We start from the raw sequence: 55,617 nt of genomic DNA, 5'->3' as shown, positions 1-55,617 counted from the left end.
TGGCTGTAAGGCTGGTAGGCCTGCGCCGACCGGCCAGCCGGAACACGCGCAGGCCATCGCGCAGCGTCCTCCGGGACGCGGCGCGCGAGCAGTACGCAGGATTGATGCGCCGCCCTCGACCCTGTCAGGGCGGCGTTTTGTTTAGGGCAGTGATGGTCCGCCAGGCTTAGCGCCCGTACGGAATGCCGGTCGAGTGAATCCAGCCCATCCAGGATGCAAACAGGATGAAGAGGAACAGCGAGATCGAAAGTCCGACTCGCGTGGCGAGCGACCAGACCATCCGCTTGGTTTTGCCCTTGTCATGCATCATGAAGTACAGCGCCGACACCATGCTGGCGATGATCAGGACGAAGGCGATGGGAACGAGAATGTGCATGGAACCTGCTGAAACGGGAAAGCGCAGAGGCAAGATGGTTATTATCTCACCGCGCGCCGGCGTTTGCCCTGCGTTCCCAGCGGCGCGGCGAGCAGACATGGAGTGTGGTCGATGACATTCCGGCTCGTCCCCGCGCTGTTGATCCTGCTGGTGGTCGCGGTGACGTTGCGGCTCGGTTTCTGGCAGCGTGATCGCGCGCATCAGAAGGAGGCACTCGAGGCGCGCGTCACGCAGTTCGAGAACGCGCCGGCGCAGCCGGTAACCGCCGCACCGGTGGCATTGAAGGACATCGAATTTCATCGTGTGAAGGCGCGCGGTACGTTTGTCGTGGACAAGGTGGTCTACCTCGATAATCGTCCGTATAACGATCAGCCGGGCTTCTACGTCGTGATGCCTTTTAAACTCACCGACGGCGGTTACGTGCTGATCAATCGCGGCTGGCTGCCGCGCAATATGAACAATCGCGAGACCATCGCGCCGTATGTCACGCCGCAGGGCGAGATCGAGATCGAAGGCATAGCGCGTGCTGACGCGTCGCGCGCGTTCGAACTTGGTCAGGGCGGTTCGGCCGCGCATCAGTTGATCCGCCAGAATCTGGATGTCGCCGCGTACGCCGCTGAAACCGGACTGCCGTTGCAATCATTCGTGATCCAGCAATTGAGCGACGACGGCGACAAACTCGTGCGCGACTGGCCGGCTCCCACCACTGGCGTGGAACGCAACTACGGCTACATGTTCCAGTGGTGGGGCATGGCGGCCGCGGCACTGGCCTTCGGGCTGTACGCCGCGCGCCGCGCCGCCAAAAAAGAGCACGCGCCGGGCATGTAATGCAGCGCGTGCTTCCGCGCGACTCCGCGCGAGCCGCACAATCATTGAAAAGAGGTCCTGTAGTGTCGACGCCATCTCCCCGTTCGCCGCAAACCGGCAAACCCGCTGCCGCCAAACCGATGCCCGGCCAGCCTAACGGCAAGGGCTCTTGGGAGCGCGGCCGCTGGGTCCTGCTGCTGCTGGCGGTCATCTGCGCCGCACCAATCGCCGTCTCGTATTTCACGTACTACGTGATTAAGCCAAGCGGCGGCAGCACGAGCTATGGCACGCTCGTCGAACCGCAACGGCCGATTCCTGAATCGCTCGTCGTGACCGGCGAAGACGGCAAGCCGCTCAAGCTCGCCACGCTGCGTGGCCGCTGGCTGCTGATCTCCGTCGACAACAGCGCATGCGACAAAGCGTGCGTGACGAAGCTCTACTTCATGCGGCAAATCCGCGCGGCACAAGGCCCGGAACGCGAGCGTGTCGTCGAAGTGTGGCTTCGCACAGGTGCGGGCAACGTCGCGGACGTGATACAAAAGGCCTATCCCGACACCAACATTCTGCTTGCCGATCCGGCGCAGGTATCGGCGTGGCTGCCGACCGACAACGGCACCCAGGTTACCGACCACATCTATATGGTCGATCCGAATGGCAATCTGATGATGCGTTTCCCGAAAGATCCGAACCCGAGCAAGATCAAGGGCGACGTGACCAGGCTGCTGAAATGGTCGAGCATCGGCTGATGCCGAAACCAGGGTAAGAGACGATGTTTGTACTGCAATTGGGCCTGATCGGCTTGTGTATCGCTTTGTTGCCGCTGTCCTACGTGTGGGTTAAGGCCGACGACAACAAATTCCGCAAGCTCGTGTGGCTCACCACTTTCCTCACGCTGGACCTCGTGATGTTCGGCGGCTTCACGCGTCTCACGGATTCCGGGCTTGGCTGTCCCGACTGGCCGGGTTGCTACGGAACGTCGTCGCCGTTTATCGCGCACGCGGCGATTAGCGCCGCGCATCAGGCGATGCCCACCGGCCCCGTCAGCATGACGAAGGCATGGATAGAAATGATCCACCGCTACTTCGCGATGGCGATCGGCGTGCTGATCATCGCGCAGACGGTCATTGCGTGGACCGCGCGTATCAAGCGACGTCCGCTGCATGTATCGCCGTGGTGGCCCACTTCGCTGTTGCTGCTGATTCTCGTGCAAGGCGCGTTTGGCGCATGGACCGTGACGATGAAGCTGCAGCCGGTTATCGTGACCACGCATCTGCTGCTCGGTCTCGCGCTGCTCGGCACACTCGGCTGGCTGGCCGCGCGGCAGACGCCGCTGCCCGCATATGAGCCCAAAGCCGCGCGCTGGCGCGCCGCGGCGATTGCGGGTCTCGTGCTGTTGATCGCGCAGATCGCGTTGGGCGGCTGGGTGAGCACGAACTACGCGGTGCTCGCCTGCACGGATTTTCCGACCTGCAACGGCCAATGGGTTCCGCCGATGGACTTCGCCCACGGCTTCCATTTGTGGCGGGCGCTCGGCATGACTGTCGACGGCGATATGATCACGCAGGACGCGCTGGTGGCGATTCACTGGACGCATCGCACGTTCGCGCTTGTGGTCGTCGCTTATCTCGTTTGGTTCGCGCTGAAACTGCGCCGCTTCAAGTCGCTGCGGCGTCCGGCGAACGGCGTGTTGCTGGTGGTGCTGATCCAGTTCGTCACCGGGCTGTCGAACATCGTGCTGCAATGGCCTCTGCCTATTGCGGTAGCTCATAACGGCGGTGCGGCGATCCTGCTGCTTCTGCTCGTTATGTTAAACTTTCGAATCGCTTATAGCCGTCCCGGCCGCGCCGTGTTGCCCGCGCGCGATGCCGCGCCAGCGTGACTCCACATGGACAGCACAACACTCTCCCAAACGCCCGGCAGCCGGATCTCCCAGTACATTGCCCTGACCAAGCCGCGCGTCACGCAACTCGCCGTGTTCTGCGCCGTCATCGGCATGTTTCTGTCGACGCCCGGCATGGTGCCCTGGACCATTCTGATCGGCGGCACGGTCGGCATCTGGCTGCTGGCCGGCGCCGCGTTCGCCATCAATTGTCTTGTCGAACAGAAGATCGACGCAAAGATGCGGCGCACTTCGTGGCGTCCGTCGGCGCGCGGTGAAATCACTACCACGCAGATTCTGCTGTTCTCGGCCGTGCTCGGCGGCCTCGGCATGTGGGCTCTCTACACGTTCGCCAATCCGCTGACCATGTGGCTCACGCTTGCCACGTTCGTCGGCTATGCGGTCATTTATACGCTGCTGCTCAAGCCGGCCACGCCGCAGAACATCGTGATCGGCGGCGCTTCGGGTGCCATGCCGCCGGCGCTCGGCTGGGCCGCCGTCACCGGTCATGTGCCGGGCGACGCGTGGATTCTCGTGCTGATCATCTTCGTGTGGACGCCGCCGCACTTCTGGGCGCTCGCGCTCTATCGCCGCAAAGACTATGAAAACGCCGGCCTGCCGATGCTGCCGAACACGCACGGCGAAAAGTACACGCGGCTCCATATCCTGCTGTACACGGTGATCCTTTTCGCCGTCACCATGATGCCGTTTATTTCCGGCATGAGCGGCGTGGTGTACCTCGCTGCGGCTGCACTGCTCGGCGCCGTTTTTCTCGCGTACGCGTGGAAGATCTATCGCGAGTACTCGGACGATCTGGCGCGCCGAACCTTCCGTTATTCGATCGTCTATCTGTCGCTGCTATTCGCCGCGCTGTTGATCGACCACTATGCGCGCGTCGTGATCGGCGCATAACACCATGCACACTATCCGCTTCGCGCGCGCGGCGCGTGCCGCTGTGATTGCTTGCGCGCTTGGCGGCGCGTTGCTCGTGGCAGGCTGCGGCAAGCAACCGCCGGCATTCCAGAATCTCGACATCACCGGCAACACGCAATTCGCGAGCAACTTCTCGTTGCCCGACACGTCCGGCAAGATACGCACAATGGCGGACTACAAAGGCAAGGTGGTGGTGCTGTTCTTCGGCTACACGCATTGCCCGGACGTTTGCCCGACAACCATGGCCGAGCTGTCGCAAGCGCTGCAGCAACTGGGCCCCGAGGATGCAAAGCGCGTGCAGGTGCTCTTCGTCACCGTCGATCCGGAACGCGATACGGCTGCGCTGCTCGCGCAATACGTGCCCGCGTTCAATCCGACGTTCGTGGGCCTGCGCCCCGATAACGAGGCGCAGCTCAAGAAGGTGACGAAAGACTTCCGCGTCTACTACGCCAAGGTGCCGGGCAAGACACCCGAAAGCTACACGATGGACCACACCGCGGCGAGCTACGTGCTCGACACCGACGGCAAGCTGCGCCTCTTCGCGCGCGACGGCCAGGGCGCCGCACCGTGGGTCCACGACATCAAGCTGCTGCTCGACTGACGCGGCAGGCTCAGAACCTCGAGCCAACGCTCAAACCGGTATCGGCAAATTCAATCCCGGAGCGAGCCGCGTAGTCTTGAACTCGGTCACCTCATAACGCGCGAGCTTCTGCACGGCGAACGGGTCGCTCGCGAGAATTTCATCGAGCTTCTCGCGGTCGATACGCACCGCCAGAATGATGCCGCCGTCGCGCGGCACTTTCGGTCCTGCCGCGACGAATACGCCCGCTTCGAAATGCGTCGTCAGGAAGGCTCGATGTGCGTCGAGCGCATCGTCGATGCGTTCGAGCGGTGCGGTATAGATGAGGTTGACTACATACATAGGCGTTCTCGCTGGCAATTGAACGAACCGCGGACACGCGCGGCAACGTTTCGAATTATCGGCTACAGCGCGGCTTTTTGCCGCCGGCCGGCTCGTGCATACCCATATGCGATCGCGATATTTCCCATCCTGCGAGCCATATGAGAGGATTTACGGTCCGGCCAGCGGCGCGCTGATATCCATGTGTCATCAGCATGTGTCGCCGGCTATCACCCGAGTCCGACCTCAAGTCGATTCGATTAGAAACAGCGAGAATTCATGCAGCGCAGAAACATCCTCAAAGCCCTCTCCGCAGTGATCGCCGGCGCGGCGATTGTCACCAGTTTCGACGCCCACGCCGATGAAAAAGTCATCAAGGTCGGCACCATCGGTGGCCCGGATGCGCAAATCTGGGAAGTCGTCACGAAGGTGGCCAAGCGGGAAGGCCTGAACGTGAAGGTGGTCGAATTCAACGACTACGTGCAGCCGAACGCCGCGCTCGACGCGGGCGATCTCGACGCCAACAGCTTCCAGCATCAACCGTATCTCGACAGCCAGATCAAGCAACGCGGCTACAAGATCGTCAACGCGGGCCTTACTTATATTTCGCCGCTCGGCATCTATTCGAAGAAGCTCAAGTCGCTGAAGGATCTTCCGCAAGGCGCGAAGGTCGCGGTGCCGAATGATCCGTCGAACGAAAACCGCGCGCTGCTGCTCCTGCAGACGCAAGGCGTGATCAAGCTGAAGGTCGGCGCGGGCACGAACGGCAATAACGCGACCGCGCTCGACGTCGCCGAGAATCCGAAGAAGATCAAGCTCGTCGAACTCGATGCCGCGCAATTGCCGCGCTCGCTCGCAGATGTCGATGCAGCCGCGATCAACACGAACTTCGCGCTGGCCGCCGGCCTGCAGCCGACCAAAGACGCGATCGCACTCGAAGACATTCGCAGCCCGTATGCGAACCTGATCGCGGTGCGCACACAGGACAAGGATAAGCCGTGGGTGAAGAAGCTGGTGGCCGCGTATCAGTCGGAAGACGTGCGCCAGTTCATCAAGACCCAGTTCAAGGGTTCTGTCGTGCCGTCGTTCTAACGTGGCCGCTTATAAGCCTAACTCCCATCGCTCGATTGTCAGGTCTTTGCCGAAGCGCTGCTCCGGCGCCTGACTGACGAGTTCGAAACCGGCGCGCTTGCATAGGCGCCGCGGCTCTTCCAGCGCGCTGGCCGTGGTCAGCGTCAGCCTCGTATAACCCGCGCGGCGCGCAAACCGCGTTGCTTCGCTTATCAACCGCGTGCCGAAACCGAGACGCTGCACGTCCGGTTCGACCCACAATAGCCGCACGCCGGCCACCGTCGTCGACACTGCGACGATGCACACGGCGCCGACGGCCACGCCGTTCTGATCGGCGACCACGCACATTTCCCGCACCGTATCGTTGCGTTGGGTGTAGTCCGCGACGACGCGCGCAAGTAATCCCTCGAACGATTGATCCCAGCCATATTGCGCCGCGAACCACTGCGCCTGCCGATGCACTAGCCAGCCGCATTCGCCGGGTCGCGGCGCACGCAGTTCAACCGTCTGTTGCTGCGGCTTGTCGCCCAGCAGCCGCTCGATGATTTTCATCGCGGCGATCAACTGCTCCTGAGAGCCCGCGCCGAGCCCGCCGAGGAGGTTCAACACTTCCTGACTGGCGGCGGCATCGAGCGGCGCATAAGCTGCGTGACCCTTATCGGTGAGCGCGATCAGCGACTGTCGGGCGTCCGTTTCGGACGGCCGCCGCGTGATCAGATTGCGTCGTTCGAAATTGGTCAGTAGGCGGCTCAGATAGCCGCTGTCGAGACCAAGCGCGCGGCCAAGCACCGACGCTGTTTGAGCGCGTCCACGCGAGAGCTCGTGCAGCACGCGCACCTCTGTCAACGAGAAGGTGCTGTGAGCCAGGTGCTCGTGCAGAGCGCCGATAAGCCGGGTGTAAAAGCGATTGAAATGGCGGACTGCCTGAGCCCGCCGCAGCGCCTCGGAATCGGTCAAATTGCTGCTCTCCCGGATTTTTATGGATTTGCATACCACTATATTGGAACGCGCCCTGATTAACAAAGCCACGCATCCTGGCGTGAAATCGGTTGGTGTCAAAAAGCTGCAGACGCGCGCGACTCGCGACGCCGCACCTAGTCCGCAATTTGGGCATCGGTACGGTCTACTTGCCTTAAATACGGGTAAATCCTGGGCTCGAAACACGCGCTCCGCAAGTGCCTTCTTTGGTCTGTGAGGCTTATTCCACAAGGCTTGACGTCGATCGATACCAAGATAGAACCAATTCGTTGACTGGTATTATGTTGGTTATATAATGGGCTCTCATTTTTCAGGTCGCACTTTCGCGACGGCCGCTGGAGCGCCATGGAAACTCGCTGGTCCGCACTGATGCCTGACGCTCGCAACGTCACGCCGCTGTATTTGCAGCTCGCGCGCAATCTTGCGACCGCGATCCATTGCGGCGTGTGGTCCGCGGGTGAGGCGCTACCTTCCGAGCGCACGCTCTCGGATGCAATCGGCGTGTCGCGCATCACCGCGCGCAAGGCGATCGAACTGCTCGTCGAGCAGGGGCTGATCCGACGCGCACGGGGCGCGGGCAGCTTCATCACGCCACGCGTCGAAGATCCTCTTTCGCGGCTCACCGGCTTCACCAAGAAGATGCAGCAGCGCGGCTTTCGTCCTGACTCCGTATGGCTCGAGCGCGATATCCGCGCCGCCAATCGCGACGAACTCGTGCACCTCGGGCTGTCGCCCGGCGCGGCGGTGGCGAGCCTGCGTCGTTTGCGCCGCGCGGACGGCATCGTGATGGCGGTCGAGCATTCAGCGCTTCCGGTCGCGATTGTTCCGGACCCGCAGGCAATCGGCGTCTCGCTCTACAGCTATCTGGAGCAACGCGGCGCGGCTGTCGTGCGCGCGTTGCAGCACTTTCGCGCGGTCAACGCTTCGAGCGAGATTGCCTCACTCATGGATATCGAACCGCGCTCGGCGCTGCTGGTCATTACCCGTATCGGTTATAGCGCCGACCAGCGCGCAATCGAGTTGACCGACACTTATTGCCGCGACGACTACTACGACTTCGTCGCTGAATTGCGGACCTGAGCGCTGCACCTGAGCGGGGCCGTGCCGGCTGCGTTCCCATGCAGCGCCGTCAAGCGCAATTCAGCCACACCTTGTATCACGCCTTGCAAGAGAGACTCATGCTGACCGGAAACATACTCACCACCGACGGGTGGATTCACGGCACGCTCGAATACGAAAACGGCCGCATCACGGCGCTCACCGGCGAGCGCGTTGATCCCGCGACGAACGACGCACCGTACATCCTGCCAGGCTTCATCGATCTGCACGTGCATGGCGGCGGCGGCGCGGACGTGATGGAAGCCGGTGACGCCATCGAAACCATCACTCGCACGCATGCGCGCTATGGCACGACGAGCCTGCTCGCCACCACCATGACCGCGCCGCGCGACGAGCTGATGAGCGTGGTCGCCGGTCTCGGCGACGTCGCGCGCGTGCGCACTCAGGGCTGCTCGCGCGTGCTCGGCGTGCATCTGGAAGGACCCTACATCAACCCCGGCAAGCTGGGCGCGCAACCCGACGCAGCGGTCTCCGCGGTGATGGACGAAGTGCTGAAGTATCTGTCCATCGCGCCGATTCGGGTGGTCACGCTCGCGCCTGAAATCGCCGGCCACATGGACATCATCTCCGAGATGGCGGCGCGCGGCGTGCGCGTGCAGCTCGGCCATTCGCTCGGCACTTACGACGACGCGGTCGCCGCGCTCAAGCACGGCGCGTGCGGTTTCACGCATCTGTTCAACGCGATGTCGCCGCTGCATCACCGCAATCCTGGCCTCGTCGGCGCGGCGCTCGCGCACGCCGAATTCGCCGAAATCATTCCCGACTTGCTGCACGTCCATCCGGGCGCGATCCGCGCGGCATTACGCGCGATTCCGCGTCTGTACGTGGTGACGGATAGCACGTCGGCGACCGGCATGCCCGACGGCGAATATCGCCTCGGCAGCCAACACGTGACGAAGTGTCTCGGCGGCGTGCGTCTCGCCGACGGCACGCTCGCCGGCAGCACCCTGACCATGGATCAGGCGCTGCGCAATCTGGTGTCGATCGGTCTGCCGATCGCCGATGTATCAAACCGTTTGTCGCGCTATGCCGCCGACTACCTCGGCATCGAAGACCGCGGCCGCATCGCGCGGGGTGCGTGGGCCGATGTCGTCGTGTTCGATCGTGAATTGGCGTTGAACGCGACATACGTCGAAGGAGAAGCAATTGTCGAATATGCTTAAAGAGGCGCTGGCGTCCGCAGAAACGGTTGCCGCGCAACTCACGGACACCTCGTGCGTCGAGGCACTGGCGGCCCGGCTCGCACAGCAACCGCGTCATGTCGCCCTAACGGTCGCGCGCGGCAGTTCCGATCATGCAGCGAGTTACTTCGCAAGCCTGACGATGAGCCGCCTCGGCGTGCCGGTTGCCTCGCTGCCCATGTCGGTCGCGACGCTGCAACAGGCGCCGCTGCAAGTGCGTGATCAGCTTGCGCTAGCGTTCTCTCAGTCGGGCAGGAGTCCTGATCTGGTCGGCACCATGCAAGCGCTGCGCGAGGCCGGCGCGCTGACCGTTGCCGCTGTGAACGCGCCGAGTTCGCCGCTCGCCGACGCGTGTGAGTGGCATCTGCCTCTCGTCGCCGGCGCGGAACTGAGCGTGGCAGCCACCAAGAGTTATATCGCGATGTTGTCGATTTCCGCGCAACTGGTCGCGCATTGGCAGCGCGATGCGGAACTGCTTGCTGCGTTGAACACGCTGCCCGACGCATTGCGGACCGCCGGCAGGCTCGACTGGTCGAAGGCTGTCGACGAACTGCGCAACGTCGAACGCATGATCGTGATCGGACGCGGTCTCGGTCTTGCCATCGCGCAGGAAGCCGCGCTGAAGTTGAAGGAAACCTCGGGCATTCAGGCCGAAGCGTTTTCGAGCGCGGAAGTGCGCCACGGTCCGATGGAACTGATCGACCGCGACTATCCGCTGCTGGTGTTCGCACCGCGCGGACCGGAGCAGGCGGGCCTCCTGCAACTCGCGCGTGACATGCAGGCGCGCGGCGCCCGCGTGTTACTCGCTGCTCCGTCCAATGTACCCGAAGCGACGCTGCCGCTCGCTGCCACCGCTCATGCGGCGCTCGATCCGATCGCCGCCATCCTGTCCTTTTACGTGATGGCCGCGGGCCTTGCGGCCGCGCGCGGGCGCAATCCCGACGCGCCGCGCCATCTAAACAAAGTCACCGAAACTCACTGACGAGAAATCAGATGCGACGTGTCGAGGAGTCCCGTTTAATGAGCCATTCTGAAGGCCATATTGTTTTGCTCGCGCCGATGACCGGTCCGGTCGTGCCGCTGGCGAACGTGCCCGACCCGGTGTTTTCGGGCGGCATGTTCGGCGACGGCATTGGCGTCGATCCGCTCGAGGGCCGACTCGTCGCGCCGTGCGACGGAACCGTCACCCATCTCGCACGAACCGGCCACGCCGTGACGCTCGCGACCGCGGAAGGCGCCGAAATTCTGCTGCATATCGGTATCGACACGGTCGAACTGAACGGCAAGGGCTTTGCGCCGATGGTCGAGCAGGGCGCCCACGTGCATGCCGGAGACGTGCTGATCGAATTCGATCAGGATCAGGTTGCGTTGCATGCGCCGAGCCTTGTTTCTGTCATCGCGATTGCCAACTCGGACGCGTTCGAAATCGTCGAGCGCGCGCAGGGCGGCATGCTGAAGGCGGGCGAAACGCCGCTGTTGTTGCTGCGTCCTCGTGACGGCGCCGCGGCCGCGGCGTCGCGTCAGATGAGCGCGACGAGCGTGACGGAAGAAGCGCGCGCGCAAATCAGGCTGGTCCACGCGGGCGGCTTGCACGCGCGGCCGGCAGCGCGTGCGCGCGAGGCGGCGCGCGCTTTTGATGCGCGTGTCGAAGTGCGCTACGACGGGCGCAAGGCGGCAATCGAAAGCGTGGTCGGTCTGCTTGGGCTCGGCGCTGGTCAAGGCGCGACGGTCGAATTGCTCGGCGTCGGCCCGCAAGCCAAAGCCGCTGTCGACGCGATCGCCCACGAATTGACGCGTGAAGCGCACGGCGAAGTCGAAGAAACGCCGGCCCGGCAAAGCTCGCCGGCGCCGCAAACGGTGGCACCTGCCGCAGGCGAAGCGCTTGAGCCGAATACGCTCGCGGGCGTCTGCGCGGCGCCGGGCGTGGCTATCGGCAAGCTCGTGCGCTGGGACGACGCGGACATCGATCCGCCGGAACAGGCGAGCGGGACGTCGGCGGCGGAAAGCCGTCTGCTCGACAAGGCGATTGCGACCGTCGATGCCGATCTCGGCACCACGGTGCGCGACGCGTCGCAGCGCGGCGCGGTCGGCGAAGCGGGCATTTTCGCGGTGCATCGCGTGTTGCTCGAAGATCCGACGCTGCTCGACGCCGCGCGCGATCTGATCAGCCTCGGCAAAAGCGCGGGCTTTGCGTGGCGCGAGGCGATACGCGCACAGATAGCTATCCTAAGTAATATCCAAGACGCATTGCTCGCCGAACGTGCCGCCGATCTGCGCGACATCGAGAAGCGCGTGCTGCGCACGCTCGGCTATACGAATGACGCGGCGCGCACGCTGCCGGACGAAGCCGTGCTCGCGGCGGAAGAATTCACGCCGTCCGATCTGTCCGCATTGGATCGCTCGCGTGTCACGGCTCTCGTGATGGCGCGCGGCGGCGCGACGTCGCACGCGGCGATTCTCGCGCGCCAGGCGGGAATTCCCGCCCTGGTGGCCGTCGGCGACGCGCTGCATGCGATTCCCGAAGGCACGCAGGTGGTGGTGAACGCGACCACGGGCCGCCTCGAATTTGCACCGACGGAGCTCGACGTCGAACGCGCGCGTCTGGAGCGCAGCCGTCTCGCAGGCGTGCGGGAAGCGAATCGCCGCACGTCGCAGCAAGCGGCGGTGACGGCGGATGGCCGCGCGATCGAAGTTGCCGCGAACATCGCCACGCTCGACGACGCCAAAACGGCCGTCGAAAACGGCGCCGACTCGGTTGGCCTGCTGCGTACCGAATTGCTGTTCATTCACCGCGCGGCCGCGCCGACCACGGACGAGCATCGGCAGAGCTACCAAGGCATTGTCGACGCGTTGAGTGGCCGCACCGCGATCATCCGCACGCTCGACGTCGGCGCGGACAAGGAAGTCGATTACCTGACGTTGCCGCCGGAGCCGAATCCGGCGCTCGGCTTGCGCGGCATTCGCCTCGCGCAGGTGCGTCCCGATCTGCTCGACGATCAGTTGCGCGGTCTGCTCGCGGTGAAGCCATTCGGCGCCGTGCGCGTTCTGCTGCCGATGGTGACCGATGTCGGCGAGCTCATCCGCATCCGCAAACGTATCGACGAGTTCGCTCGCGAGCTGGGCCGCACCGAACCGATTGAAGTTGGAGTGATGATCGAAGTGCCGTCCGCGGCTCTGCTTGCCGACCAGCTGTCGCGACACGCCGATTTCCTGTCGATCGGCACCAACGACCTGACGCAATACACGCTCGCCATGGACCGCTGCCAGGCCGACCTCGCCGCACAGGCCGACGGTCTGCATCCGGCTGTGCTGCGTCTGATCGCGGCGACCGTGCAAGGCGCGAACCGGCATGGCAAATGGGTCGGCGTTTGCGGTGCGCTGGCGGGCGATCCGCTCGCGATGCCGCTGCTCGTCGGCCTCGGCGTGATCGAGCTTTCGGTGGATCCGGTGTCGGTTCCGGGCATCAAGGCGCGAGTGCGCAATCTGGATTATCAACTGTGCCGTCAACGCGCCCAGGATGCACTGGCGCTCGAATCGGCGCAGGCGGTAAGAGCAGTAAGCCGTGAAACGTGGCCGTTGGACTGAACCCCACACCGTCCGCAAGCTGGCTACATCACTCAACGACGTCCGTCGACAACGAGACAAGGATTGGAGGTATCAATGGATGGGAATCCGTTTCTGAAGATTCAGCGCCTGGGACGCGCGCTGATGCTGCCTATCGCGGTGCTGCCGGTTGCCGGCCTGCTGCTGCGCCTCGGCCAGCCCGATGTGTTCAACATCAAGATGATCGCCGACGCCGGCGGCGCGATCTTCGATAACCTGCCGCTGCTGTTCGCAATCGGCGTGGCGGTCGGTTTCGCGAAGGACAACAACGGCGTCGCGGGTCTCGCGGGCGCGATCGGTTATCTGATCGAAGTCGCGGTGATGAAGGACATCAACGACAAGCTCAATATGGGCGTGCTGTCGGGGATCGTGGCGGGTGTCGTCGCGGGCTTGCTGTACAACCGGTACAAGGACATCAAGCTGCCGGACTACCTCGCGTTCTTCGGAGGGAAGCGCTTCGTGCCGATTGTCACGGGCGTGGTCTGTCTCGCACTCGGCATTCTGTTCGGCTACGTCTGGCAACCGGTGCAGAGCGTGATCGATACAGCCGGCCATTGGCTGACCACGGCGGGTGCGCTCGGTGCGTTCGTGTTCGGCGTGCTGAACCGGCTACTGCTTGTGACGGGTTTGCATCACATTCTCAATTCGCTGACGTGGTTCGTGTTCGGCACGTTCACGCCGACGGGCGGCGCAGCGGTGACGGGCGATCTGCATCGCTTCTTCGCTGGCGACCCGACTGCCGGAACCTTCATGACGGGCTTCTTCCCGGTGATGATGTTCGGCCTGCCGGCCGCGTGTCTCGCGATGTTCCATGAAGCGCCGAAAGAGCGCCGCGCAGTGGTCGGCGGTCTGCTGTTCTCAATGGCGCTCACGTCGTTCCTCACGGGCGTCACGGAGCCGATCGAGTTCAGCTTCATGTTCCTCGCACCGGTGCTGTACGTGATCCATGCGCTGTTGACGGGGCTGTCGCTTGCGATCTGTTCGGCGCTCGGCATTCACCTCGGCTTCACGTTCTCCGCGGGCGCGATCGACTACGTGCTCAACTACGGACTCTCGACGAAGGGCTGGCTGGCGATTCCCCTCGGCATTGCGTATTCGGTGGTGTATTACGGCCTGTTCCGCTTCTTCATCCGCAAGTTCAACATGGCGACGCCGGGCCGCGAACCGGCCGCTGCCGACGAACAGGTCGATTCGTTCGCGGCCGGTGGTTTCGTTTCGCCCGCCGCCGGCGCTGCCGTGCCACGCGCGCAGCGTTATATCGCGGCGCTGGGCGGCGCATCGAATCTGTCGGTGGTGGATGCGTGCACCACACGTCTGCGTCTGTCCGTGATGGACTCGAGCAAGGTCTCCGAGAACGAGTTGAAGACCATTGGCGCGCGCGGCGTGCTCAAGCGCGGCGCGACCAACGTGCAGGTGATCATTGGGCCCGAAGCGGACATTATTGCTGACGAGATTCGGACTGCGATTGGGCGGTCGGGTAGCGATGCGGATGCGGCGAAGCCTGTGGTTGCTGGTGCTGCTGCTGTTGGCGTTGCTTCGACTGCGGCCTTGGCCTCTGCCTCGGCGGCGGTAGCGTCGGGCGCTGCAAGCGGTCCGCTCGATCCCGATCCGTTGCGTTGGCTTGCGGTGTTTGGCGGCGCGGGTAACGTGCTGTCGCTCGATGCGGTGGCGGCAACGCGTCTGCGTATCGTCGTGCGCGATCCGTCCGCGGTCGATCGTCAGCGTCTTGCATCGCTCGACACGGCATGGGTGTCGGCGGACACGTTCCATATCGTCGTCGGCGATGCCGCGCGGCGTTACGCAGATATGCTGGCGACGCGTATGCCGGCGAGCGGCGGCGCGACGCCCCTGCCTGCCTGATGGAGTGGAGCGGACGAGGCAACGAGGGCGATTCACATTGTTTGTTTGCCGCGCCCTCATGCGGTAACGCTGCCAACTGAACGGCCGAGCCGCAGCAATTAAAAAGCGGCACCTTGACCCAAGGTGCCGCTTTCACGTTTACCGGCGCAATGCCGGCCAATGTATTCGTTAGCAAGTCTTAAGATGAACCGCTTCACAGGACCGGCGCGGTTCGAGCCACATTACATTGATGACGCCGAGTGCCAGCACCACGCCGATAGCGGGAATCCAAGCGAAATACCACATCGCAAACAAAGAAACGCGCATGGTCGGCATTGCTGCTCACAGGGAGGCGCATCATAAACGCGGCCTGGAACGCGCGGTGAGCGCGCGAGCCGTCACGCGAAGAAAGCGCACAAAAAAGCCCTGCCTATCTTGCGACGGGCAGGGCCTTGCGACTTGCATCGCGCGCGCCGGGCTAGCCGGCTTGCAGCGCGCCGACGAAGCTGTCCGACAGAGACTTACGCGTACTCTGTCAGCGCGCCGCGCATCTTCTTCATGGCGCTGGCTTCGATCTGGCGAATACGCTCAGCCGACACACCGAACTCGTCGGCCAGTTCGTGCAGCGTCGAGCCGCCCGAACCGTCGTCTTCAACCTTCAACCAGCGAGCTTCGATGATGCGGCGGCTGCGGGCGTCGAGTGCCTCCAGTGCCGTCGCGATACCGTCGCTCTGCAGCTTGTCGCGTTGGCGCGAGGCCAGCACGGCAGTCGGCTCACTGTGCGAGTCGGCGAGATACGCGATTGGCGCATACGACTCTTCGCCGTCTTCAACCTGGCCTTCCAGCGCGATGTCGCCGCCGGAGAGCCGCGTTTCCATTTCGGCCACTTCTTCGCGCTTGACGTTCAACTCCTTGGCGAGACCTTCGATCTCGTCCGGCGTGAAAGCGCCCAAGCCTTGCTTATGGCTGCGCAGGTTGAAGAACAGCTTGCGCTGTGCCTTGGTCGTGGCGACTTTGACCATGCGCCAGTTGCGCAGAATGTATTCGTGGATTTCGGCCTTGATCCAGTGCATGGCGTACGACACGAGACGCACGTTCTGCTCCGGATCGAAGCGTTTCACGGCTTTCATCAGGCCGATATTGCCTTCCTGGATCAGGTCGGCGTGCGGCAGCCCGTAGCCGAGATAGTTACGCGCGATCGAGACGACCAGCCGCAGGTGCGACAGCACGAGGCGGCGTGCGGCCTCGAGGTTGTCGTGCTCGCGGAATTCTGTGGCGAACTGGCGTTCTTCTGCCGGCGTCAGCATCGGAATCCGATTCACGGCCTGGATGTAGGCGTCGATGTTGCCCAGTTGGCCGGGCAACAGGGAGGAATGGGAGAGCGCCAGCGCACCTGCCGGAGCGGCCTTAGCCGACGACGGGCTCAGAGTACTCGGAAGGGTCAATGCATGGCTCACGTGTAAAACTCCTTTGGAATCAGGCAAAAGCTTGTTCAGTTAACGACTCCAGCGTTGGATGTTAGCACTCTCGTTTTCCGAGTGCTAATACTTAGAGGCCGTAGGGGCATCGAAGTTCCGCAAATTCCTATTGAAGTGCACATTCCAATAGTCATGATACGCGCGTTTTGAAGTCGGCGCGTCGGCCGTAGAAGTTACCTGATGGCGCGGCTTCGGTCTCACATTCGACCGATTTTTTCCATTTTTGATGTGAGTAATTGCGAAAATTTAAGTTTCTTAATAGGATCCGCCGACTCTGGATTGTCTTTAGAATAAGCAGGACTGTTACAGATTGTTCAACCTTCGCTGAGCTCGGGGTGTTAGATGAACAACAAAAAGAATGCGGTGCGCGGTCTGGCTCTAAAAAGTGCGTGCGCGGCTCTGCTCCTCGGTTTTTCCGGCTTGGCCGCAGCCGATGAGTTCGGCGTGCAGGTCGCGGGCGGTCTCGGCGATCATCATGTCCGAAAGCTGGACCTCGGCGTCGTGTGGGATCCGAATCTCACGTGGTGGCAGATCGGCGACTGGCATTTCGCGCTGATCGGCGAAGCCCACGTGGCCTGGTGGCACACGGACGAAGGCAATGTGCACGGGAACATCGGCGAAATCGGTGTGACGCCTATCATTCGCCTCATTAAAGGTTCGGGATCAATCCGGCCTTTCGTCGAGGTAGGCGCGGGCGTTCGTCTGCTGTCGAGTCCGAGAATTTCTTCGACCTTCACGCTTTCCACCGCGTTCCAGTTCGCCGACATGGCGGGCGTGGGCCTGCAATTTGGCAGTCACCAGCAGTACCAGGCAGGCTACCGTTTCCAGCATGTTTCGAATGGCGGTATCAAAGAGCCGAATCCTGGTATAAATTTCCACCAGCTATATCTGCAATATAACTTCTGACGACCGTGGCCGCGTCCGGCTCACCGGTGCAAGGGGCTGAGCAATGGCGGCAAAGACGATCGAAGCGATTCGCGGGCTGGAGCGAGAGCGCTTCCGTGCGATGGTCGACGGTGACGGGCAATCGCTCGACACGCTGCTCGCGGAGAACGTGAGCTATGTGCATACGAACGGCAAGCGTGAAACGAAGCGGCAGTTTATCGACGGCATCACTGCCGGGCGCCGTCGCTACCGGCAGATCGAGGTGCAGTCGCAAGATGTGCTGCCGGTGGGCCGCGAGACTTGTGTCGTCACGGGCCGCGCGCTGATCGAGATGGAAGCGAACAACGGCGCGCTGCTGTTCCCGATTGCCTACACGGCGATCCACACGCAGGAAGACGGCCAATGGCGCCTGATTGCGTGGCAGGCCACGCGTTGCGCAATCGAATAAGCCTTGTGGGTTCGCTCGTGCTAGCCGGCGGCCTTGTGGGCGGTCGGTGCGCGTGAGGCGGCGCGGTTGGTTGTGCCGCTGAGGTCGGCGATGGCCGTTGCTGCTCGCGTGAGACCTCGGACAGCGGCGTGACCTTGCCAAGGGTCACGCCGTGAGTTGCGGGGGCCGTATGCCGCTCTTTATCAGACGCCCGGTTGCGGCTCCGCATCCCGTATCGTCCGCGGGCCGAGGTTCTGCTGATCCTGATCGTTCGATCCGGCATCGCCCATCACTTTTCCACTCCGTATGACCGCATTGCCCGCATACGGATGGCGCGGGTGCACCGGAATCTGGTTGCAACGCTCCACAATGCGCCGAACCGCCGCCATATCGCAGAAGTCGTCAGGAATGCGTTTTTGTTCGATCAGCTTGCGGAGGAAATCGAAATCGGTCTGCGAGGCGGACGGAAAGCCGACTTCGATTTCCTTGAAGCCGATCGCCACCAGCATCTCGAAGAACTGGAGCTTTTGCGCCGCGTTCATCGGCTCGATCAGCGCCTGGTTGCCGTCGCGCAGATCGGTGCTCATCCAGGCCGGCGCATGGTTGATCGTGCGGCTCGGCCATTTGCGGCCGGTGAGACGTACGGGCGGAAAAGGGCGATATTTTTCAGCGGGATTGCGCAGCATCATGAACCTCGTTCATTGTCTCTTATGCAAAAAGGGGCGGCCAGGCAGTGCGCCTCCTGCGGCTGACGCGCGGCCACGAATGCGAGGCGCGCCAGCCGGTCGCTAGCGGCAACAGCGAACGGGCGCGAACGAACAGCGTCATGACGACGACCCCAGCCAATGTGGACGTGGATGAAGCGCATGCAACGGGCATTCGATCCTCGTGCATTGACCGCGCGGACACGGACGAATGCAGACGGCTACAGCTTGTGAAGAACTACAGTCGGGGATGAAGCAGTAACTGCTGAACTGCTTTGAGGAGCGCGCGGCAGGGGAATCGGCGTGCGAGTCGACGTGCCGATGCGGCGCTACGTCTGACTTACGCTAGAAGCGCTAGACGTAGCGATAGAGGCCGCGCTAGGCGGCCGGAGGAAATGCGGAGGATGTTCGGAAGGAAACGCATCGGGCTAATGTATGACGGCCCGCAGCGGCGTGTCAATCCGCGGCGTTCGCATCGTTCGCGCGGACGGCTGCAGCGAACGATGCGCCGCGCGCGCCGCCAGACTCTTTACACAGGCGTTCTGGCGACGTCGACGATCAGCTCGACTTGCCGCTCGATCGCGCTCGGTATCGGCGCCTCGCCGCGCAACACCGCGCCGATCCATGCCGCTGTGGTCTCGGCGTCGCGCGCTTCGGGCAGCTCGACTTCGGGCGCGTCCCGCGACGAACGCTCATGCGGCACGCGCGTCTCGCAGATGCCGTCGTGCAGCCAGTCGACCTGCACCTGACGCCGCGTGTCGGCTACGGCTTCGCCTTCCGTGCCGCGCGCGAGCAAAGCGCCGCCGGCCGCCGCGTCGGGATGCGTGTTGAACAGTTGCGTGAGGCTGTCGCGATACGGCGGGTGTGTGTAGTTGACGAGGCGCAGTCCCGCGGGCGTGAACGGCTGCAGGATCTTCACGAGCGTGTGCGTCGAATTGCGCACACCCATGCGCCGGCGCAGCGCGAGCAGACGCGCGAGCTTCGGCGCGAGGACGTCGATCGGCGCAAACGCGAGACGGCGCTCGGCAAGGCCGTCTTCAATATCGTCGTGCGAGCTTGCGTGGGGAATGCGCAGATACGTGAAAATTTCAGCGCTCGTCACGCGGCCCGGATCTTCAGTGACGCCGTGCACGAGAACCGGCACGCCTTCGCGCGCCAGCAACAGTGCGAGCAGCGGCACCAGGTTCGGCTGCTTGCGCGCGCCGTTATACGTGGGTATCGACACGGGCCGGAACTCGCCGGGCGGCAGGTGAACCGGCTCGAACGACGCATGAGCGCCCGCCAGCATCGCGGCGAGCTCGTCGGCGGTCTCGCCTTTCACGCGATAAGCGAGCAGGATCGCGCCGAGTTCCAGTTCGCCGACGCGGCCGTCAAGCATGGCGGTATAAAGCGCGCGGGTGTCGTCGGCGGTGAGCGCGCGCGCGCCGTTCGGGCCGCGGCCGATCTCCTTGATGAAGCGGGCCCAGGGGAACGAGTTGGCGGTGTCGGCGGAGTCGGTCATGGCGAGCAGATTTGACGTGCTGGCGGGCTGCTGTCGAGCCGGCCGCCACGGTATTCAAGGGACGTTATCTGGTGTGAGTATCGCATCTATAGCCGTCCGGCGAATCACGGGCACAGGCGCGCGGCCGGCGTGCCGCTGTCGTGAACCCATGCCGGACTGGCGCGCGCGGCCATCTGCAGCGCGTTACACTCGTTGTTTTATCGCCGCGCTGCGGCTCATATCGAAGAACGGAGAACGGGATGAGTTACGTATTTGCACCCGCACAGGCGGTCGCCGTGCCGGTCGTAGGGTCCAGCGAGCAGTTCCCGGTGCGTCGCATCTACTGTGTCGGCCGCAACTACGAGGCACACGCCCGCGAGATGGGACACGATCCCGACCGCGAGCCGCCGTTTTTCTTCAGCAAGCCGGCGGACGCCGTTCTATATGTCGCACCGGGCGAAACGGGCGAATTTCCGTATCCGTCGCTGTCAAAAAATGTCCACTTCGAGATGGAGCTAGTGGCGGCGATCGGCAAAGGCGGCAAGAATATTCCGGCTGAGAGCGCGCTCGATCACGTCTATGGCTACGCGCTTGGTCTCGACATGACGCGCCGCGATCTTCAGGCTGAGGCGAAGAAGCTGGGGCGTCCATGGGACACAGCAAAAGGCTTCGATCACTCCGCGCCGCTCGGCCCGATTCATCCGGTTCCTGCGGTCGGCCATGTCGAGAAGGGCGCGATCTGGCTGTCCGTAAACGGTGAAGAGAAGCAAAATTCGGACGTGTCGCAACTCATCTGGTCGGTCGGCGAAACCATCGCCTACCTGTCGACGCTGTTCGAATTGCAACCCGGCGATCTGATTTTCACAGGCACGCCCGAAGGCGTCGGCGCGGTGGCGCCGGGCGATCTGATGAAGGGCGGCGTAGACGGGCTCGGCGAGTTCAGCGTGCGCGTCGTCTGACGCGGTTTGGGAGGAGACAACGACATGAAGCTCTACAGCTATTTCCGCAGCTCGGCGTCGTATCGCGTGCGTATCGCGCTGAACGTTAAAAATCTGCCGTACGAATATGTGCCCGTGCATCTCGTGCGCGACGGCGGCGAGCAGTTGAAGCCCGATTACCGCAAGATCAACGTGGACGGCATCGTTCCCACCCTGATTGACGGCCACGAGGTGATGCCGCAGTCGCTTGCGATCATCGAGTATCTGGAGGAAACACATCGGGAGCCGCCGCTCTTGCCAAAGGCGCCCGCCGATCGAGCGTATGTGCGTTCCGTGGCCTTGCAGGTCGCGTGCGAGATTCATCCGCTGAACAATCTGCGCGTGCTCAAGTATCTGAAGCACACGCTGTGCGTGGACGACGATGCAAAAGACGCCTGGTATCGGCATTGGGTGGAAGCGGGTTTCGCGACGCTCGAGGCTCACCTGGCCGGCGACGCGCGCACCGGCAAGCTCTGTTTCGGCGACGCGCCGACGCTTGCCGACGCGTGTCTGATTCCGCAGGTGTTCAACGCACAGCGCTTCAAGGTCGACACAGCGAAGTTTCCGACGATTCAGCGCATCTACGATCACGCGATGCAAATCGATGCATTCGCCCGCGCAGCGCCGGGGGTGCAGCCGGACGCAGAATGATCCGGCGGTGTTGAACACAAAAAGGGCACTCCGCGGAGCGCCCTTTTTGTGCTTTGCCGGGAAGGGGCTGGCTGTCGCGCTTGCCGCCAGCTTGCGTCTAACGTGCGTTTAGCCTGCGTTTAGCCGCCCAGCAACGCGTCCGAAAACTCTTCGGCGCTGAAAGGCTGCAAGTCCTCGACCTTTTCGCCGACGCCGATGAAGTACACGGGAATCGGACGCTGCCGCGCAATGGCCGCGAGAATGCCGCCCTTCGCCGTGCCGTCCAGCTTGGTGACGATCAGGCCCGTGAGGCCGAGCGCGTCGTCGAAAGCCTTGACCTGCGCGAGCGCGTTCTGGCCGGTATTGGCGTCGATCACGAGCAGCACCTCGTGCGGAGCACCGTCTTGCGCCTTGCCGATCACGCGCTTCACCTTGCGCAGCTCTTCCATTAGATGCAGTTGCGTCGGCAGACGGCCGGCGGTGTCCGCCATCATCACATCGACCTTGCGGGCCCGCGCGGCGCCGACCGCGTCGAAGATCACCGCCGCCGGGTCGCCGCTTTCCTGCGACACGACCGTGACGTTATTGCGCTGGCCCCAAATGGCCAGCTGCTCACGCGCGGCGGCGCGGAAAGTGTCGCCCGCAGCCAGCAGCACCGACTGGTTGAAACTCTGCAGATGCTTGGCCAGCTTGCCGATGCTGGTCGTCTTGCCGGCGCCGTTGACGCCAGCGATCATCATGACGAGCGGCTGTGCGCGCCCGAGCATCAGCGACTTTTCCAGCGGTTTCAACAGATCGACGAGCAGTGTGCGCAGCGCCGTCTTGACCTGTTGCGGATCGGTGAGACGCTCGACGCGCACTTTCTCGCGCAGCGCTTCGAGCAGGAATTCGGTGGCGTCCACGCCCGCGTCCGACATCAACAGCGCGGTTTCGAGTTCTTCGTAAAGATCCTCGTCGATCTTCGTGCCGACGAAAATGCCGGTGAGGCTGGAACTGGTCTTCGACAAGCCGGTTTTCAGGCGCGTCATCCACGAGCGCTTAGCGCCCGCGTCCTGCACGGGCGGCGGCACGATCTCGACGGTTTCGAGAGACGATTCTTCGAAGTCCGGTTCCAGCTCCAGTTCCGGTTCGGGCTGGGATTGCGGCGCGATGGCGGGCGCCGCGGCTGCGGGTGGCGTCACGATGCCGGCCGGCGCGTTCGTACGCGGCGCGGCAGGCGCTTCGACGGCCGGTTCCTCGACCAGGCCTTCAGGCGCGGTTTGCGATTCGTCCGGCGCGTTTTCGGACTCTTTCGAGCCCTTGAATCGTTTGAAAAAGCTGAACATGATCTGGCGTGGTGAGAGCGCGCGCCGATGCGCGCAGCCGGTACAGCACCGGCGGGAGCGGCAGGCAGCGTTGCGATGCGGGATGCAAGGCGCTGGAAGCCGCACATTTTATCAGGCGCGCCGTCGCCCGTCGTATCGGCCGAACGGCCAGGCTAGACGCGCGGCGCCCCTGTGGTAACGTTGGCGCTCCAGTCCGCATACGTCGACGACGCGGACGCTTTCATAACGTAATCGAATCTGCATGCCCCGTTCAGCAACTTCCCGCGCCCATGGCGCCTCATCCAAAGGCGGCAAGCCGCACGCCATCCGGATCATCGGCGGCGACTGGAAACGCACGCCCTTGCCCGTGCTCGACCTCGACGGCCTGCGTCCCACGCCTGATCGGGTCCGCGAAACGCTGTTCAACTGGCTCGGGCAACGTCTGGATGGCCAGCGCTGCCTCGACCTGTTCGCCGGCAGCGGTGCGCTCGGTTTCGAAGCGGCGTCGCGCGGCGCGGCGCGAGTGCTGATGGTCGAGCGCAACGCGCGGGCCGCAAATCAGTTGCGCGCGAATCAGGAACGCCTCGCGGCGCGCATGATCGAAATTGCGGAGGCTGACGGTTTGCGCCTTGCCGGGAGCCTGCCGCCCGGTTCATTCGACGTCGTGTTTCTCGACCCGCCTTTTGGCGATGATCTGCTCGATAAAGCGCTCCGGCTGGCCGCTCCGTTGGTGAGCAAAGACGGTTTTCTGTACGTCGAGGCCGGCGCGGTGCTGGAGCCGGTAGCGAACGAAGCGCTCGCCGGTTGGCAAATCGTGAGGCAGGGCAAAGCGGGCGCCGTCCACTTCCATTTGCTGCAGCGCGAAAATGAGGAATAATGCGCCTTCGAAAACAAGCGCCGGACGGTTTGCCGTCACGCGCGCGACTGGTGCCAAATGCGTCGCGTGGACGCTTTGACGTGCCCTTCTGTCTGAAGAGAGGAGAAATCTCATGGTAGTCGCCGTGTACCCGGGCACGTTCGATCCGCTGACGCGCGGTCACGAAGACCTCGTTCGGCGCGCGTCGAGCATTTTCGACACGCTGGTGGTGGGCGTTGCAGATAGCCGCAACAAGAAGCCGTTCTTCACGCTGAAAGAGCGCCTCGACATCGCTCATGAAGTGCTAGGTCATTATCCGAACGTTCAGGTCATGAGCTTCAAGGGGCTGCTGAAGGACTTCGTGCGCACGAATAACGCGCGAGTGATCGTGCGGGGCCTGCGCGCCGTGTCGGACTTCGAGTATGAGTTCCAGATGGCGGGCATGAACCGGTACCTGCTGCCCGATGTCGAGACCATGTTCATGACGCCGTCCGACCAGTACCAGTTCATCTCGGGCACGATAGTGCGTGAGATCGCCCAACTGGGTGGCGACGTGAGCAAATTCGTTTTCCCGTCGGTCGAAAAGTGGCTGAAGGAAAAGGTCGCGGCATTGGACCCGGATGACGGCGCCTCGGCGGGGCAACCGTAACCGGCGTAAACTGTCGGTTTAACGGATCAAAGCCGGCTGCGGCCGGCGCGAAGTGAGAGAAGTATGGCCTTGATGATTACCGACGAGTGCATTAATTGCGATGTGTGCGAGCCTGAGTGCCCGAACGACGCAATTTCGATGGGCCCGGAAATCTACGTGATCGACCCGAAGAAATGTACCGAGTGCGTCGGCCACTTCGATGAACCGCAGTGCATTCAGGTCTGCCCGGTCGAATGCATTCCGCGCGATCCAGAGCATCTGGAGACGCCGGAAGGCTTGATGGCGAAGTACCACGCGCTGCAGGCGGCAAAGAGCGCGTGAAGCAGGGCGTTTCAACGAAAACGGCGAGGCGCGGGCCTCGCCATTTTCTTTTGGTAAGGCCGATCGATTAGCCCACGTAAGCGCCGAAAATGTCGCGCAATGCGTCAAGGAGAATCACGCATTCCGCGTCGGTGCCGACGGAGATGCGCAAGTGCTGGTCGATTCTCGGCGCCCTGAAGTGGCGTACGATAATTTCCTTTTCACGGAGCCGCGATACGAGCGTCGCTGCGTCGTACGCCTCGTGGCGCGCGAACAGCAGATTCGCCGCGGACGGCACAACGTCGAAACCCAGCGCCGTCAGCCCTGCAGCCAGTCTTTCGCGGCTCGCAATTACCTTTGCGCATGTGTCGCGAAACCACCCGTCGTCTTCGTACGCCGCGCGGGCGGCAACCTGAGCGAGGCGGTCGAGCGGATAGGAGTTGAAGCTATCCTTCACGCGATTCAGCGCGCCGATCAGTTCCGCATTGCCGAAAGCGAAGCCAACGCGCATGCCTGCCAGCGAGCGCGACTTGGACGCCGTCTGCACGACAAGCAGATTCGGATAGCGGTCGATCAGCCCGATTGCCGATTCAGCGCCGAAATCCACATAGGCTTCGTCGATCACCACGACGGAGTCGGCGTTTTTCGCTACCAGGCGCTCAATGTCGGCGAGCGGCAAAGGGCGCCCGGTCGGCGCATTCGGGTTCGGAAAGAGGATGCCGCCGTTGGGCACCGCATAGTCGTCCACGTTGATGGCGAAGGCGTCGTCGAGCGGAATCGTCCGATAGCCGACTGCGAAAAGCCGCGCGTAAGTCGGATAGAAGCTGTACGTGATGTCCGGGAACAGCAAAGGCTTGTCGTGTTTCAGCAATGCCTGGAAGGTGAGCGCAAGCACTTCATCGGAGCCGTTGCCCGCGAAGATCTGGTCGGCATGGATGCCGTGGTAGGCAGCGACCGTTTCGCGCAGCTTGAGCGCGGTTGGGTCGGGATAGCGTCGCAAGGACTCTCCCGCATCGCCGAGTTCCTGGCGGATCGCTTCGAGGACGCGCGGCGACGGAGGGTAGGGATTTTCGTTGGTATTCAGCTTGACCGGATGCGCGAGCACGGGCTGTTCGCCCGGCACATACGGCGTCAGACGGTGGACAATGTCACTCCAATAGCGGCTCAAACGATTCTCCTTTGTCGATCGGAGTTAGCGCTTTAGCGCTTACTACGATCCCATGCAAGGCGGTCGATCGGAGTTAGCGCTTTAGCTGTCGATCCAGAGTTGACGCTTTAGCGTCTTACTCTGGTCCCATGCAAAGCACTTACTCCGATCCCACACAGATGCTCGCCATCAATGGCGACACGATGACTAACCCGCATCCGATCGGCGCGAGCCGGCCCACGTTGCAAGCGGCATCAATTACGTACTGCGATGCAACTGCATCATCGCCCGTTCAAGCTCGCCCTTGATGATCAGCGGCATCACTGCGAGCGCGCGCTCGATGGACGCGTCGATCAACTCCTGCTCTTCGCGCCGCGGCGGTTTAAGCACGTAATTGGCCACGTCCGGCTTCGCACCCACACGCGCGCTCTCGGGAATCAGGTCGCGCGGATGCCCGATACCGATGCGCAGCCGCCAGTATTGCTGCGACGACAAATGCGCGGTGAGGTCCTTCAAGCCATTATGACCGCCGCTGCCGCCGCCAAGCTTCAACTTCACGCTGCCGGGTTGCATGTCGAGTTCGTCGTGCGCGACCAGGATTTCGTCCGGCAGAATCTTGAAGAACTGCGCAACTGCGACAACCGACTGACCCGAGCGGTTCATATAAGTCTGCGGCTCGAGCAGATGCACTTCCTCGCCGTGAAGCCGCGCCTTCCCGTAAAAGCCGTGAAAGCGCCGCTCGTCGCGCAGGGTCGTGCCTGCTTCGCGCGCCAGTTGATCGACCAGCCAGAAGCCGGCGTTATGGCGCGTCGCGGTGTATTCGGCGCCCGGATTGCCGAGCCCGACGATCAGCTTGATCATGATTGCGTGGGTCCATCTGGCTCGCACGCCGAATGCGACCGAGCCGAAAAAACCGAAAAAAAACCCGCCGGGGCGAACCTCGGCGGGTCACATCGACCGTCTCATTGAAACGGATCGAGAGGATTACTTGCTCAGTGCCTGAAGGGCACTTAAGCAGCCGGCGTTTCGCCTTCACCAGCGGCAGTGCCACTTTCCGACACTGCACCAGCAGGGATCGTTGCAGCAGCGACCACCGGGTTCTCTGCTTCGACGTGGGCAACCAGCGACACGCCTGCCGGCAGCGGGATGTCCTTGGCGTGAACCGATTGACCCGCTTCGATCTTGGCCAGGTCGACTTCAATGAATTCCGGCAGTGCCGACGGCAGGCACTCGATTTCCAGTTCATTGACGACGTGCGAGATCACCGCGCTCGACAGCTTCACTGCCGGGTTGCTTTCCTGGTTCAGGAAGTGCAGCGGCACCTTGGTGTGCAGCTTCTTCGTTGCGTCGACACGCTGGAAGTCCACGTGCAGCACGAGCTGACGGAACGGGTGGTATTGCACGTCGCGCAGCAGAACCTGTTGCGACTTGTCACCGATTTCCAGATCGAGGATCGACGAGTGGAAAACTTCTTTCTTCAGCGCGTGCCACAGCGCGTTGTGGTCCAGTTCGACCAATTGCGTTTCAGCACCAGCGCCATATACGATGCCCGGGGTCTTGCCCGAGTTACGCAGGCGGCGGCTCGCACCCGTACCTTGCAAAGAACGCTCGAAAGCGACTACTTTCATTTTGAATCTCCAATGCACTACCCGCGACCAGGCAGTAAAAACGGGGCCCGCAAGCCGTTATGGCTGAGGCCCCAGAACTGCGGCATGAACCTTCGTTCGTTCACGCCGATTGTGCAAAAGCGCGGCGTGCAAGAATGCAGACGCCGCGCCTTCGCAAATACTTAACTTTCAGCGAACAGCGACATGACCGAATCGCCGCGACGAATCCGCGAGAACGTTTCGGCCAGCAGGCCAGCGCTGGTCAGCGAACGGATCTTGGCGCACGAGCGGGCTTCTTCGCCGAGCGGGATCGTGTCCGTCACAACAAGTTCGTCGAGTGCGGATGCGGCGATACGCTCGCCAGCGCCGCCCGACAGAACCGGGTGGGTGGCATAAGCGAAAACCTGTTTCGCGCCACGTTCCTTCAAAACCTGTGCTGCCTTGCAGAGCGTGCCGGCGGTGTCGACCATGTCGTCCATGATCACGCAGGTCCGGCCGTCAACTTCGCCGATGATATTCATCACTTCGGCAACGTTCGCCTTCGGGCGGCGTTTGTCGATGATCGCGAGGTCGCAATTGAGCTGCTTCGCCAAGGCCCGCGCACGCACCACGCCGCCGACGTCCGGCGAAACGACCAGCAGGTTCTCGTAGTTCTGCTTGCGCAGATCGCCGAGCAGCACGGGCGTAGCGTAGATGTTGTCTACGGGGATGTCGAAGAAGCCTTGAATCTGGTCGGCGTGCAGATCCATCGTGATGATCCGCTCGACGCCCGCGATTTCCAGCATGTTCGCCACGATTTTCGCCGAGATGGCGACGCGCGCCGAACGAGGGCGGCGATCCTGACGTGCATAACCGAAGTAGGGGATGGCTGCGGTGATCCGACCGGCCGATGCGCGCTTGAGCGCGTCGACCATGATCATCAGTTCCATCAGGTTGTCGTTCGCCGGTGCGCATGTGGACTGCAGAACGAAGACGTCCTTGCCACGCACGTTTTCCTGAATCTCGACCTGGATTTCGCCGTCTGAGAAACGGCTAACCATTGCTTTGCCGAGGGGAATACCGAGGATTTTGACGACTTCCTGTGCAAGCGCCGGATTTGCGTTGCCAGTAAAAACCATCAGGCCGTCATGGCTGCTCATCGTGCACCTGCTTCAGGCTGGGGGCGAGGGAAATGCGAGAATATTTGGCAGGGGAGAAAGGATTCGAACCTTTGCATGCCGGAATCAAAATCCGGTGCCTTAACCAGCTTGGCGACTCCCCTACACTAACTTTGAGCTCCGCCGAACGTGGAGTTTCGTTCGACGATGCAAAACTTATGACGCGAAAGCAAAGAGTGGATGCTGCTCTAGACTGGCGGCCACTGCACTGTTCCATTCGCCTGGCAGTTTGGCTTGCGCCGCTTCAGCTTCAGCTTTGCTACGGAACGCTGCAAAGACACTTGCACCTGATCCAGACATCCGCGCCGGCGCGACGTTCTCAAACCATCGCAGCACTTGCGCTACTTCCGCGTACTTTCCGACGACAACCTGCTGCATGTCATTCCGGCCAAAACTTTCCGGCCATTCAGTGTTGCAGCTAAGTTCTGCAGGAAAGTCCGTAATTGTGAGGGCTTTTGAATCTCTTGTCAACGCTTTTTCGGAAAAAATCGCCGCAGTCGGAACATGAACCCTTGGCGTCACTACCAGGAAATGACGCGGCGGCAATTGTACAACGTCTAAAGCTTCTCCAACACCCTGGGCAAACGCATTTTTCCCAAAAACGAAGAACGGCACGTCTGCGCCGAGCTTCAATGCGAGCGCCTGCAATTCTAGCCGTGGCAAATTCAGCTTCCACAACCGGTTCAGTGCGAGAAGCGTGGTCGCCGCGTCGGAACTGCCGCCGCCGAGGCCCGCGCCCATCGGCAGACGCTTTTCGATTTCAATATCGACGCCTTCGGGCGAGCCGGTATGCGCCTTCAAAAGATTCGCGGCGCGCACGGTGAGGTCGTGTTCCGGCGGCACGTCGGCGATTTCGGTGCTGCGCGTGATGAGTCCGTCGTCGCGCCGCTTCAAGTGCAGCGTGTCGCCCCAGTCGAGTAGCTGGAAAACCGTTTGCAGCGTGTGATAGCCGTCCGGCCGGCGCCCGGTGATGTGCAGAAAGAGATTGAGTTTCGCTGGCGCGAGGCAATCGCGCAGCGAATCAGTTGTTTCGATCATGAGTCGGGCTGCATACGCCAATGCGGCGCTGATTAAGCGGCAAAATCGCGCGAGGTGCGGTTACTGGTCCAGCACGAGTTTGATATCGAGCGGCGGTTCGGAACGGGTCAAATTCACGCGTTTCACGCCAGTCGCCGGGGCTTCGGCGTACGCAAGATAGTCGATCGTCCAGCCGTCCTGTGTAATTTCCTTCAAACGGGACGGTTGCTCCGGATCTTTCTCCGTTTTGGCGCGCGAAGTGGGCGCGGGAGAAGGCTGCAGCCAGTAACGCAATCCCTCGACGGGCAGCGCGAACCCGAGCGCATTCTGCATCAGCGTGGACACGTTATCCGCCGTGAGCGGCTGGCGGTTCGGCAACTCGAGCGTGGCCGAGGCCGGCGACGACGTCACGATAGCGAGCGTCTGCCCCAGCGGATTGCGCAATTGCAACGTGACGGTGTCACCGGTTTCCTGCCACGAGAAATTGCCATAGGCATTGCGCTGCTGGCCGTTCTGGTCGTTGTACTGAACCGCGAAACGGCCCTGGTAAGCCCGGCTTGTCTGCGCGGTAACGGCGGTCGCCGCATTCGACGTGGACGGCCCTTGCGGTTTCACCGATGCGCAGCCGGCCAATGCGACGACGGCTGCGGCTGCGGCCGCGAACCCGAGCGCCGCGCGACGCGGCGCCCACGGAGAAGAAATGAAACGGGAAAGACACATCAAAGATCGTTCACCTGAAGACGTTGCAGCGTTTTAACGAGCGTTTCGTTGTCCGGTTCGAGCTTGCGCGCTTCGCGGAATGCGGCGCGCGCCTGGTCCTGGTTGCCGGATTTCCACAACACTTCGCCGAGGTGCGCGCCGATTTCGGCGTTCGGCTGGATCTCGTAGGCCTTGCGCAGCACCTTGATCGCGTCCGACGTGTCGCCCATGCGGTACTTGACCCAGCCGACGCTGTCCATGATGAACGCGTCGTTCGGCGCAAGCGACGACGCCTTCTCGACCAGCTTGTCCGCTTCCGCGAGACGCTGATTGCGATCGGCAAGCGAATAGCCGAGCGCGTTGTAAGCCTGGGGATTGTCCGGCTGCGTCTGGATCAGCTTGCGCAATTGCGCTTCCATCACGTCGAAGTGGCCGTTCTTTTCGGCGGCCATTGCGTAATCGTAGGTCAGATCCGGATCTTCGGGGAACGAGGCCGTGGCCTGTTGCAGGCGCGTTTCTGCTTCGGGGTAGCGCTTCGCGTCGAAGAGGATCGCCGCGTCGGTGCGTGCGACCAGTGCCTGGTCGCGCGGATCGGCCGGCCGCAAGTTGGCGAGCTGCCTGCGCGCGTCGTCAATCTTGCCCTGCTTGGCCAGCAGTTGCGCGCGCGTGATCTGCGCCGGCATGTATTGCTGGCTCGACGGCGAAATCTTGTCGAGCCAGTCCGCTGCGGCCGCTTCGTTCTTCTGCTCGAGCGACAACTGCGCAAGATAGATGTACGCCTGGCCGGCATCGGCGCCGGGCGTTTTTTCGGCCTGCTGCGCGTACTGCGTGAGGTAGGTCTGCGCGTCGCGGAAATTCTTCTGCTGGATCTTGATGAGCGCGAGCGCCATCAGCGGCGTGAGTTCGTTCGCGTTGGCCTTGTGCATGAGCTCGAACTGCTTTTGCGCGTCGTCCAGACGATCGCTCGCGAGATACATTTGTGCGAGCGCGAGACGCGCGTCATGCGATTTCGGATTCTGCTGCACATATTTTTCGAGCGACGCAATGCCTTCCTTGCGCTCCTCCGGGCCCATTTGCGACAACGTCAGCGCGGCCGGCAAATAGTCGGGCTTCAGCGCAAGCGCCTGTTCGAGCGATTTGCGTGCGCCGGGTGCGTCGTCGGAAACGAGTTGCTGACGCGCGATTGCCAGCTGGGCTTCCGGGCGGTTCATGTCGTCCTTCAGCATGTCCTGCAACACATGCAGGCCGCCGATCCGGTTTGGTCCGCGCGAAAGAAGCAACTGCAGCGCGACAATCGCGCTGCCGCGATTTTCCGCGGGCACCTTCGCGAGTTCGCGCGTGAGCAGCGGCTTTGCGTCGTCAGGTTTGCCCGACAGCACGAGCAGCGACGCATCCAGTTGCGCGGCGCGTTCGGAGTCCGGCGCATACTGCTGCCACAATTGCGCAGCTGCCAATGCGTCGGACGGGCTTTGCGCGGCGAGCGCGATTTCCGTGGCGCGCTGGGCCATGCGCGGATCGTGCGTGTCGCGCGCGAGGGCGAGATAGGTCTGGTATGCGGGCGCCGGCTGATTGCGTTGCAGCGCGACTTCAGCGGCGAGCACCTGGAATACGATCTGGCTAGACAGCTGCACGTTAGGCAGCGATTTCTGTTCGTCGGCAGACGCGGGACCGAGCGGGTCGGCCAGCGTGACGGTGGTGTCGTCCGCGCCGGGCGCCGGGTCCTGCGCATGCGCGGGCACGGCAGCCAACGCCCACAAGGCGAGCGCGGCAGCACCGAGCACCCGCCGGGCGGACACTACGTGCGGCACGCGGGATGCGCTAGCCGGGCGCTTCAAAAACAGCTTCACGAAGGACAAGTTCATGGAAATCCGTTCAATGTTTCGGACGATTGTAACGCGCTCGCTACAATACGCGCACAACCACTCACGCAAGTTGCAGACCAGTCAGACATGCCAGAGTTGCCAGAAGTAGAGGTTACCCGACGGGGAATCGAACCGTATGTGTCCGGACGCAAGGTCGAGCGCGTCGATGTCCGTACGCCCGCGTTGCGGTGGCCGATTCCGGCTGACCTTGCAAAGACATTGCGCGGCGGCGTGGTGCGCAACGTCGAACGGCGCGGCAAGTACCTGCTTTTCGAAATCGACGCGGGCTGGTTCATCGTTCATCTTGGCATGACGGGGACGCTGCGTGTGTTGCGGCATGTGCCGCATCCGCCGGCCGCGGCGAAACACGATCACGTCGACTGGATTTTCGACGACTTCATTTTGCGCTTTCGCGACCCCCGGCGTTTCGGCGCGGTGCTATGGCATCCGCGTGAAGCGGGCGACGTGCTCGCGCATCCTTTGCTCGCAAGCCTTGGCGTGGAGCCGTTCTCGCCGGCATTCTCGGGCGCGCTGATGCACCGGCTCACACGCGGGCGCAAGGTTTCGGTGAAACAGGCGTTGCTGGCCGGCGAAATCGTCGTCGGCGTGGGAAATATCTACGCGTCGGAGAGCCTGTTTCGCGCAGGTATCCGACCGACCACGGCGGCGGGCCGCGTCTCGCTCGTGCGCTATGGGCTGTTGGCGGACGCGGTGCGCGTGACGCTCGCTGCCGCAATCGAGAAGGGCGGCAGCACGCTGCGCGATTTCGTCGGCAGCGATGGCGAAAGCGGTTACTTCCAGCTTGATTATTTCGTCTATGATCGCGCGGGGCAGCCGTGCCGCGTGTGCGGGACGCCGATCAGACAGATTGTGCAAGGTCAGCGCTCCACTTACTTTTGTCCCACCTGCCAGCGCTAAATTTTCAATGCCTTCCCGCTTAACTCCGCGCTCTGCGCAGCGTTCGTCACCGTCTGCGGCGCCCGGCATATCCGCATCTGCGCCAATATCCGACTTCTCTACACGGCTGGTCGCGTGGCAGCGCAAGCACGGCCGTCACGATCTGCCGTGGCAGAACACGCGCGATCCCTATCGCATCTGGCTGTCGGAAATCATGCTGCAACAGACGCAAGTCTCGACGGTGATTCCGTACTACGCCAGATTTCTTGCGCGGTTTCCGGATGTCGCAGCGCTAGCCGCCGCTCCGGTCGACGACGTCATGGCGCTCTGGGCCGGCCTCGGTTACTACACGCGTGCCCGCAACCTGCATCGCTGCGCACAGACGGTGGTTGGCCAGCACGGCGGCGCGTTTCCGGCATCGGTGGACGAACTCGCGGAACTGCCGGGCATCGGCCGCTCGACCGCGGCCGCGATCGCGTCGTTTGCGTTCGGTGCCCGCGCGACGATTCTCGACGGCAACGTGAAGCGCGTGCTCGCGCGGGTCTTCGGCGTCGAAGGTTTCCCCGGTGAAAAGAAAATCGAGAACGCGATGTGGACGCTGGCGGGATCGCTGCTGCCGCAGAACGCATCGGACGACGAAGTCAGCGCCTACACACAAGGTCTGATGGACCTCGGCGCAACACTGTGTGGGCGGGGCAAGCCTGACTGTTTGCGTTGTCCCTTCGCCGCCGACTGCGTCGCCAATGTAACGGGGCGTCAGCGCGAACTGCCGACGGCGCGTCCAAAGAAGGCCGTGCCGACGCGTCGCACGTGGATGCTTGTGCTGCGCGACGGCAATGCAGTGATGCTAGAAAAGCGGCCGCCCTCCGGTATCTGGGGCGGCCTATGGAGCCTGCCCGAAGCCGCTGACGAAGCGTCGCTCGCGGCGCGCGCTCGCGAGTTCGGCGGTGACGGAGCGGTTTCGCCGCTTGCGCCGCTCACGCACGTATTCACGCATTTCAAGCTGGATATCGAGCCGCGGCTCGCGGAACGTGATCGCGGCGTCGGCGCACTTGCCGCGCTCGGCGATGCGGACACCGCATGGGTCGCGCTAAGCGATCTCGATTCGTTCGGCGTGCCTGCGCCCGTGCGCAAACTGCTGGACGGTCTGCAGGGCTCGCTGATCTGACGAATTGCGCCGGACCGGCCGGGTGTCGCGTCGCCTAAAGCAGTTGATGTTGCTGCATATAGTGATGGACCACGTCGATGCGCGCGCCGGCATCCTGCATTTCCATCAGTTTCTGACGTGCGCGCAGCGCGATCGGCAGCACTTCGGCGAGACGGTTCGATACCCACGACGGGTCTTCGAGTCTGAAAGGCTCGGCGAACGGTAAGCTTTCCGGATCGCGTTCGCGGATCGTCGCGATGATTCGCTCCAGCACCTCCGCGCACGCGCCGAACTTGGCCCACTGCTGATTACCTTCTAGCGGCAGGTCTTCGCCGAGCGGCTCGGCCATGCCGACCAGCAAACCGCTGCTTTCAACGCGATGCGACAGCAGGCGAAAGCGCCGCGTGCCGCGTGCGCGAATCAGCAGCATGCCGAAGGCTTCAACGTCGCATTCATCGATTTCGGCGAGACAGCCGATTGATTCGGGCACCGAAGGCTCGTGTTCTCGCGCGACCTCGGCGCCGCTTTTCAGCAGGCACACGCCGAACGGCGTTTTCTCGCGCAGACAGTCGCGCGCCATGTCGAGGTAGCGCGCTTCGAAGATCTTCAGCGGCAGTATTCCGTCGGGAAACAGAACCGTATGTAGCGGAAACAGCGGCACATCGGCCAGCACAGTAGAAGTAGAGGACATGGCGCAACGCTTCGAGTTAAGGCCGCGCGATGCGGCCGGTTAAGCCACTAACTTCGATGATGCGCCGGCGTCGACCGGTGCATCGCGGTGCCGCACAATTACATTCGCCGAATTTGCGAGACGCGCGGCGAGCGTCTCCGCAATGAACACCGAGCGGTGCTGGCCACCCGTGCAACCAATCGCGACCGTCAGATAACTACGATTGTCGTCGCGGAAATGCGGCAGCCATTTAGCGAGAAACTGCTGAATATCGTCGATCATTTCATGCACGACCGGCAACGCGTCGAGAAAATCGACCACCGGTTTGTCGAGCCCTGTGAGGGGCCGCAATTCATGATCGTAGTACGGGTTTGGCAACGTGCGTACATCGAATACAAAATCCGCGTCGAGCGGTACGCCGCGTTTGAAGCCGAACGACTCGAACATCAGCACGAGTCCTGCATGTTCCTGCTCGATAAAGCGCTTCACCCATTGGCGCAGCACGTTCGCGCGCAGATTGCTGGTGTCGATCTGATGGCCGAACTCAGCGAGGCCCGCGACGAGTTCACGCTCACGCTCGATCGCTTCCGCGAGCGACGTCAGCAGGCCGACGTCGGCATCATGCGCGGTGGGGCCAGACAGCGGATGGCGGCGGCGCGTTTCGGAAAACCGTTGAATCAGCGACTGCGTGCTTGCGTTGAGGAACAGCACGCGCACGTCGTGAGCACGCGACAGGTCGCGGATCATGGCGGGCACCTCGTCGAGCGACGCACTGGAACGCGCGTCGATCGCGACCGCGAGACGGTCGTGCCCGGCTTGCGTAAGATAGGACGCCAATTCAGGCAGGAAGCGCGGCGGCAGATTGTCGACGCAGTAATAGCCCGCGTCCTCAAGCGCGTTTAGCGCGACGGACTTGCCGGAGCCAGATATGCCGGTGATGAGGATTATGCGCATGGAGTCGTGAAATCGGTCCGTTTCATCATAGCATCTGGGCCTCGCGTGCGTACCCGCAGCCGGACACTGACGAGGGGCTGTGAGTGAGGCAGGAACGACTGACTCAGATCAGTTTGCCGGGAAACTGGCTATCCGGGTCCTGCATGGCGAGGCGCTGGCGATCCATGAAGTCGCGCAGCGTATCGATCCCGCGCAATTGCAGGATAGTGTTGCGCACCGCCGCTTCGACCAGCACCGCGAGGTTGCGGCCGGCCGCCACCTGAATCGTGACCTTGCTGATTGGCAGACCGAGCACGTCGACGGTTTGGCTTTCCAGCGGCAGCCGCTGAAATTCACCGTCAGGACGGCGTACCAGTTGCACGATCAGCTTGAGCTTCATTTTCCGGCGCACCGCGGTTTCACCGAAAATCGTCTTGATGTCGAGCAGGCCAAGGCCGCGCACTTCCAGCAGATTTTGCAGCAGCGGCGGGCAGCGTCCTTCGACGAAGTCGGGGCCGAGGCGCACGAAGTCCACGGCGTCGTCAGCGACGAGCCCGTGACCGCGGCTGATGAGTTCGAGACCAAGCTCGCTCTTGCCGAGGCCCGAGTCGCCGGTGAGCAACACGCCCATGCCGAGGATGTCGAGAAACACGCCGTGCAGCGTGGCGCGCGGCGCGAGAATGCGCGACATATAGAGGCGCAGGCTGTCGATCACCGCAGCCGCGGACATCGGCGTGGTGAAGAGCGGCGTGGACGAGCGCGTGCAGCGAAGCACCAGTTCCGGCGGTGCGGCGACGCCTCCCGCCACCACCAGAAACGGCGGTTCCAACGCGATCAGTTCGGCCATGTGGCGCGAGCGGTCTTCGTCGGTCTGGCGCTTGTAGTAGTCGATTTCGGCGTCGCCGAGCACCTGAATCCGGTTCGGGTGGATCAGGTTCAAGTGGCCGACGAGGTCGGCGCTCGACGTGGCATTGGCGACCGATTCCGAAGAAAAGCCGCGTTCCCAGCCTTCATGCCCTGTCAGCCAGCTCAGTTTCAGCATGGCGGCGTTGTCGTCGAAAATGCTCTGGGCGTTGATGCTGGACGTATCCATGAGTCAGTGACTCCAGTGTTGGCCGCTTGCCGGGCAAAAGCGACGGCCGCGCTAACGCGGGCCGTGAGCCGAGCCTGGCTGTACCCGCAGGCGGGCGGTTAGGCGTGCGGATAGGCGGCGTGCGGATAACCGCCGCTGCATCAAGGTTGCCACTGAGTTAGCAGGCGATGCAATGATTCGCGGTCTTCTTCCGTGTGCAGGCGCTCGCGTGCCTCGCGGTCGGACAGCAGTTGCGCGATTTCCGAAAGGATTTCGAGGTGCTGCTGCGTGGCCTGTTCGGGCACGAGCAGGAAGATCAGCAGGGAGACCGGCTGACCGTCGGGCGATTCGAAGGGAATGGGTTCGGCCAGGCGGACAAACGCGGCGAGCGGCTGCTTGAGTCCTTTGATTCGGCCGTGCGGAATCGCGACGCCTTCGCCGAGCCCCGTCGATCCGAGGCGCTCTCGCGCAAACAGATTGTCTGTGACCGTGCTACGGGCGATGCCGTTCTGGTTCTCGAAAATCAGGCCCGCTTGCTCGAACACGCGCTTTTTGCTGGTGACCGATAGTCCGACGACGACGTTCTCGAGGGGAAGAAATTTGGCTAAACGATTCATGTTGACAGGCGAAAACGTGGCCTGGGTTCTCCTCGCTGGGGCGATTGATTGGCGTTCCATTCGTTTGATGCTCACACCGGCGTACGTTGGAGTCCGAAAGCACAGGACTCCGGCAGACCGCCTTCATGCGAGATCGACCCCGATGGTAACCGGAACATTATAGAACAGCGCGGCGGCGTATGGTGCGGCGCGCCATCAATGCGGGATAGGTTCTTTTTTCGGGATCGTTCACGCGGCGCAAGCCTTGCGCGTCGGCGTATTGAAGCGAAAAACCAAACGAAAGCCCCAACGAAAAGCCGCCCGGTTGCGGGCGGCTCAGGATAAGCGAAATGAAGTAATCCTTCTAATTCCCCTTATTGCGGCGGCACGTCAAGTTGTGGCGCCGGTTGATACTTGATCGCATCGTGCTGATGGCCTTGCAGGCGATCCTTGTGACGTATCACTTGCCGGTCGAGCTTGTCGATCATCAGATCGATCGCAGCGTAAAGGTCGCTGTCGCAGCTCTCGACAAAAATGTCCTTGCCCTTCAGATGGAGGTTGATTTCAACCTTTTGACGCTTGTCCTTTTCCTTATGGTTGTCGACCGAGAGGACCACACTGCCGTCGATGACCTGATCGAAATGTCTTAGCACCCTATCCAGTTTGGTGATCACGTATTCGCGCAACGCAGGCGTTACTTCGAGGTGGTGTCCACTGATCTGCAGATTCATAGTGCTTCTCCAAGCTAATGGCCGCTTGTTCCGCACGATGACGAAGGTCCGGTCGATCTGTCGGCTTGCCTGAGTCGCCCCCCGGTGACTGACTTCTGGCAGGTCGCATCGGCCGGCCTGTCCGCCAACTTGCGGAGCGGCCGGTAAATGCCCGCCACGGAAGGCGACGGGCTACAGAGACTTGCGCAGGTTGACTGCCGGAATCCTCAGTGCTTCGCGATACTTCGCCACGGTGCGCCGCGCGACCACGAAGCCCTGTTCCGCCAGCAGTTCGGCTATGCGGCTGTCTGAAAGAGGCGTCTTTGCGTTTTCCGCTCCTATCAGTTGCTTGATGAGCGCGCGAATGGCCGTGGAAGAGGCCGCGCCGCCCGTGTCTGTCGAAACATGCGACCCGAAGAAGAACTTGAACTCAAGCGTCCCGAATGGGGTGAGCATGTACTTACCGGTTGTCACACGCGAGACAGTTGACTCGTGTAGGCCCAGCGTATCAGCAATTTCCCGCAAAACCAAGGGGCGCATGGCAATTTCGCCGTGCACGAAAAAGCTCTTTTGCCGCTCCACAATAGCTTGCGCGACTCGCAGAATCGTCTCAAAACGCTGCTGGATATTCTTGATCAGCCAGCGCGCTTCCTGCAGTTGCTGGCGCAACGAGCCGCTGCCCGGATCGCCCCGATTATTGCGGAGAATATTGGCGTACAGGTGGTTGATGCGCAGCTTCGGCACCACTTCAGGATTCAGCTCCGCCTGCCAGCCCTGCGCGGTTTTGCGCACCATGATGTCCGGCACCACGTAGTCCGCTTCGGCCTTGCCGTAGGCCGCGCCGGGAAAGGGTTCGAGAGAGCGGATCAGCATGTGCGCGTCGCGCAGATCGTCGTCGTTTGCTTTCAGATGCTTACGCAGACGCGTGAAATCGCGCGCGGCCAGCAGTTCCAGATGATGGGCAACGATGTCCAGCGCAAGCGTTCGCGTAGGCGAGGGCGGGAGCCGCAATAATTGCAGCTTAAGGCACTCCGACGCTGAGCGCGCACCCACGCCCGCTGGGTCGAAGCTGTGCAGCAGCGCGAGTGCGGCGTTTAGTTCGTCCTCGTCGACTTCAAGCTCGTCGGGCAGATCGGCCAGCACTTCTTCGAGCGTGGCGGCCAGGTAGCCGTCGTCGTCGAGCGATTCAATCAGGAAGGTGATGAGCGCCCGGTCGCGCTGACCGGCCTGTGTGACGCGCAGTTGCGCCATCAGGTGATCGCGCAGCGAAGTACTCGATTCGTGAATTTGCAGCGGCGGGAGGTCGTCGTCGTCCGAGGCGTTGCCGGAACGGCCGTAGTCGTCGAGATTCCATTGCGAGGCGTCGCCGTTGCTGTCGCCCGAAAGGCCGTTGTACTCGTCCACGCCTTGCGGCTCGCCGTTTTCGGCGCGCTCGCTGCTGCTGGACGATGACGACGAGTTGCCGCCCATCTGGTCGGGCGGCGCCGAGGAGTTGGGCGACTGGGTGATCAGCGAACCGTCGGCCGCCACGCGAAGCGGGCTCGCGATCCAGTCGTCCTCGTTTTCGAGGAGCGGATTCTGCGAGATCGCCGTTGCGACTTCCTGCTGCAGTTCGAGCGTGGACAACTGAAGCAGCCGGATGGACTGCTGCAGTTGCGGGGTCAACGCAAGATGCTGCGATAGGCGGAGTTGGAGGCTGGCTTTCATGGCAAGTTCAGATTCATTGTAGAGAGTTTGCCACGACCGCGATACCTTGCGAATTCGCAATTACGCGCGCGCCCATTTTCGGCGACGCCGGGCGGGAGCCGCGCGGGTCAAAAATGCTAGATGCGCCAACTATGAACGGGCCGGCAGACGCACGCCGCGCCGCCGGATTCCCGCGTGCGCTTACATGCGGAAGTGCTCGCCCAGATAGACGCGCCGCACGCTTTCGTTTTCGATGATTTCGCTCGGCGCACCGGCGGCCAGCACGCTGCCGTCGCTGATGATGTACGCGTGATCGCAGATGCCGAGCGTTTCACGCACATTGTGATCGGTGATTAGCACGCCAATATTGCGCTGCTTCAGGAATTTGACGATCTTCTGGATTTCCAGCACTGCGATCGGATCGACGCCTGCAAAAGGTTCGTCGAGCAGAATGAAACTCGGATTGGTGGCCAGCGCCCGCGCGATTTCCACGCGGCGGCGCTCGCCGCCTGACAACGACAGCGCTGGGTTTTCGCGCAAATGCGAAATTTGCAGTTCGTCGAGCAAGGCTTCCGCGCGGCTCGTGATGGCATCTTTGGTGAGACGCTTGCCATTGTCCTCGTGCTGCAATTCCAGCACGGCGCGAATATTTTGTTCGACCGAAAGCTTGCGGAACACCGAGGCTTCCTGCGGCAGATACGAAAGCCCAAGCGAAGCGCGCTTGTGGATCGGCAGCAGGCTGATGGACTTGCCGTCCAGATCGATTTCACCTGCATCGAGCGGCACGAGGCCGACGATCATATAGAACGACGTGGTCTTGCCTGCGCCGTTCGGGCCGAGCAGGCCGACCACTTCGCCGCTTTTCACATCGAGCGAGACGTCTTTGACGACCGTGCGCGAGCCGTAACGCTTCTTCAGGTTACGTACGACAAGCGAACTGCTGGTGCCGGCTGGCTTGCGATTGGGGAGGGACGCGGAGGTGCTCACTGATTCGGCGCTCCCTGGATCGTGGCGGACGGCGCGAGGGTGGCCGATGCGCCGTTCAGCGGCGCGGCGCCGCCATTGCGCGGCGACAGCATCGCGCGCACACGGCCGGTCGGATTGCCCGGGCCGGCGACATCCTTGCCTGCCTTCGCGGTATAGAAGTCCTTCTGGCCGTCATACGTGATGACGCTGCCGTGCACCTGGTCCATCACCGTGGAGAGCCCTTGCAGGCGCTTGACGGTCGCGTTCGTGGTCAGCGTGGTCAGATCCTGCTTGCCGTCGTAGTCGATACGAATGGCCGTGCCTTCGATGTATTCGTCGAGACCTTCACGCTTCTGGCGGAAATACGACAGATTGCCGCCACTCGACGTGCCCGTTGCGTACTGATAGCCCTGCGGGTCTTGCGTCACTTCCACACGGTCGGCCTTGATCACGATCGTGCCTTTGGTGGCGACCACATGGCCGGTGAAGATGTTGACCTGCTTCAGGTCGTCGTAAGTCATGTTGTCCGCTTCGACGTTCAGCGGCTTGTCCTTGTCGGCGCGGTCGGCGTGCGCGAGCGGCGCGAAGCCGGCGAGCGGCAACGCGACGAGCAGCGCAGCGAGTCCGGCGCGGCACGCGGACAGAGTGCGCGAGCGGCCGGTATCAAAACGGGGGAACGATTCGTTCATGCAGTCACGCCTGGAATGGATTACCCGGGTTGCTTGGGCGAGCTGCTGCCGGCCTCGGACGCGGCGATCGCGCCTTTCACATTGCCGAAGAGCTGCATCACCCGGGTGACGTTGTTGTAGTTCATGCCGCTGGCAGTCATCACGGACATGCCGCGCTGAAGTTTAACCGGCTTTTCAGTCTCGATCACATCGTCGTTGACCAGCACCCGGAAATGCTCGGAATCGGCTTGCATCTGGGGATCGCCATAGCCCGGCGCGCGCAGGATACGCGCGTTGCCATACAGATCGACGATGGACGCGTCGCCGTTGACCTTACCGGTGTCGCCGGTCGCGGTGACGATCGGTTTGCCGGGCTGGAACGCGCGCATCGCGGGCTTCACGAGATCGCTCAGTTCGTCGTCTTCATAATGAATCAGCGACTGCGCGGTCAGGCGATATTGCGTGGAGCCCGACTGATCGAGTTCGGAAACCGAGAAGTTGTCGGCGAAGTAGTCGGGCGTGTGCTCCTTGGGACGCACCGCGCCTTCGTTTTGCCGCGGCAGCGTGGCTTGCAGAAGCCACCACGTAATACCCGCGAGAGCGGCCATTGCAACGAGCGGGATCAGCGAAGTCAGGCGAAACTGATTCATCCGACGAGGCCCCGCTGTTCGCCGCTACAGGCGGCCGCGAGCAGCGCCTCGTACTTATGTTGCGCGCGCAGCAGCGTGTCGCAGACTTCGCGGGCGGCGCCGTGGCCGCCGCGCGCCTCGCTGACCCAGTGCGCCCGCGCGATCACTTCAGGATGGGAGTTGGCTGGCGCCGCCGCGAAGCCAACCTTCAGCATCACGCCGAGATCGACCCAGTCGTCGCCCATATAGCCGCATTCTTCCGCGCTCATGCCGGTTGCTTCGAGCAGGTCCGCGAACGCCTGCGGCTTGTTGTCGATGCCCTGATACACGTGCGTGATATGCATTTCTTTCGCGCGCGCCGCGACGATGCCCGACTTGCGCCCGGTGATGATCGCCGTTTCAATGCCGGCCTGGCGCAACAGCTTCATGCCGTGGCCGTCCATGGAATTGAAGCCCTTCATCGTGTCGCCTTCCGCCGTGAACAGCAGGGCGCCGTCGGTCAGGACGCCGTCGACGTCGAAAATCATCAGCTTCACGCGGCTCGCGCGTTCGGTAGCGGTAGGGGGCGCGACGGCCATCAGATCACCTTCTTCGAGAACAGGTCGTGCATGTTGAGTGCGCCGATCAGCTTGCCTGCTTCGTCGACGACCAGCATCTGATTGATGCGATGGCGCTCCATCAGTTCCACGGCTTCAACTGCGAGATGATCCGGACCGATGGTGCGCGGGTCGGCGGTCATGACCGAAGCGATCGACAGCGCGCGGAAATCGCCGTCGCGCTCGAGCACGCGGCGCAAGTCGCCGTCGGTGAAAATGCCCTTCACGCGATCGTCCTGATCGACGATCGCCGTCATGCCCATGCGCTTGGCCGTCAATTGGAATAACGCGTCGCGCACGGTGGCTTCGGGCGTGACCTTCGGCACCTGGTCGCCCGTGCGCATCACGTCGCTGACATAAGTGAGCAGGCGCCGGCCGAGCGCGCCGCCCGGATGCGAGCGCGCAAAATCGTCGCGGCCGAAGCCACGCGCGTCGAGCACTGCGACCGCGAGTGCGTCGCCGAGCGCGAGCGCCGCGGTGGTGCTCGCGGTGGGCGCAAGATTCATCGGACAGGCTTCTTTCGCGACAGCAGAGTTCAGATGGACGTCAGCTAGTTTCGCGAGACTCGACGACGGGCGTCCCGTCATTGCAATCAGCTTTGCGCCGATCCGCTTGATGAGCGGCAGAATTGCCACGAGTTCTTCGGTTTCGCCTGAATTGGACAGCGCGAGAAAGACGTCGTCTGCGGTGACCATGCCGAGGTCGCCGTGGCTTGCTTCCGCGGGATGCACGAAAAACGCCGGTGTGCCCGTGCTCGCGAGCGTGGCCGCGAGCTTGCGGGCCACATGGCCCGACTTGCCGATGCCGGAAACGACCACGCGCCCACGGCAACCCAGGATGAAGTCGACCGCCCCGACGAAAGCGCCGTCGAGTTGATCGCGAAGCGCGCGCACGGCGTCCGCTTCGATGTCGAGCACGTCGCGAGCGAGCGCGAGTGCCCGGTCGCCATTGATTTTCGCTATCATTCGCGAAGTATAGCAAAGGCGCTTGTTCGCCGCGCCGGGCCTGCTGTGCAAAGCCGCTGCCTTCACCGCCCCTTTTTATGGCCCATTAACCTTGTCGCACGGCGTGTTGCGTGCGCGGTTCCGCTGACGAACGAGGATGCTTTACCGATGCGTTTTTGCCGATGATTTCCCCGCTCGAAATGACACTGTTCCTGCTGCTGGCTTCGGTAGCAGGCGTGGTGATTTTTCGCTTTCTGAACCTTCCGCCGATGCTCGGCTATCTGACGGTCGGCATCGTCGTCGGGCCGAATGCGCTCGGTCTGATCCCGGATTCGGCGGGCGCGCAGAACCTCGCGGAATTCGGCGTCGTGTTTCTGATGTTTTCGATCGGCCTCGAGTTTTCGCTCGCGAAACTGCGCTCCATGCGCCGCCTCGTATTCGGTCTTGGCCTGTTGCAGGTGTTGGGCACGATTGCGGTTGCGGTCACGCTTGGTTTCGTGTTCGAGCGCTGGGTGCATATCAAATGGCAAGCGAGCGTTGCGCTCGGCGGCGCGCTGGCGATGTCGTCGACGGCGATCGTCAGCAAGATGCTCGCGGAGCGGCTCGAGATCGAGACCGAGCATGGCCGCAATATCTTCGGCGTGCTGCTGTTCCAGGATCTCGCGGTGGTGCCGCTCCTCATCATCATCTCGGCGCTGGGCGGCGATTCTAAAGACCTCGTCAACGCGCTCGGCATCGCGGCCATCAAGATCGTCGTCGCACTGTCGCTGCTGCTGATCGTCGGACAGCGCTTCATGACGCGCTGGTTCAACGTGGTCGCGCGGCGCCGCTCGCAGGAACTGTTCATTCTCAACCTGCTGCTCGTCACGCTCGGCTCGGCGTTCATCACGGACAAGTTCGGTTTGTCGCTCGCACTGGGCGCGTTCATCGCCGGTATGTTGATCGCGGAGACGCCGTACCGGCATCAGGTCGAAGAGGACATCAAGCCGTTTCGCGACGTGCTGCTCGGGCTCTTCTTCGTTACGACGGGCATGTTGCTGAACCCGCGCGTGATCTGGGAGCATCCGTTGATCGTGCTTGGCTTCCTGATCGGCCCGATCCTGCTGAAGGCGGTGATGATCACGGGGCTCTCGCGTCTGTTCGGCGCGTCGCCGGGCGTCGCAATGCGCACGGGTATCGGTCTCGCGCAAGCGGGCGAGTTCGGTTTCGTGCTGCTGAATCTGATTCTCGACAAACATCTCGTCGACGCCACGTTGCTGCAGGCGATTCTCGCGGCGATGCTGCTGTCGATGCTCGCCGCGCCGTTCCTGATCCAGAACGCCGACCGTATCGTGCTGCGGCTGTCTTCGACTGAATGGATGATGCAGTCCTTGCAAATGACGCGCATCGCCACGCAGAGCCTGAAGCAAAGCGGTCATGTGATCATTTGCGGCTACGGGCGCGCCGGGCAGAACCTCGCGCGCATGCTTGAACACGAAGGTTTGTCGTACGTCGCGTTGGACCTCGACCCGGATCGCGTGCAGGCGGCTGCGACCGCGGGCGAATCCGTCGTGTTCGGCGATGCCGGGCGGCGCGAGTCCCTGCTCGCGGCCGGCATTCACCGCGCCGCGGCGATCGCGATCACGTATGCGAACACCCCGTCGGCATTGCGCGTGCTGCACAACATCCACGAACTGGAACCGACCTTGCCGGTGATAGTTCGTACCGTCGACGACGCTGATCTGGAAAAGCTGCTGGCCGCGGGCGCGACCGAGGTGATTCCGGAGATCGTCGAGGGTAGCCTGATGCTCGCTTCACACACGCTGGTGGTGATGGGCGTGCCGATGCGCCGCGTGGTGCGCCGGGTCGAGGAAATGCGCGACGAACGCTATGCGCTGCTGCGCGGCTATTTCCACGGCGCCGACGACATGGACGACGACGACGGCCACGAACAGGTGCGGCTACAATCGGTGCCGGTCGACGAAAACGCCGACGCCGTCGGCCGCACGCTGGCGGACCTGGGCCTGTACGAGCTGGGTGTCGAAGTAACGGCGATTCGCCGGCACGGCATTCGCGGCGTTGAGCCGGACCCGTCTACGAAGTTGCGCGCGAGCGATATCGTCGTGTTGCGCGGTCTGCCCGAGCAGTTGGCGCAGGCCGAGGAACGGCTCTCGAAACACCGCCGGGCGGGCGCGGCCGCGGCGTAGCACGTGCGGCACGGTCTGTGCGGCCGCACTGATCCAGCTTTTCATTGGACCTGTCGAGGTCCGTCCGGAGACATCATGTCCAACGCGCTTGCGAGCGCGCCGCTTAATGCGGCCGACTACATCAAGAGTCACATCCGCACTGTGCCCGACTGGCCGCAGGCCGGTGTGCAGTTTCGCGACATCACGCCGCTGCTTCAGGAACCCAGGTCGTTGCGCGTGCTGATCGACCTGTTCGTGCAGCGTTATATCGACGCGAAGCTCGACTACATAGCCGGACTTGACGCGCGCGGTTTTATCATCGGGCCGATTCTCGCGTATGAGCTGAATCTCGGCTTCATTCCGATCCGTAAGGAGGGCAAACTGCCCTACAAGCGCGCGTCGCAGTCTTACGAGCTCGAATACGGCACGGCCACCGTGGAGATTCACGAGGATGCGTGCAAGCCGGGCGACCGTGTGGTGATCATCGACGATCTGATCGCGACCGGAGGCACGATGATGGCCGGCAAGATTCTGCTCGAGCGGCTCGGCGCGGTCGTCGTGGAAGGTGCGGCGATTATCGATCTGCCTGAACTCGGCGGCTCGAAACTGCTCGCGGGCGGCGGGTTGCCGCTTTATACGGTGACAAGTTTCGACGATCATTGAGCGCGCTGCAAACCTGCTGCAACCGCTTCACCCTTTGGCATAAAGAAGGTAGGAAAGATGCCCAACTTCATGCTGTTCCTTGCCACGTCGATTGCGATCACGATGGCACCCGGTCCGGACAATCTGCAAGTGCTCGCGCGCGGCATCTCGCAGGGCCGTGCGGCCGGTCTCGTTGCCGCACTTGGTTTTGCAGCGGGCATCACGTTTCATACGACGTTGGCCGCACTTGGCGTCGCCGCGTTGCTGCGCTCGTCGCCGCTCGCCTTCCAGGCGATCAAACTGGCAGGCGCCGCGTATCTCGTCTGGATCGGCATCAAGGCGTTGCGCAGCCACGGCCTCGCGACCGCGCACGAACGCACGCCGCAGCCGTTGATGACTGTGTTCCGCCAAAGCGTGTTCGGCAATCTGCTGAATCCGAAAGTGACGCTGTTCTTCATCGTGTTTCTGCCGCAGTTCGTGCAGCCGCATGGTGAGCAAAGCGTCACAGTGCAGATGCTCGAACTCGGCGCACTGTTCATGCTGCAGACCGTGGCCGTGTTTTCGCTGTTCGGCGTGTGTGCAGGGATCATCGGCGGGTGGTTGAAGCGCCGGCCGCGCGTGGGCGTGTGGCTCGACCGCCTTGCCGGCGCTACGTTTATCGCGATCGGGATTCGCGTCGCACTACGCGATTGAACCTGCGATTGATTCTGTGATTGACGCAGCAGATGAGCGATTGCACGCTGGATTCATCGCCAGTCGCCGCCCGACAGTTCGGAGTTTTAAATGACTTTGCCTTGTCTCACCGCCGCGCGTCGCTTCGACGTCAATGCGCACCTGCCGTTCTGGATCGACGCCGAGCAGGTCGGCTGGATTCGTTCGAGCGATGTGCGCCTGCTCGCGCGCTGGCCCGACGTGTTCGACATCGACGATGCACGTGTCACGCTGGCTTCCGCGTTCAATAACGTGGAACTGCGCAGCGCGGCGCTCGGTTCCGTGATCGGAGCACTCGCCGCCGAGGGCCGCATTCCCGGCTGGCGCAACGAGACCTATGCGGTCCGCAATGCGTTCGACGCCCGGCCGCTTGCGTACATTGAACGCGCGGCGTCGCGCTTCTTCGGCACGATGACCTACGCGGTGCATCTGAACGGCGTCGTAGAATACACGGACGGTGGGGCGCCTCGTGGCGCGCCCAGATTGTGGATCGCGCGCCGCAGCCATACGAAGGCGACCGATCCAGGCATGCTCGACAATGTGGTGGCGGGCGGAATCGGTTGGGGCTTCAGCATCGAGGCGACGATCGTCAAGGAATGCTGGGAAGAAGCCGGCATTCCCGAAGAAATTGCCGTGCGTGCTGTGGCGGGCCGCACCGCGCATGTGCTGCAATCGTTGCCGGAAGGCACGCAGGCTGAACAGATTTTCATCTACGACCTCGCGCTGCCGGCCGACTTCGCGCCGCGCAATCAGGACGGCGAAGTGGGTGAGCACCGGCTTGCGCGCATCGACGAAGTGGCGCGCTGGATCGAGGAAGGCGCAATGACGGTCGATGCGAGTCTCGCCACGCTGGATTGCCTGCTGCGCCGCCGCTGGATCGATGAAGAAGCGTGCACAGGTATCGAGGCATTATTCGCGCAGCCGGCGCTCGCATAACGCCCTAACCCGCGAACATTGCCAAAGCGCGCCGCACCGCACACCATACAGCCATACGGCAACACCGAAAAACCACGCATTGAAGAAAGGGAGTCACCCAGGTCATGTCGACCGATCACAGCTTTATCCTCAAACTGTCGTGCGCCGATCGGCCCGGCATTGTCCACGCCGTGTCGGGCTTTCTGTTCGAGCTTGGTAGCAATATTCTCGACTCTGCGCAGTTTGGCGACAGCCGCACCGGCGAGTTTTTCATGCGCGTGCATTTTCAGCAGGTGGGCGGGGATCCCGGACTCGAGGCGCTGCGCGCGTCGTTCGCGACGCTCGCCGAACAGTTCGGCATGAGCTGGGAATTGCACGACGCATCGGTGAAGCCGCGCGTCGTGATCATGGTGTCGAAAATCGGGCATTGCCTGAACGACTTGCTGTTCCGCTACCGCACCGGTCAGCTGAACATCGAGATTCCGGCGATCATTTCGAACCATAAGGAGTTTTATCAGCTCGCGGCCAGTTATGACATCCCGTTCCATCATTTTCCGCTGCTGGGCGCAACGCCCGAAGCGAAGGCCGCGCAGGAAGCACGCGTGCTCGAAGTGATCGACGAACATCAGGCGGATCTGGTCGTGCTCGCGCGCTATATGCAGATTCTGTCGCCGAAGCTCTGCGAAGCGCTCGCCGGCCGCGCAATCAACATTCATCACTCGTTCCTGCCGAGCTTCAAAGGTGCGAAGCCGTATTACCAGGCGTTCGACCGCGGCGTAAAGCTGATCGGCGCAACCGCGCACTACGTGACCACCGATCTCGACGAAGGCCCGATTATCGAGCAGGAAGTGGAGCGTGTGGACCACAGCATGACGCCGGAGCAGTTGACGGCGATCGGCCGCGACGTCGAATGCGTGACGCTGGCCCGTGCGGTGAGGTGGCACGTCGAGCATCGTGTCGTGCTGAACGGCAGCAAGACGGTGGTGTTTCGTTAGGAACCGGTGAAGGGCTCTCGCGGCGGCCTCACGCCGGGAAGGCTCGCAACGGCTCGCAACGGCTCGTGGCGGGCAGCCGCGCTCACCTCAAAGAACTGTCGCTTTATCTGCCACTGCTTCGATGCGCCGGTTTATTCCGGCGCAATCTCTCGGTGAGGCCGCGCGGGTGTCCTGCCGGCGTCTCGCGTCACGGGCGCGCTTTGCGTCTTTTGCGCCGAACGGCGGCGCGCGTTCAGTTTCTTCAGCCAGATCAGCAGTCCCGTCGCGCTCAGCACGGCGACTGCGATACCCACCGCGCTAATTAAAATCCGCCCGCCGACACCGAGAATGCGTCCGGAGTGCAGCGGAAATTGAACCTGCATAAAGATGTCGCCGGCTGTGCCTTTGCCGGGAATCTGCATGCCGAGGAGTTTGCCGGTGGCCGCGTCCCAGTACATCCATGGGTTACCCAAGCCGATCTCGCCGTGATCGTTGCCCGTCTCATAGAAGCCGACGCCGTATGCATGCATGAACTCCGCGTAGTAGAGACCGCCCGGCGGCATCTTGATGTTCTGCGTTTTGCCGGCCTCCTCGGCCAGTTGCACGACCTGCTCGCGGCTCAACACGCCGTCGCCCGGTTGCGGCGCGCGGAGAATCTCGGGGTTGTTGACCGGGTTCGGCGTTAGAGTCGAAAACAACGAGACGATGGGACGCACCACCGGCGCCGCCAGATTCATCGACACGGACGTCATCGCGACGATCGTCAACAGGCCCCAGATCCATACGCCGCCCGAGCGGTGCAAGTCGAACGTGAGCGCGTGGCCGCCGCGCCCGAAGCGAAACGCGAACGACTTGCGCCATGCTTTGACGCTGGGAAACGACAGGCACAGCGCGATCACGCTGTCCAACAGCCAGACCATCCCGACGATGCCCATCAGCCAGACGCCGACGTCGATGCCGCCGGTGACCGGCAAATGCAGCGTGTAGTGCAGCTTGTAGATGAACGGGATCAGGTTGATCCGCGCGAGCGAGAAGGCGCCCCATTCGCGGCGCCCTTGAATCTCGCCGGTGGCGGGATCGACGGCAACCTGATTGAAGTCGAGCGAATACGGTTCTCGCGTGGCGGGGTTGGTACGCGGCAGCACCATCATCTGCAGCGTATGGCCAGACTCAGCCGTGAGTGGCAGATACGTCACTTGTATGCGCGCATCGGCAGCCTCGACGCGGCGGGCGAGTTCCAGTCCGGACAGCGCCGGTCCCGCCGTGCGCGCTTTGAAAAACGACGGGTTGAGCGCTGCATCGAGTTCGTGATCCCACGCGATGATTGCGCCGGTCAGCCCCGCGACGAACAGGAACAACGCCGTGGCAACGCCGAACCAGCGATGCAAACGGACGAGTTGGTGCCTCATGGACGAGCCGGCAGGGCGTGCAGGACGAATTGGGAATGCGGACGACGTGTCACAGCGAGAACCGAGGTGCGAATGGGAATTGTTCGCATCTTATGTGAATCACGTTGTAAGCCGCAAGTCCCTTAAAACGTGGACGCGCACCGCGGGCGGTGGGACGCGATCAACACGCTTCCTGCTGAACGGCGCAGGCGATTCATCGATACGTCCGATAGCCCCTCGAACTGCTACACCTAACCCCGCAGCGACATCACACAAGCGTTGTTCGCTAGCGATACCATCCAGTTGACGCAACGCTGGTCGGTGCTCGGCGGCGTGCGTTACACGAACTTGAGCAGCAGGGTTACTCGCCGACCATCGCGCTGATGTTCAAGCTCGCGCCGACCACGACGTTGTACACGAGCTATGTTGAGTCGCTGCAAGCGGGCACCCGCGTCGGCGACACCTACGCGAATCGCGGCGAACTGCTTAAGCCGGTGCGCAGCAATCACCAATCTGCTCAACCGCCGTTATTGGGATAAAAAAACGGCACCGCGGTGCCGTTTTTCTTTGCCTGCAGCCCGTGCAACAGGGCTCAAACCAGTCGCAAGTAGATCAGTTCGCGCTTGATATACGCGTAGAAAATCGGCGCCGCGACCACGCCGGGCAGGCCGAACGCGGCTTCCATGACGAGCATCGCCACGAGCAGCTCCCAGGCGCGCGCCTCGATCTGTCCGCCGACGATCCGCGCGTTCAGGAAGTACTCAAGCTTGTGAATCAGAATCAGAAATGCGAGCGACATAACCGCGGCAGGAAAGCTGACCGACAGCGCCACCGCGACGATGATCGTGTTCGAGATCAGATTGCCGATGACCGGCAGCAAGCCGACGATGAACGTGACCAGCACCAGTGTTTTCGACAGCGGCAACTGGTCATGAAACATCGGCAGAACGACCAGCAGGAAGATGCCGGTAAACCCGGCGTTGATCGCGGAGATTTTCACCTGCGCAAACACGATGCGGCGGAATGCGTCGGCAAAACGGGTCACGCGCGTGACGAACGCCGTGGACAGCGGGAGCCGATGCATGTGCTTTTGCGCACTGATCGCGATAATCGCGCCGATGATCATGCCGATCAGAATGTGCGTGAACGCGCGCGCCGCGGTTTTGCCGCTTTGCTGCAGCATATTGGCGTGCGTCTGCATGAGTTCGGCGGCTTTGGCTTTCATCTGCTCTGTATCGACCGGCAGAGAATTCGCAATGAATTGCGGAATCCGGCCGCGCGCCTGATCGATCAACTGCATGGCCTGGTCGAGCAGCCTCTGCACACTCGGCACGTCGTTCTCGAAGTGCTCGATGATGCCGAGCGTGAGGCCCGTCAGCGCGCCCACGATCACCACTGACAGAAGCACGACCGCGAGCCAGCGCGCCCGCTTGCTCGACATATGACGCTCGATGCGCGGGGCGATGGTGTGCACCAGCTGGAACACCAGCAGGCCGGCGAGCAGCGCGCCGAGCAGCCGGAGTTCGATCACCGCCCACATGCCGAACAGCATCAGCACGTAACTGCCGATTTCGACTGCCGAGAGTTTCGGCAGGCTCATGTCGCTGGTCAGCCTGACCGGGCGTGGGCGTAGGTCCTGCACTTGCCCGTCGTCGCGCGCCTGATTCCGCTTGGCCATGGCTTATCCGTCTCCAACCCGTGTTGTGCAGCGTTACTTTTTACTGGCCGCGCGTTTCAGCAGAGGCGCCAGGTACTTACCGGTAAAACTTGCTTTCGACCTCGCAATCTGCTCCGGCGTGCCTTGCGCGACGATCTGGCCGCCGCCCGCGCCGCCCTCCGGACCCATGTCGATGACCCAGTCCGCAGTTTTGATTACATCGAGATTATGCTCGATGATCACGACGGTATTACCCTGGTCGCGTAATCGATGAATAACTTCGAGCAACAGCGCGATGTCATGAAAGTGCAACCCGGTGGTGGGTTCGTCGAGAATGTATAGCGTGCGACCGGTGTCGCGCTTGCTCAGTTCCAGCGATAGTTTGACCCGCTGCGCCTCGCCGCCCGACAGAGTGGTGGCCGACTGGCCCAGCCGGATATAGCCAAGCCCCACGTCCAGCAACGTCTTCAGCTTGCGCGCGACGACCGGCACGGGTTTGAAGAACTCGTACGCGTGCTCCACCGTCATGTCGAGCACTTCGCTGATGTTCTTGCCTTTGTACTGCACGTCGAGCGTTTCGCGGTTGTAGCGCTTGCCGTGGCAGACGTCGCACGGCACGTACACGTCCGGCAGAAAGTGCATTTCGACTTTTAGAACGCCGTCGCCCTGGCAGGACTCGCAGCGCCCGCCCTTGACGTTGAACGAGAACCGGCCGGGGTCGTAGCCGCGCTCCTTGGCCGCCGGCACGCCCGCGAACAGCTCGCGGATCGGCGTGAAAAGGCCCGTGTACGTGGCCGGATTCGAGCGCGGCGTGCGGCCGATCGGCGACTGGTCGACGTTGATGACCTTGTCGAAGTGCTCCAGTCCCTCGATCGATTCATACGGCGCCGGCTCCGTGGACGAGCCGTACAGATGATGCGAGACCGCGTGATACAGCGTGTCGTTGATGAGCGTCGACTTGCCCGAACCTGAAACGCCGGTCACGCACGTAAGCAGGCCGACCGGCAGATCCAGCGTCACGTGGCGCAGATTGTTGCCGTGCGCTTCCACGATCCGCAGATGCCGCTCGTCCGGATCCTTGCGCTCGTCCGGATATTCGATGGTGCGCGTGCCGGACATGTACTGCCCGGTCATCGAGGCCGGGTTGCCCTGCACCTGTTTGGGCGTGCCCTCGGCGATCACCATGCCGCCGTGCTCGCCGGCGCCGGGGCCCATGTCGACCACGTAGTCGGCCATGCGGATCATGTCTTCATCGTGTTCGACAACGATGACCGAGTTGCCCAGATCGCGCAGATGCTTGAGCGTGGAGATCAGCCGGTCGTTATCCCGCTGATGCAGACCGATGGACGGCTCGTCGAGCACGTACATCACGCCTGTAAGACCCGAGCCGATCTGCGACGCGAGGCGAATGCGCTGCGCCTCGCCACCCGACAGCGTTTCGGCGCTGCGTTCGAGCGACAGATAATCGAGCCCGACGTTATTCAGGAACATGAGCCGCGCGACGATCTCCTTCACCACCTTATCGGCGATCTCGCGCTTGGAGCCCTCCAGGCGCAAGGTCTGGAAGTAGCCGAGCGCGTCGCGCAACGGCCAGCCGCTGATTTCGAAGATGCCGCGCGCGTCGCCGTCCGCCCCGACCCGCACGAAGCGCGCTTCGCGGCGCAGCCGTGTGCCCGCGCAGGCTGGGCACGGCTGATTGTTCTGGTACTTGGCGAGCTCTTCGCGCACCGCTGCAGAGTCGGTCTCGCGATAACGCCGCTCAAGATTGGGGATGATCCCTTCGAACACATGCTCGCGGACCGACGTGCGGCCGCGCTCGTTGATGTACGAGAACGGAATCTCCTGCTTGCCCGACCCAAACAGCAGGATCTTGCGGACCTTCTCCGGCAGATCTTCGACGGCGGTGTCGATGTCGAAGTCGTAGAACGACGCAAGGCTTTGCAGCATCTGGAAGTAAAACTGGTTGCGCCGGTCCCAGCCTTTCACGGCACCCGCCGCAAGCGACAGCGACGGATGCGCGACCACCCGCTTTGGATCGAAGAACGTAATCTGGCCCAGGCCGTCGCATTCGGGGCACGCGCCCATCGGATTATTGAACGAAAATAGCCGCGGCTCGAGCTCCTGCAACGAATACGAGCAGATGGGGCAGGCGAATTTGGAGCTGAACAGATGCTCCTTGTCCGTATCCATTTCGAGCGCGATGGCGCGGCCATCGGCGAGACGCAACGCGGTTTCGAACGATTCCGCGAGGCGCTGCTTCATGTCGGGTCGCACTTTCAGCCGGTCGACGACGACGTCGATCGTGTGCTTGTCGTTCTTCTTCAGCTTGGGCAGCGAGTCGACTTCATAGATCTTTGCGACACCTTCATTGGCTGTGCCGCCGCCCGAACACACGCGGAAACGGATGAAGCCCTGCGCCTGCATTTCCTCGAACAGCTCGACGTGCTCGCCTTTGCGGTTGGCCACGACCGGCGCGAGGATCATCAGCTTTGTCTCTTCGGGCAGCGCGAGCGCCGCGTCCACCATCTGCGAAACGCTTTGCGCTTGTAGCGGGATTTCGTGATCCGGGCAGTAAGGCGTGCCGACCCGTGCGAACAACAGCCGCAAATAGTCGTGAATTTCAGTGACGGTGCCGACCGTCGAACGCGGATTATGCGAGGTGGCCTTCTGCTCGATCGAGATTGCCGGCGACAATCCTTCGATCAGATCGACGTCGGGTTTTTCCATCAACTGCAGGAACTGGCGCGCGTAAGCGGAGAGGCTTTCGACGTAGCGCCGCTGTCCTTCCGCATACAACGTGTCGAACGCGAGCGACGATTTGCCCGAGCCGGAAAGGCCGGTAATGACGACGAGCTTGTGACGTGGTAGGTCCAGGTTGACGTTCTTCAGGTTGTGGGTGCGAGCCCCACGAATACGGATTTGTTCCACGGATTTATTCCATGAACTGGCGGAAAGAGGAAGGGGCTAAACCTGCTACTATAACGACTTTTCAAGGCCGCCGTTATGGCTTCCTGACAGCCCGAACAGGACCTGAGGCAAGCTGTAAGACAGCGGTTCAGCGCTGCGGGAAAGAGGTCTAACTGGGGCCGTTTTCCGCGAGTACAAGGCGCCGCGATACAGCACGAGCTGCATCAGGCACCGCGAGGCACGAGCGGGAAAGCTGCAAGGCCGCCGGCTCGCACACCGCGCCGCCATCCCGTGAAAAGCTGTCCGGTCGTGGCGTCCCCGGTGTGTCACCCAGCTCATTCAAAGAACGCTTCCGATGTCCAATCCGTCTGCCACCTCTTCACGCATGAGCGCGCCTGAATTGCGCGCGACCGTGTCGCTTGCCGCCATCTTCGCGCTGCGCATGCTCGGTCTCTTCATGATCATGCCGGTGTTCTCGATATACGCCAAGACGATTCCCGGCGGCGAAAACGTGCTGCTCGTCGGTATCGCGCTGGGGGCGTACGGTGTCACCCAGTCCATGCTCTACATTTTCTACGGCTGGATTTCCGACAAGGTGGGCCGCAAACCGGTCATCGCGACGGGCCTGCTGATCTTCGCGCTCGGCAGCTTTGTCGCGGCGGGCGCGCACGACATGACGTGGATCATCGTCGGCCGCGTGATTCAGGGGATGGGCGCGGTGTCGTCCGCAGTGATCGCGTTTATCGCCGACCTCACCGCCGAGGAGCATCGCACGAAGGCCATGGCGATGGTCGGTGGCAGCATCGGCATTTCGTTCGCGGTGGCGATTGTGGGCGCACCGATCGTGTTCCATTGGGTGGGCATGAGCGGCCTGTTCA

Annotated in this window: 55 protein-coding genes, 1 tRNA gene and 2 pseudogenes (1 of these 58 only partly in view); 28 read left to right on the top strand and 30 right to left on the bottom strand. The window is 62.5% G+C overall.

Translation table 11 applies throughout. The annotated features are described in order from the left end of the window. On the top strand, positions 1-9 hold the 3' portion of the coding sequence (locus C0Z16_RS10315; RefSeq protein ID WP_102632053.1) for a cytochrome c oxidase subunit 3. It extends 849 nt beyond the left edge of the window; 9 of the gene's 858 nt are visible here — the last part of the coding sequence; its start codon lies beyond the left edge, outside the window; it ends in the stop codon at positions 7-9. A gap of 157 nt (positions 10-166) precedes the next feature. Here the strand turns inward: C0Z16_RS10315 and C0Z16_RS10310 are convergent, their stop codons facing one another. Further along, entirely contained in the window at positions 167-376 is a 210-nt protein-coding gene (locus C0Z16_RS10310; protein WP_102632052.1) for a twin transmembrane helix small protein, read from the bottom strand. Between the two features lie 111 nt (positions 377-487). Between C0Z16_RS10310 and C0Z16_RS10305 the strand changes: the two genes are divergently transcribed. The 5 genes from C0Z16_RS10305 (at position 488) to C0Z16_RS10285 (ending at position 4,596) form a co-directional block, all read left to right on the top strand. Then, positions 488-1,204 carry an SURF1 family protein gene (locus tag C0Z16_RS10305; protein ID WP_102632051.1) on the top strand — a complete coding sequence of 239 codons (717 nt, stop codon included), beginning with the start codon at positions 488-490 and terminating at the stop codon, positions 1,202-1,204. A 62-nt stretch (positions 1,205-1,266) separates the two neighbouring features. Beyond that, positions 1,267-1,929, top strand: a complete 663-nt coding sequence (locus C0Z16_RS10300; protein ID WP_102632285.1) for an SCO family protein — start codon at positions 1,267-1,269, stop codon at positions 1,927-1,929. A gap of 23 nt (positions 1,930-1,952) precedes the next feature. After that, positions 1,953-3,062 carry a COX15/CtaA family protein gene (locus tag C0Z16_RS10295; RefSeq protein ID WP_102632050.1) on the top strand — a complete coding sequence of 370 codons (1,110 nt, stop codon included), beginning with the start codon at positions 1,953-1,955 and terminating at the stop codon, positions 3,060-3,062. Between the two features lie 6 nt (positions 3,063-3,068). Then, a complete protein-coding gene (cyoE, locus tag C0Z16_RS10290) occupies positions 3,069-3,974 on the top strand; it encodes a heme o synthase (protein WP_102632049.1) in 906 nt (301 codons plus the stop codon). A 4-nt stretch (positions 3,975-3,978) separates the two neighbouring features. Further along, positions 3,979-4,596, top strand: coding sequence for an SCO family protein (locus C0Z16_RS10285; RefSeq protein ID WP_102632048.1), 618 nt, complete (start codon positions 3,979-3,981; stop codon positions 4,594-4,596). Between the two features lie 30 nt (positions 4,597-4,626). Here the strand turns inward: C0Z16_RS10285 and C0Z16_RS10280 are convergent, their stop codons facing one another. After that, the gene (locus C0Z16_RS10280; RefSeq protein WP_102632047.1) at positions 4,627-4,917 is read right to left on the bottom strand and encodes a YciI family protein; all 291 of its coding nucleotides are present in this window, start codon (positions 4,915-4,917) and stop codon (positions 4,627-4,629) included. Between the two features lie 258 nt (positions 4,918-5,175). Here C0Z16_RS10280 and C0Z16_RS10275 point away from each other — a divergent pair, with 258 nt between their 5' ends. Then, entirely contained in the window at positions 5,176-5,988 is an 813-nt protein-coding gene (locus C0Z16_RS10275; RefSeq protein ID WP_102632046.1) for a MetQ/NlpA family ABC transporter substrate-binding protein, read from the top strand. A 9-nt stretch (positions 5,989-5,997) separates the two neighbouring features. On the opposite strand, the gene C0Z16_RS10270 is transcribed toward C0Z16_RS10275, so the two are convergent. Then, positions 5,998-6,924 (bottom strand): bifunctional helix-turn-helix transcriptional regulator/GNAT family N-acetyltransferase, encoded by a 927-nt coding sequence (locus C0Z16_RS10270; protein WP_102632045.1) that lies wholly within the window; start codon positions 6,922-6,924, stop codon positions 5,998-6,000. Between the two features lie 366 nt (positions 6,925-7,290). Here C0Z16_RS10270 and C0Z16_RS10265 point away from each other — a divergent pair, with 366 nt between their 5' ends. The 5 genes from C0Z16_RS10265 to nagE all read left to right on the top strand — a co-directional run bounded on the left by C0Z16_RS10265 (position 7,291) and on the right by nagE (position 14,708). Further along, entirely contained in the window at positions 7,291-8,025 is a 735-nt protein-coding gene (locus C0Z16_RS10265; RefSeq protein ID WP_102632044.1) for a GntR family transcriptional regulator, read from the top strand. A 98-nt stretch (positions 8,026-8,123) separates the two neighbouring features. Beyond that, positions 8,124-9,227 (top strand): N-acetylglucosamine-6-phosphate deacetylase, encoded by a 1,104-nt coding sequence (gene nagA / locus C0Z16_RS10260; RefSeq protein ID WP_102632284.1) that lies wholly within the window; start codon positions 8,124-8,126, stop codon positions 9,225-9,227. Further along, on the top strand, positions 9,220-10,227 hold the full coding sequence (locus tag C0Z16_RS10255) for an SIS domain-containing protein (RefSeq protein ID WP_102632043.1): 1,008 nt from the start codon (positions 9,220-9,222) through the stop codon (positions 10,225-10,227). Before nagA ends, C0Z16_RS10255 begins: the two co-directional genes overlap by 8 nt. Positions 10,228-10,265: 38 nt before the next feature. Continuing rightward, entirely contained in the window at positions 10,266-12,830 is a 2,565-nt protein-coding gene (gene ptsP / locus C0Z16_RS10250) for a phosphoenolpyruvate--protein phosphotransferase (protein ID WP_175130647.1), read from the top strand. 75 nt (positions 12,831-12,905) lie between these two features. Next, the gene (nagE, locus tag C0Z16_RS10245) at positions 12,906-14,708 is read left to right on the top strand and encodes an N-acetylglucosamine-specific PTS transporter subunit IIBC (RefSeq protein WP_102632041.1); all 1,803 of its coding nucleotides are present in this window, start codon (positions 12,906-12,908) and stop codon (positions 14,706-14,708) included. Positions 14,709-14,876: 168 nt separating this feature from the next. Here the strand turns inward: nagE and cydX are convergent, their stop codons facing one another. Both cydX and rpoH read right to left on the bottom strand, forming a co-directional pair. Further along, the gene (gene cydX, locus C0Z16_RS10240; protein WP_102632283.1) at positions 14,877-14,993 is read right to left on the bottom strand and encodes a cytochrome bd-I oxidase subunit CydX; all 117 of its coding nucleotides are present in this window, start codon (positions 14,991-14,993) and stop codon (positions 14,877-14,879) included. Between the two features lie 215 nt (positions 14,994-15,208). After that, complete coding sequence (gene rpoH / locus C0Z16_RS10235) at positions 15,209-16,144, bottom strand: RNA polymerase sigma factor RpoH (RefSeq protein ID WP_020067013.1); 936 nt, start codon at positions 16,142-16,144, stop codon at positions 15,209-15,211. Between the two features lie 363 nt (positions 16,145-16,507). On the opposite strand from rpoH, the gene C0Z16_RS10230 reads away from it, so the two are divergent. Continuing rightward, positions 16,508-17,071: an acyloxyacyl hydrolase gene (locus C0Z16_RS10230; protein ID WP_102632040.1), complete on the top strand. Its 564-nt coding sequence runs from the start codon at positions 16,508-16,510 to the stop codon at positions 17,069-17,071. A gap of 43 nt (positions 17,072-17,114) precedes the next feature. Then, positions 17,115-17,498: a nuclear transport factor 2 family protein gene (locus C0Z16_RS10225; protein ID WP_027801216.1), complete on the top strand. Its 384-nt coding sequence runs from the start codon at positions 17,115-17,117 to the stop codon at positions 17,496-17,498. Positions 17,499-17,875: 377 nt separating this feature from the next. On the opposite strand, the pseudogene C0Z16_RS10220 reads toward C0Z16_RS10225, so the two are convergent. Together C0Z16_RS10220 and ybiB are read right to left on the bottom strand one after the other, a co-directional pair. Continuing rightward, positions 17,876-18,163: pseudogene (locus C0Z16_RS10220) on the bottom strand (2-isopropylmalate synthase); the annotation flags it as partial. Positions 18,164-18,710: 547 nt separating this feature from the next. Continuing rightward, entirely contained in the window at positions 18,711-19,682 is a 972-nt protein-coding gene (gene ybiB, locus C0Z16_RS10215; RefSeq protein WP_102632039.1) for a DNA-binding protein YbiB, read from the bottom strand. 239 nt (positions 19,683-19,921) lie between these two features. Here ybiB and C0Z16_RS10210 point away from each other — a divergent pair, with 239 nt between their 5' ends. Both C0Z16_RS10210 and maiA read left to right on the top strand, forming a co-directional pair. Further along, positions 19,922-20,620, top strand: coding sequence for a fumarylacetoacetate hydrolase family protein (locus C0Z16_RS10210; protein WP_102632038.1), 699 nt, complete (start codon positions 19,922-19,924; stop codon positions 20,618-20,620). 24 nt (positions 20,621-20,644) lie between these two features. Then, a complete protein-coding gene (maiA, locus tag C0Z16_RS10205) occupies positions 20,645-21,289 on the top strand; it encodes a maleylacetoacetate isomerase (protein WP_102632037.1) in 645 nt (214 codons plus the stop codon). A 119-nt stretch (positions 21,290-21,408) separates the two neighbouring features. Here the strand turns inward: maiA and ftsY are convergent, their stop codons facing one another. Further along, positions 21,409-22,593 carry a signal recognition particle-docking protein FtsY gene (gene ftsY, locus C0Z16_RS10200; RefSeq protein ID WP_102632036.1) on the bottom strand — a complete coding sequence of 395 codons (1,185 nt, stop codon included), beginning with the start codon at positions 22,591-22,593 and terminating at the stop codon, positions 21,409-21,411. A 241-nt stretch (positions 22,594-22,834) separates the two neighbouring features. Between ftsY and rsmD the strand changes: the two genes are divergently transcribed. The 3 genes from rsmD (at position 22,835) to C0Z16_RS10185 (ending at position 24,398) form a co-directional block, all read left to right on the top strand. Beyond that, positions 22,835-23,449, top strand: coding sequence for a 16S rRNA (guanine(966)-N(2))-methyltransferase RsmD (rsmD, locus tag C0Z16_RS10195; RefSeq protein WP_102632035.1), 615 nt, complete (start codon positions 22,835-22,837; stop codon positions 23,447-23,449). Positions 23,450-23,561: 112 nt separating this feature from the next. After that, positions 23,562-24,077, top strand: coding sequence for a pantetheine-phosphate adenylyltransferase (gene coaD / locus C0Z16_RS10190; RefSeq protein WP_102632034.1), 516 nt, complete (start codon positions 23,562-23,564; stop codon positions 24,075-24,077). A 63-nt stretch (positions 24,078-24,140) separates the two neighbouring features. Continuing rightward, positions 24,141-24,398, top strand: a complete 258-nt coding sequence (locus tag C0Z16_RS10185; protein ID WP_013337947.1) for a YfhL family 4Fe-4S dicluster ferredoxin — start codon at positions 24,141-24,143, stop codon at positions 24,396-24,398. Positions 24,399-24,465: 67 nt separating this feature from the next. On the opposite strand, the gene hisC is transcribed toward C0Z16_RS10185, so the two are convergent. From hisC to C0Z16_RS10145, 8 genes are all read right to left on the bottom strand, one after another. Further along, positions 24,466-25,545 carry a histidinol-phosphate transaminase gene (gene hisC / locus C0Z16_RS10180; protein ID WP_102632033.1) on the bottom strand — a complete coding sequence of 360 codons (1,080 nt, stop codon included), beginning with the start codon at positions 25,543-25,545 and terminating at the stop codon, positions 24,466-24,468. Positions 25,546-25,782: 237 nt separating this feature from the next. Beyond that, positions 25,783-26,385 carry an aminoacyl-tRNA hydrolase gene (gene pth, locus C0Z16_RS10175; RefSeq protein ID WP_102632032.1) on the bottom strand — a complete coding sequence of 201 codons (603 nt, stop codon included), beginning with the start codon at positions 26,383-26,385 and terminating at the stop codon, positions 25,783-25,785. 149 nt (positions 26,386-26,534) lie between these two features. Continuing rightward, the gene (locus C0Z16_RS10170) at positions 26,535-27,152 is read right to left on the bottom strand and encodes a 50S ribosomal protein L25/general stress protein Ctc (RefSeq protein ID WP_102632031.1); all 618 of its coding nucleotides are present in this window, start codon (positions 27,150-27,152) and stop codon (positions 26,535-26,537) included. A 161-nt stretch (positions 27,153-27,313) separates the two neighbouring features. Next, the gene (locus C0Z16_RS10165; RefSeq protein ID WP_102632030.1) at positions 27,314-28,270 is read right to left on the bottom strand and encodes a ribose-phosphate pyrophosphokinase; all 957 of its coding nucleotides are present in this window, start codon (positions 28,268-28,270) and stop codon (positions 27,314-27,316) included. 45 nt (positions 28,271-28,315) lie between these two features. Further along, positions 28,316-28,392: transfer RNA gene (locus tag C0Z16_RS10160), tRNA-Gln, on the bottom strand. 52 nt (positions 28,393-28,444) lie between these two features. Beyond that, positions 28,445-29,326 carry a 4-(cytidine 5'-diphospho)-2-C-methyl-D-erythritol kinase gene (ispE, locus tag C0Z16_RS10155; protein WP_102632029.1) on the bottom strand — a complete coding sequence of 294 codons (882 nt, stop codon included), beginning with the start codon at positions 29,324-29,326 and terminating at the stop codon, positions 28,445-28,447. Positions 29,327-29,386: 60 nt separating this feature from the next. Then, a complete protein-coding gene (lolB, locus tag C0Z16_RS10150; RefSeq protein ID WP_102632028.1) occupies positions 29,387-30,025 on the bottom strand; it encodes a lipoprotein insertase outer membrane protein LolB in 639 nt (212 codons plus the stop codon). Beyond that, complete coding sequence (locus C0Z16_RS10145) at positions 30,025-31,866, bottom strand: tetratricopeptide repeat protein (RefSeq protein ID WP_102632027.1); 1,842 nt, start codon at positions 31,864-31,866, stop codon at positions 30,025-30,027. Before C0Z16_RS10145 ends, lolB begins: the two co-directional genes overlap by 1 nt. Positions 31,867-31,953: 87 nt before the next feature. On the opposite strand from C0Z16_RS10145, the gene mutM reads away from it, so the two are divergent. Both mutM and mutY read left to right on the top strand, forming a co-directional pair. Further along, complete coding sequence (gene mutM, locus C0Z16_RS10140; protein ID WP_102632026.1) at positions 31,954-32,784, top strand: bifunctional DNA-formamidopyrimidine glycosylase/DNA-(apurinic or apyrimidinic site) lyase; 831 nt, start codon at positions 31,954-31,956, stop codon at positions 32,782-32,784. A 7-nt stretch (positions 32,785-32,791) separates the two neighbouring features. Beyond that, entirely contained in the window at positions 32,792-33,931 is a 1,140-nt protein-coding gene (gene mutY, locus C0Z16_RS10135) for an A/G-specific adenine glycosylase (RefSeq protein ID WP_175130648.1), read from the top strand. Positions 33,932-33,965: 34 nt separating this feature from the next. Here mutY and C0Z16_RS10130 read toward each other — a convergent pair whose 3' ends face one another. The 11 genes from C0Z16_RS10130 to kdsD all read right to left on the bottom strand — a co-directional run bounded on the left by C0Z16_RS10130 (position 33,966) and on the right by kdsD (position 43,401). Then, positions 33,966-34,601, bottom strand: a complete 636-nt coding sequence (locus C0Z16_RS10130) for an LON peptidase substrate-binding domain-containing protein (protein ID WP_102632025.1) — start codon at positions 34,599-34,601, stop codon at positions 33,966-33,968. A gap of 39 nt (positions 34,602-34,640) precedes the next feature. Continuing rightward, positions 34,641-35,534 carry an RNase adapter RapZ gene (gene rapZ / locus C0Z16_RS10125; RefSeq protein WP_102632024.1) on the bottom strand — a complete coding sequence of 298 codons (894 nt, stop codon included), beginning with the start codon at positions 35,532-35,534 and terminating at the stop codon, positions 34,641-34,643. A gap of 103 nt (positions 35,535-35,637) precedes the next feature. After that, positions 35,638-36,606, bottom strand: a complete 969-nt coding sequence (gene hprK / locus C0Z16_RS10120) for an HPr(Ser) kinase/phosphatase (RefSeq protein WP_012431656.1) — start codon at positions 36,604-36,606, stop codon at positions 35,638-35,640. Between the two features lie 140 nt (positions 36,607-36,746). Further along, the gene (locus tag C0Z16_RS10115; protein WP_027804462.1) at positions 36,747-37,262 is read right to left on the bottom strand and encodes a PTS sugar transporter subunit IIA; all 516 of its coding nucleotides are present in this window, start codon (positions 37,260-37,262) and stop codon (positions 36,747-36,749) included. 293 nt (positions 37,263-37,555) lie between these two features. Continuing rightward, positions 37,556-37,912, bottom strand: a complete 357-nt coding sequence (hpf, locus tag C0Z16_RS10110; RefSeq protein ID WP_042328814.1) for a ribosome hibernation-promoting factor, HPF/YfiA family — start codon at positions 37,910-37,912, stop codon at positions 37,556-37,558. A gap of 171 nt (positions 37,913-38,083) precedes the next feature. Continuing rightward, a complete protein-coding gene (locus tag C0Z16_RS10105) occupies positions 38,084-39,598 on the bottom strand; it encodes an RNA polymerase factor sigma-54 (protein WP_102632023.1) in 1,515 nt (504 codons plus the stop codon). Between the two features lie 180 nt (positions 39,599-39,778). Beyond that, positions 39,779-40,564, bottom strand: a complete 786-nt coding sequence (gene lptB / locus C0Z16_RS10100; protein WP_102632022.1) for an LPS export ABC transporter ATP-binding protein — start codon at positions 40,562-40,564, stop codon at positions 39,779-39,781. After that, positions 40,561-41,232, bottom strand: coding sequence for a lipopolysaccharide transport periplasmic protein LptA (gene lptA, locus C0Z16_RS10095; RefSeq protein WP_102632021.1), 672 nt, complete (start codon positions 41,230-41,232; stop codon positions 40,561-40,563). The genes lptB and lptA overlap by 4 nt, the downstream gene beginning before the upstream one ends. A 20-nt stretch (positions 41,233-41,252) precedes the next feature. After that, positions 41,253-41,861, bottom strand: coding sequence for an LPS export ABC transporter periplasmic protein LptC (gene lptC, locus C0Z16_RS10090; RefSeq protein ID WP_102632020.1), 609 nt, complete (start codon positions 41,859-41,861; stop codon positions 41,253-41,255). Further along, the gene (locus tag C0Z16_RS10085) at positions 41,858-42,418 is read right to left on the bottom strand and encodes a KdsC family phosphatase (protein ID WP_102632019.1); all 561 of its coding nucleotides are present in this window, start codon (positions 42,416-42,418) and stop codon (positions 41,858-41,860) included. The genes lptC and C0Z16_RS10085 overlap by 4 nt, the downstream gene beginning before the upstream one ends. Beyond that, positions 42,418-43,401 carry an arabinose 5-phosphate isomerase KdsD gene (gene kdsD / locus C0Z16_RS10080; protein ID WP_102632281.1) on the bottom strand — a complete coding sequence of 328 codons (984 nt, stop codon included), beginning with the start codon at positions 43,399-43,401 and terminating at the stop codon, positions 42,418-42,420. The genes C0Z16_RS10085 and kdsD overlap by 1 nt, the downstream gene beginning before the upstream one ends. A gap of 161 nt (positions 43,402-43,562) precedes the next feature. On the opposite strand from kdsD, the gene C0Z16_RS10075 reads away from it, so the two are divergent. The 5 genes from C0Z16_RS10075 to purU all read left to right on the top strand — a co-directional run bounded on the left by C0Z16_RS10075 (position 43,563) and on the right by purU (position 48,808). Then, a complete protein-coding gene (locus C0Z16_RS10075; RefSeq protein WP_102632018.1) occupies positions 43,563-45,566 on the top strand; it encodes a monovalent cation:proton antiporter family protein in 2,004 nt (667 codons plus the stop codon). Between the two features lie 75 nt (positions 45,567-45,641). Further along, entirely contained in the window at positions 45,642-46,208 is a 567-nt protein-coding gene (locus C0Z16_RS10070; protein ID WP_102632017.1) for an adenine phosphoribosyltransferase, read from the top strand. A 57-nt stretch (positions 46,209-46,265) separates the two neighbouring features. Beyond that, entirely contained in the window at positions 46,266-46,880 is a 615-nt protein-coding gene (locus tag C0Z16_RS10065; protein ID WP_102632016.1) for a LysE family translocator, read from the top strand. A gap of 90 nt (positions 46,881-46,970) precedes the next feature. After that, positions 46,971-47,834 (top strand): NUDIX hydrolase, encoded by an 864-nt coding sequence (locus C0Z16_RS10060; RefSeq protein WP_102632015.1) that lies wholly within the window; start codon positions 46,971-46,973, stop codon positions 47,832-47,834. 104 nt (positions 47,835-47,938) lie between these two features. Beyond that, complete coding sequence (purU, locus tag C0Z16_RS10055) at positions 47,939-48,808, top strand: formyltetrahydrofolate deformylase (RefSeq protein ID WP_102632014.1); 870 nt, start codon at positions 47,939-47,941, stop codon at positions 48,806-48,808. Between the two features lie 131 nt (positions 48,809-48,939). Here the strand turns inward: purU and C0Z16_RS10050 are convergent, their stop codons facing one another. Then, positions 48,940-50,196 (bottom strand): PepSY-associated TM helix domain-containing protein, encoded by a 1,257-nt coding sequence (locus tag C0Z16_RS10050; RefSeq protein WP_102632013.1) that lies wholly within the window; start codon positions 50,194-50,196, stop codon positions 48,940-48,942. Positions 50,197-50,436: 240 nt separating this feature from the next. Between C0Z16_RS10050 and C0Z16_RS10045 the strand changes: the two are divergent. Then, a pseudogene (locus C0Z16_RS10045) lies at positions 50,437-50,678 on the top strand (TonB-dependent receptor domain-containing protein); the annotation flags it as partial. 89 nt (positions 50,679-50,767) lie between these two features. Here the strand turns inward: C0Z16_RS10045 and C0Z16_RS10040 are convergent. Together C0Z16_RS10040 and uvrA are read right to left on the bottom strand one after the other, a co-directional pair. Then, the gene (locus tag C0Z16_RS10040; protein ID WP_102632012.1) at positions 50,768-51,853 is read right to left on the bottom strand and encodes an AI-2E family transporter; all 1,086 of its coding nucleotides are present in this window, start codon (positions 51,851-51,853) and stop codon (positions 50,768-50,770) included. Between the two features lie 33 nt (positions 51,854-51,886). Then, positions 51,887-54,760 (bottom strand): excinuclease ABC subunit UvrA, encoded by a 2,874-nt coding sequence (gene uvrA / locus C0Z16_RS10035; protein ID WP_102632011.1) that lies wholly within the window; start codon positions 54,758-54,760, stop codon positions 51,887-51,889. A gap of 334 nt (positions 54,761-55,094) precedes the next feature. Here uvrA and C0Z16_RS10030 point away from each other — a divergent pair. Next, the coding region (locus tag C0Z16_RS10030) for an MFS transporter (RefSeq protein ID WP_146014298.1) at positions 55,095-55,617 on the top strand (523 nt) is incomplete at its 3' end.

The organism is Paraburkholderia rhynchosiae (assembly GCF_002879865.1).
Lineage (GTDB): Bacteria > Pseudomonadota > Gammaproteobacteria > Burkholderiales > Burkholderiaceae > Paraburkholderia > Paraburkholderia rhynchosiae.
Note: the sequence above shows the minus strand (reverse complement) of the source record. Positions and strands in the feature narration are given on the sequence as shown.

Coding starts and splice junctions, on each gene's coding strand:
- lolB (WP_102632028.1), bottom strand. CDS start 30,025: ATGTGTCTTTCCCGTTTCATTTCTTCTCCGTGGGCGCCGCGTCGCGCG.
- lptA (WP_102632021.1), bottom strand. CDS start 41,232: ATGAACGAATCGTTCCCCCGTTTTGATACCGGCCGCTCGCGCACTCTG.
- C0Z16_RS10105 (WP_102632023.1), bottom strand. CDS start 39,598: ATGAAAGCCAGCCTCCAACTCCGCCTATCGCAGCATCTTGCGTTGACC.
- mutM (WP_102632026.1), top strand. CDS start 31,954: ATGCCAGAGTTGCCAGAAGTAGAGGTTACCCGACGGGGAATCGAACCG.
- C0Z16_RS10280 (WP_102632047.1), bottom strand. CDS start 4,917: ATGTATGTAGTCAACCTCATCTATACCGCACCGCTCGAACGCATCGAC.
- C0Z16_RS10115 (WP_027804462.1), bottom strand. CDS start 37,262: ATGGAACGCCAATCAATCGCCCCAGCGAGGAGAACCCAGGCCACGTTT.
- hpf (WP_042328814.1), bottom strand. CDS start 37,912: ATGAATCTGCAGATCAGTGGACACCACCTCGAAGTAACGCCTGCGTTG.
- C0Z16_RS10145 (WP_102632027.1), bottom strand. CDS start 31,866: ATGAACTTGTCCTTCGTGAAGCTGTTTTTGAAGCGCCCGGCTAGCGCA.
- C0Z16_RS10130 (WP_102632025.1), bottom strand. CDS start 34,601: ATGTCCTCTACTTCTACTGTGCTGGCCGATGTGCCGCTGTTTCCGCTA.
- C0Z16_RS10170 (WP_102632031.1), bottom strand. CDS start 27,152: ATGAAAGTAGTCGCTTTCGAGCGTTCTTTGCAAGGTACGGGTGCGAGC.
- coaD (WP_102632034.1), top strand. CDS start 23,562: ATGGTAGTCGCCGTGTACCCGGGCACGTTCGATCCGCTGACGCGCGGT.
- C0Z16_RS10255 (WP_102632043.1), top strand. CDS start 9,220: ATGCTTAAAGAGGCGCTGGCGTCCGCAGAAACGGTTGCCGCGCAACTC.
- rapZ (WP_102632024.1), bottom strand. CDS start 35,534: ATGCGCATAATCCTCATCACCGGCATATCTGGCTCCGGCAAGTCCGTC.
- C0Z16_RS10225 (WP_027801216.1), top strand. CDS start 17,115: ATGGCGGCAAAGACGATCGAAGCGATTCGCGGGCTGGAGCGAGAGCGC.
- ispE (WP_102632029.1), bottom strand. CDS start 29,326: ATGATCGAAACAACTGATTCGCTGCGCGATTGCCTCGCGCCAGCGAAA.
- nagE (WP_102632041.1), top strand. CDS start 12,906: ATGGATGGGAATCCGTTTCTGAAGATTCAGCGCCTGGGACGCGCGCTG.
- C0Z16_RS10085 (WP_102632019.1), bottom strand. CDS start 42,418: ATGGCCGTCGCGCCCCCTACCGCTACCGAACGCGCGAGCCGCGTGAAG.
- nagA (WP_102632284.1), top strand. CDS start 8,124: ATGCTGACCGGAAACATACTCACCACCGACGGGTGGATTCACGGCACG.
- C0Z16_RS10310 (WP_102632052.1), bottom strand. CDS start 376: ATGCACATTCTCGTTCCCATCGCCTTCGTCCTGATCATCGCCAGCATG.
- ptsP (WP_175130647.1), top strand. CDS start 10,266: ATGAGCCATTCTGAAGGCCATATTGTTTTGCTCGCGCCGATGACCGGT.
- C0Z16_RS10265 (WP_102632044.1), top strand. CDS start 7,291: ATGGAAACTCGCTGGTCCGCACTGATGCCTGACGCTCGCAACGTCACG.
- C0Z16_RS10275 (WP_102632046.1), top strand. CDS start 5,176: ATGCAGCGCAGAAACATCCTCAAAGCCCTCTCCGCAGTGATCGCCGGC.
- cydX (WP_102632283.1), bottom strand. CDS start 14,993: ATGTGGTATTTCGCTTGGATTCCCGCTATCGGCGTGGTGCTGGCACTC.
- ybiB (WP_102632039.1), bottom strand. CDS start 19,682: ATGACCGACTCCGCCGACACCGCCAACTCGTTCCCCTGGGCCCGCTTC.
- C0Z16_RS10305 (WP_102632051.1), top strand. CDS start 488: ATGACATTCCGGCTCGTCCCCGCGCTGTTGATCCTGCTGGTGGTCGCG.
- hprK (WP_012431656.1), bottom strand. CDS start 36,606: ATGGATACGTCCAGCATCAACGCCCAGAGCATTTTCGACGACAACGCC.
- mutY (WP_175130648.1), top strand. CDS start 32,792: ATGCCTTCCCGCTTAACTCCGCGCTCTGCGCAGCGTTCGTCACCGTCT.
- C0Z16_RS10295 (WP_102632050.1), top strand. CDS start 1,953: ATGTTTGTACTGCAATTGGGCCTGATCGGCTTGTGTATCGCTTTGTTG.
- kdsD (WP_102632281.1), bottom strand. CDS start 43,401: ATGATAGCGAAAATCAATGGCGACCGGGCACTCGCGCTCGCTCGCGAC.
- C0Z16_RS10070 (WP_102632017.1), top strand. CDS start 45,642: ATGTCCAACGCGCTTGCGAGCGCGCCGCTTAATGCGGCCGACTACATC.
- C0Z16_RS10060 (WP_102632015.1), top strand. CDS start 46,971: ATGACTTTGCCTTGTCTCACCGCCGCGCGTCGCTTCGACGTCAATGCG.
- pth (WP_102632032.1), bottom strand. CDS start 26,385: ATGATCAAGCTGATCGTCGGGCTCGGCAATCCGGGCGCCGAATACACC.
- C0Z16_RS10065 (WP_102632016.1), top strand. CDS start 46,266: ATGCCCAACTTCATGCTGTTCCTTGCCACGTCGATTGCGATCACGATG.
- C0Z16_RS10185 (WP_013337947.1), top strand. CDS start 24,141: ATGGCCTTGATGATTACCGACGAGTGCATTAATTGCGATGTGTGCGAG.
- maiA (WP_102632037.1), top strand. CDS start 20,645: ATGAAGCTCTACAGCTATTTCCGCAGCTCGGCGTCGTATCGCGTGCGT.
- purU (WP_102632014.1), top strand. CDS start 47,939: ATGTCGACCGATCACAGCTTTATCCTCAAACTGTCGTGCGCCGATCGG.
- C0Z16_RS10075 (WP_102632018.1), top strand. CDS start 43,563: ATGATTTCCCCGCTCGAAATGACACTGTTCCTGCTGCTGGCTTCGGTA.
- C0Z16_RS10210 (WP_102632038.1), top strand. CDS start 19,922: ATGAGTTACGTATTTGCACCCGCACAGGCGGTCGCCGTGCCGGTCGTA.
- C0Z16_RS10165 (WP_102632030.1), bottom strand. CDS start 28,270: ATGAGCAGCCATGACGGCCTGATGGTTTTTACTGGCAACGCAAATCCG.
- C0Z16_RS10040 (WP_102632012.1), bottom strand. CDS start 51,853: ATGGCCAAGCGGAATCAGGCGCGCGACGACGGGCAAGTGCAGGACCTA.
- rsmD (WP_102632035.1), top strand. CDS start 22,835: ATGCCCCGTTCAGCAACTTCCCGCGCCCATGGCGCCTCATCCAAAGGC.
- C0Z16_RS10230 (WP_102632040.1), top strand. CDS start 16,508: ATGAACAACAAAAAGAATGCGGTGCGCGGTCTGGCTCTAAAAAGTGCG.
- ftsY (WP_102632036.1), bottom strand. CDS start 22,593: ATGTTCAGCTTTTTCAAACGATTCAAGGGCTCGAAAGAGTCCGAAAAC.
- C0Z16_RS10050 (WP_102632013.1), bottom strand. CDS start 50,196: ATGAGGCACCAACTCGTCCGTTTGCATCGCTGGTTCGGCGTTGCCACG.
- C0Z16_RS10285 (WP_102632048.1), top strand. CDS start 3,979: ATGCACACTATCCGCTTCGCGCGCGCGGCGCGTGCCGCTGTGATTGCT.
- cyoE (WP_102632049.1), top strand. CDS start 3,069: ATGGACAGCACAACACTCTCCCAAACGCCCGGCAGCCGGATCTCCCAG.
- lptC (WP_102632020.1), bottom strand. CDS start 41,861: ATGAATCAGTTTCGCCTGACTTCGCTGATCCCGCTCGTTGCAATGGCC.